Here is a 55900-nt window from a genome sequence, read left to right on the forward strand (position 1 = left end):
GCAGCTTGTTCAATCCGTGGCTGACCGCCGATTGCGTCAGGCCAAGCCGTGTTGCCGCCGCCGTCACCGAGCCTTCCTCCAGCACGGCGAGGAACAATGCGAGGGCGTGGCCGTCGAGGGCCAAATGATCGATTTCCTTCATGGAATTCATTATAATCGATCTATTTATCTTGAGAATAGACCGTTCCATGATCTCCCCGACAAGCTGCGCGCCCGGACTCGGGCGCCACAGGGAGAGACAACGCCGATGAACGCCCAGGCGCCAGCCTTGCGGGATCCCCGCCTCAATCGTCCCGAGCCCTTTACGCCGCCGCTTGGCGACGGCGGCTTCTTCCAACGCGACCGTTCCATCCATCCGCAGGCGTATGCGCCGGGGTACAAATCCTCGGTGCTGCGCTCGCAGCGGCAAGCCCTGCTGTCTCTGGAGAACTCGGTCTCGGAGATCACCGGGCCGGTGTTCGGCCACAATGATCTCGGCCCGCTCGACAACGATTTGATCCGCAACTACGCCAAGGACGGCGATCCGATCGGCGAGCGCATCATCGTCCATGGCCGCGTGCTGGACGAGACCGGCCGGGGCGTTCCGAACACGCTGGTCGAGTTCTGGCAGGCCAATGCCGGCGGCCGCTACCGGCACAAGAAAGATACGTATCTGGCGCCGATCGACCCGAATTTCGGTGGTTGTGGCCGCGCGCTGACCGACGAGACCGGCTACTACTATTTCCGCACCGTGAAGCCGGGGCCCTATCCCTGGCGCAACTACGTCAACAGCTGGCGCCCGGCCCACATCCATTTCTCGGTGTTCGGCTCAGGTTTCGCGCAGCGGCTGATCACGCAGATGTATTTCGAGGGCGATCCCTTGATCCCGGTCTGCCCGATCCTGACGACGATCCCGGACAAGGATGCGCTCGATCGCCTTGTGGCGCCGCTCGACCTCAACGCCTCGTCGCCGTTCGATTCGCTCGCCTACCGCTTCGACATTGTCCTGCGCGGCCAGCGCTCCACCTATTTCGAAAATCGTCCCGAGGGGAACTGAGCCATGCCGCAGCCGCTCAACTATCTCAAGGAAACCGCCTCGCAGACGGCCGGGCCCTACGTCCATATCGGCCTGATCCCGGCGATGGCCGGCTTCGACATTTTCGAGAAGAACTTCTCCAACGTGCTCGTGACGCCGAACACCAAGGGTGAACGCATCACGCTGGAAGGCAAGGTGCTCGACGGCACCGGCACGCCGCTGCGCGACGTGCTGCTGGAGGTCTGGCAGGCCAATGCGGCTGGCCGCTACAACCATCCGGCCGATCGCTCGGCAGGCGCGCTGGAGCAGGAGTTTCGCGGCTGGGGCCGGGCAGGTTCCGACTTCGAGAGCGGCCTCGTCACCTTCGAGACCATCAAGCCGGGCGCGATCACCGACAAGGCGGGCCGCAAATGCGCGCCGCACATCAATGTCTGGATCGTCGCGCGCGGCATCAATATCGGCCTCAACACGCGGCTGTACTTCTCGGACGAAGAGGCGGCCAACGCCGCCGATCCCGTGCTCAACCTGATCGAGCAGCCGACACGTCGCTCGACGCTGATCGCAAAGCGTAGCGAGCGTGCCGGCAAGGCCGTGTATTCCTTCACGATCAATTTGCAGGGGCCCGAGGAGACGGTGTTCTTCGACGTGTGAGGTGCCAGGGCCGTCCCGGGTTCATTCCACCCGGTCGCTCCGATCGATGGATCCGCGCGCGAGGGCTTGCGGTGGTTGCCGCACCTCGCGCGATCCCGGCCGGTCGACCGGATCGCGCCCCACTTTTGCTTTCAGCTCCACCAAATCAATGAATACGTCCGCCTGCCGGCGCAGGTCGTCGGCGACCATCGGCGGCTGAGTTGAGAGTGTGGAGACGACCGTCACGCGGACACCGCGGCGTTGCAGGGCTTCAACCAGCGACCGAAAGTCGCCATCACCCGAGAACAGCGCGATTTGATCAACGTGTTCGGCGACTTCCATCGCGCTCACGGCGAGGTCGACATTCATGCTGCCCCTCACCTTGCGGCGGCCGGTGGTGGCGTCAACGAACTCCCTGGTGAGCTTGGTGACGACAGTGTATCCGTTGTAGTCGAGCCAATCGATCAGCGGTCGGATTGACGAAAACTCCTGATCCTCGATGACGGTCGTGTAGTAAAAGGCGCGCAGCAGCGTACCCCGGCCTTGAAACTCGCCGAGCAACCGCCTGTAATCGATGTCGAAGCCGAGCGCCTTGGAGGTGGCGTAGAGACTGGAGCCATCGATAAAGAGTGCGATCTTCCCAAACGAAGACATTATGCACAAATCCCAGTTCGACACGAAAGCTGACGGATCCAGCCGAAATGGCGCGATCTGTCGGCCGGAAAATACTGAAGGCGCCGATGGCTTGCCGAAAAAGCGGCGCAGACGGCCGGACAGGGTCGGCCGCCTTGCGCCGAGGTTAGGGAGGTTCCATGCCACCAGCGCCAGGGCGCCGAATGCAGTGACGCTAAGGCGTGCGCATCCCCTGCTCAATTGTACGGAGGTAAAGGGCCTCTATCCAAAGGATGGGACGCTATATACGAAGGTAAGTGGCAATGAGGGTCATCGCGGTTCGCAGCGTGGGCGTCGGCCACATGTGCCCAGGGTCTTTCGTCCGATGCCTCAGCCTTCGTCGCCATGCAGCTGCGCACGAAACGCGCGCGGCGACAGTCCCGTGGCGGCGGCATAGACGCGGCTGAAATAAGCGGGGTCCTCGAAGCCGAGCGCGTAGGCGATCGTCGAGACCGGCAGGTTGGTGTAGACGAGGTTGCGCCGCGCCTCGCGGATCAGCCGGTTGAGGATCAAATGCGAGGCGGTGTCGCCGGTTGCCGATCGCGTGATCCGGTTGAGATGCGTCGGCGTCACCGACAGCGCCTCGGCATAGTCGGCGACGCTCCAGCGCTCGAGATGGTGCTGTTCGAGCAGCGCCTCGAAGCGGCGGAATAGGCCGGATTCGGCAGTGCTATTGCCGCCGCTCTCGCCCGTGAGCGCGCGGGCCACGAGCCCGATCATGGCCGACGACAGGGCGCGAAGCACATGCGCGCGGCCGAAATCGCGGGCGGCGTGTTCGGCGAAGATCTGCTTCATCGTGGCGCGGATCTGCGGCGTGCCGCGCGCCACGGCCGATCGCGACAGCGCACCGCGCAGGCCCTCGGCGGCGAGCAACGCCTCATCCAGAATCTCCGCCGCGATGGTCAGCACCCAGCCCTGGGTATCCGGCTCGAAGCGGAAGCCGTGGACGTGGCCGACAGGCACGTTGACGATCTGCATCGGCCTCAGCGGCACCACGCGCCCGTCGAGCGTCGCTTCGCCGCCGCCGCGCTCGATCAGCAGGACCTGGTGCAGCCGGGCATGGCGGTGCACGGCCAGGGTCCAGTCGTGCAGCACCGAGCGGGACGCGATCGTCTCGCAATGCACGACGTCGGGCAGGTCGCCGGACTCGCCGAATAGATTGTAGACCCGGATCGCCGGGGCCGGGGCTGCGCTTCTCATGTTCGAATAGTACAAGACAAAGGCAAAACCCTCCATCGGTTTGCAGCGGTGAATCTGCAAAAAAGTGCCGACGGGAGGATGCAAAAATGAAAGTTCAGGTCTGTATCATCGGCGGCGGGCCATCCGGGTTGTTGCTGTCCCAGCTTCTGCACCTGAAGGGCATCGACACCATCGTGCTGGAGAAATACAGCCGCGATCACGTGCTCGCCCGCATCCGCGCCGGCGTGCTCGAGCACGGGTTTGCCAAGCTGATGCGCGAGGCGCAGTGCGGCGAGCGGATGGATCGCGAGGGCGAGATCCACCGGGGCTTCGAGATCGCCCATGACGGCGTGCTCTCCAAGATTGATCTGCACAAGCATTCCGGCGGCAATTCGGTACTGGTCTACGGCCAGACCGAGCTGACGCGCGATCTCTATGAGGCGCGCGACCGGCTCGGCGGCAAGGTCGTGCACAATGCCGAGGATGTGACGCCGCACGATCTGACGTCGGACCGGCCCTACGTGACCTATCGCTCGAATGACGACATTGTCCGCATCGATTGCGACTACATCGTCGGCGCCGATGGCTTTCACGGAGTCAGCCGCAAGTCGATCCCGAAGGACATGCTGCGCGAATACGAGAAGGTCTATCCGTTCGGCTGGCTGGGGGTGCTGTCGCGCACGAAGCCGGTGTCGCCCGAGCTGATCTATGTGAAGCACGAGCGCGGCTTTGCGCTCTGCTCCCTGCGCTCGCAGGTGCTCAGCCGCTACTACATCCAGGTGCCATTGACGGACAAGGTGGAGGACTGGAGCGACGATGCGTTCTGGGCCGAGCTGAAGCGCCGCCTGCCGGAGGAGGTCGCCGGCCGTCTGATCACGGGACCTTCGATCGAGAAGAGCATCGCGCCGTTGCGCAGTTTCGTCGCCGAGCCGATGAGTTATGGCCGGCTGTTCCTCGCCGGCGATGCCGCGCACATCGTGCCGCCGACCGGCGCGCGCGGGCTGAACAGCGCCGCTTCCGACATCTACTATCTCTACCATGCCTTGCTCGCGCATTATCAGGGCGGCGACGATTCCGGTCTCAAAGGCTATTCCGCCAAGGCGCTCGCGCGGATCTGGAAAGCGCAACGCTTCTCCTGGTGGATGACGATGATGCTGCACCGTTTTCCCGACCGGCTCGAATACGAGGACCGGCTTCAGCAGACGGAGCTGGACTATCTGCTCTCGTCCGAGACGGCGCAGCGCCTGCTTGCGGAGAATTACGTGGGGCTGCCGTTCTAGGGAATGATCTCGCTAACATGAGTGCTGCCATCCTTCTCCCACAAGAGGAAAGGGGAAGAAGGCGCACTTGGTGAGCCGCGCTACTTTCCTTCCAGCGTATTGACCGGTGTCCAGTCCGGCGGCGGCGGAGTCTCCGTTAGCACTTTCGCACGCTTGGCGAACCGAGCTGACGCAGGATCGATCATCGCTACGCCGTCGAACGCAACAGCCGCCTTCGCAAACTCCCGTGCCCGCCAGCAGGCCAGCCCCTCCGCATACGCGGTGGAGATCTTCGCCTGCGCGGGAGTCTCTGCGCCCTTCTCCGCCAGCGGCTCGAACACCCTGATCGCCTCGCCGCGCCCCTGGACTCTGATCGCATCGAGCTCGCGCCAGGCGAAGGTGTCGCCGGTCTGCGCCATCGTGGTTTCCGAGGCCATGATCGCGGTGCCGTAATATTTGTTGGCGCCCTCGAGCCGCGAGGCGACGTTCACGGTGTCGCTCATCACGGTGTAGTTGAAACGGCGCCGCGAGCCGATATTGCCGACCACGGCTTCGCCGCTGTTGAGTCCGATGCGATGCGACAGGCCGTGGCCGGCGAAGGCGGGATTGCCGGCATTGAGCTCCGCCAGCTTCCCGTGGCATTTCAGCGCGGCACGAACTGCATTGACGGCGTGCGCAGGATCGTCGGCCGGCGCGCCGAACATGGCGACGATGGAATCGCCGATATATTTGTCGACGTAGCCGCCATGGCTTTCGATGATGTCGGTCATGGCGGAGAGATATTCGTTCATCAGCGTGACCAGCTCGACCGGCGTGATGGTCTCTGCGATCGAGGAGAAGCCGCTGAGGTCGGAGAAGAACATGGTGACGTTGCGCATCTCGCCGCCGAGCGCCGGCATCTTGCCGGACGTCACCATGGCGTCGATGACCTCGGGCGCGAGATAATAGGCGAAGCTCTTGCGCAGGAAACGCTCGTCGCGATCGGCCAGCACGAAACGATAGCCGATCATCATTGCCAGCGCGGCGAGGCTTGCCAGGGCGGGTTCAGCCACAGGCAGCGCCAGCGCATGTGCGAACGCACCGACGGCGAAGGCTGTGTAAACGGCGACGACGGCGAGCCAGGCGGTCACCGCGCCGACAGGTGCGAGCATGCAGGCCGCGCAGGCGATGATCGCCGCGAGCGCAATCGTGAGAACGGCCCGCGCGGCAAAGCCGAGCTCGGTCACCGCGTCTTGCTCGATCAGGTTTCGGACCGCAGTGGCATGCACGAACACGCCTGCGATCTCGCTACGGGCCTTTGGCGAGGTGCTGGCGGGGGCGGGCAGGGCGCATCGTGGCGCGGGCGTGCCGTCATATGCGCCCGACAGCCGCATCGAGGTGAGCTTGCGGTCCTCGAAATTGAGGACGGTGCCGAGCAGAACGATCTTGCCATCGAAGGCGCGCCGAAAAAAATCGCGGTCGCCTTTTTCGACGCAGGCCCGCAGATCGGCGAGAGAGAAGGTCGGAACGTCGCGGCTACGGCCGCGAAAATTCAGCGTCAGCGTGTTCGGCACGACGCCCGGGATTGCGTAGCGGGCCAGCTCGCCCGCACCGGATGGCGCAATCTCGAACTTCGTGCCGAGTGCGCGCGCGGCGAGCTCGACGGCCATCGCGGGCACCGGCCTGCCGTCGATGGGGAAGGTGAGGGGCATCCGCCTGATCACGTCGTCCGCGTCGGTGTAGACGTTGAGCGCGCGGACATTGTTTCGCACCGCCAGTTGCTGCGCACGGTAGGGTGGTTCTGGATGGTCGTTGCTCAGGATTTCGCCAAGTACCAGCTTGCCGGTGTCGGAGATCTGCCGCAGAGCTAACAGATAGTCCCGGTCGAATCCCCGCATGCGGGCGCCGAGCGGCCCGTCGCCGAATGGAATCTCGGACTGCTCGATCGAGTTCTTGAAGATGACGTCGAAGCCGATCACCTTGGCCCCGCCTTCGGAGATGCTTCCGAGCACCCGGCCGATCTCGCGCGTCCAGGTCTGGGTCGGCGATCCCCTGAAGGGCGGGGTGTCGTAGGTCTCCCCGTCGATCGCCACCACGACGACCGGCGACGTGACGGGATCACGGCGGTCGCCAATGACCTTGCCGCGCAGCGCCGTGAGGATGTCGAGGGAGAGACCTTGCAGCGTCCGAAGCGGCGGTAACGTGAAGATCGCGCCCGCAAGAAGCGCAATCAGGATGGTCGCAACGATGTCCCGCCTGCCGATCCGCTGCATCGCGCCTTCGCGGAGCCGCCTATTCGAGCCGCAGCAGGCGGCCGACGATCGGCGTCGGCGATGACGTGGCGCTGGCGTCGATCTGGAAGGCGTAGCGCTTGGCGCCGAGAATGGCGAGATAGCTGCCGCCGGGCGTCAGCGACTTCCCGGCCTTGGCGAAGTCATAGAACTTGCCGCCAACCATGGTTTCGTTCCTGAGCGGCACGGTGATCGTGGGCTCCTTGCCGTCGGTGCGCTCGATCACCAGCGTGCTCCCGCTCCTGGCCTGCACCAGCGGGGCGACCCCGTAGAGCGTCGGCAGCTTGGCCGGGGCGCTCTTCGCGTCCGACCGCACGGTGCGGAAGGTGGTCGCGGCACTCTGGTTGGCCTCGCGCTCCGATAGTTTTGCCGCGTTGGAATCGCAGGGCACCTTCTCCCGTTTGACCTCGCCCAGCTGAACGGTGCTCTGCTCGGTGCCGACCAGGACAACACCTTCGCTGATCGTCTCGCGCTGGCAGGATTTGAGATAGCTGAGCGTGATGGTGGCCTTGGGCCCGAGCTTGATGATCTTGCCCGGCGCCACATAGTCCATGAACGCGATCCCATCGACCTTGCCTTGAACGTCCTCGACGATCGCGACGGGAGTCTGCGCCAAAGCGGGGGCCGCAAGGCAGAACGCGCCGACGAAGGCGCCAATCAGGCTTTTCATGGGAATTCTCATCCAATTCGACGATGCTCTACCGGTGCCCGTCCTGGTTCGATGCCTAGCAGCAGGGCGCCCTGGCAAGTGTGACCAGAATCACTCTTGGTTATTGGTGCCACTTTAGCAGCAACAGGTTCAAACCGGCGACCGGAGAAAAATGGAGCCGTAGCAAGATGTTGGTGGATTGCTCGTGTCAGGCGGTCGGGCCGGCCTCGGCCGAACGGCCCTCGATCGAACCGCTCTCCGCCGCACGCTCGATGACGGGAGCGAGGGGGGCCTCGGTCCTCTGAAAAGGAGCCGTCTGTTGACCCGCGGCGATCTCGACCACCTCGTCCCAGCGCGACAGGAAGGCCTCGACGCAGGCCGGATCGAACTGCCGACCCGCGTTCTCCGCCAGGTAGCTGCGCGCCACCTCGAGCGGCATCGGCTCCTTGTACGGCCGCCGCGTCGTCAGGGCGTCGAAGACGTCGGCAACTGCAACCACGCGCGCAGCGACCGGGATTTCATGCGCCTTGAGGCCGTTCGGATAGCCCGCGCCGTCCCAGCGCTCGTGATGGCCTGCGGCAATTTGCGCGCCGAGCTGGATCAGCTCGCAGCTCGAATCGGCCAGGATCCGCTCGCCGATCGTCGCATGCATCCGGATCACCGCCATCTCCTCGTCGGTGAGCTTTCCTGGCTTGAGCAGAATTTTGTCGGGAATTGCGACCTTTCCGACATCGTGCAGGGGAGCGGCCAGATAGATGTCGCGGCACAGCCGGGCCGGCAGGCCGAGCTGGTCGGCGATGATACGGCTGTATTTGGCGACCCGCAGCGTGTGCTCGCCGGTATCGTTGTCGCGGTATTCGACCGCGAGCGCGAGCCGCAGGATGATCTCCTCCTCGCGCTCGCCGAGCTTTCGTGTCGCTGCCGCGACTTCGCTGGCGAGATGCGCGGCGCGGTCGTTGAGCTTGCGTACGGCTGCACCAAGCTGAATCAAATTCCGAAGACGCACCGTCATCTCGAGGCTTTGCGGCGCCTTGGGCAGGAAATCCGTTGCACCGGCCTGCAGCGCTTCCATCTTGACGTCATCAGTCTGTCGCGAGGTGATCATCGCGATCGGGATGTCGGCGCAGCCGGCAAGCCTGCGGAAGCTGCGGATGAAGCTGATGCCGTCCATATGCGGCATCTCGTAGTCCACCAGCACCAGATCGAAGACGCGCTCCTGCGCGCAGGCCAGCGCCTCCACGGGATCGAGGAAGGTGGTGGCCTCGACCAGACCATCAGCCTCGATGTGACGTTTCAGGAAGTTGAGGACAGAGCGGCTGTCATCAACCAGCAGCGCTTGGGTCAGCATCGGCGGCCGGGGCTCTCTTCGCTGGCAAAGGCACGAACCCAAGCCATAGCCTGAGCAAATTTAACGCGAAGCAAATGCGCGCCGCATGGAAGCGACGCGCCGCAGAGATGCGCGCTCCGCATGAGAGGTCAGCAGGGTATGCGCGTTGCACGCAACTGCGCGAATTCCCGGCGAATGTGACCCGTAGTTGTACGGATGCCCGCGTTAGGAGTTTGCTCACTCGATTCGCGTCAAACGAGTAGCGGAATTTTAGCAAAGGGCGGGTGCAGCGATGGCGCTCAATCCGACGGAGCCGAAGTGGTCGTTGCGGTTACCCGCCGATTGCAGCATTGCGGCCATTCGCAGCGTCTATGAGCTCATTCGCGAGGCCTTCGGACGCCAGGAGCGACTCGAGATCGACTGCTCGAGCGTCGACAAGGCCGACGTGACCTCGATCCAGCTTCTGCTGTCGACCGCCAAGACGGGCGAGGCCCAAGGCCGTTCGGTGGTGCTCACGTCATTCTCCCAATCTCTGCGCAACACCCTTCGCCGCGCTGGCTTCACAAGCGAGGCGATGATCGATCAGCACTTCCCGCAAAAGAAAGATGGCACCTGATGGCCACGATTCTTACCGTCGACGATTCCCCCAGCATTCGCCAAATGATCAAGGTCGTACTGGAGCCGGCCGGTCACAACGTGATCGAGGCCGGCGACGGTGCGCAAGGGCTCGCCAAGGCGCAAGCCGGCAAGCTCGATCTCGTGATCACCGACCTCAACATGCCCGTCATGAACGGGCTGGAGCTGATCCGCGCACTGCGCAAGCTGCCGAGCGCGGTCGGCATGCCCATCGTGTTCCTGACCACCGAATCCAACGACACGGTGAAGCAGGAAGCCAAGAGCGCCGGCGCCACCGGCTGGATCACCAAACCCTTCAAGCCCGAACAGCTGCTTGCCGTGGTCGGCAAGTTGGTGCGCACATGAGCGCAATGGACCCGACCGAGGTCTTTCGTCAGGAAGCCAGTGAGCTCTTTGAGGTTCTCGAAGGGGCCTTGCTCGATCTCGGCCAGCGTCCCGACGACCGCGAGCTGGTCGATTCCGCCTTCCGCGCCCTGCACACGATCAAGGGGTCGGGCGCCATGTTCGGTTTCGACAAGGTCGCCTCCTTCACCCACGAATTCGAGACCGCCTTCGACCGCGTCCGCAAGGGTGAGATCAAGCCGACGCAGGAGCTGATCTCGGTCGCGCTCGCCGCCAAGGATTACATCCGCGCGTTGATCGAGGATCCGCAGTCGACCGACGACATTATCGGCGAAGCCATTCTCGACGATCTCAAGCGCTTCGTCTCGGCCGACAGGTCTGACGCTCCGGTCGTCGAGATCGCCGAGGCGCCGTCGCTGGCTCCTGCCGGCAGCAAGCAGGCCGGCTGGCACCTCTATCTGGAATTCGAATCCCATATCCTGCGCAACGGCTCGAATCCACTCGACCTTTTGGAAGATCTCTGCAAACTCGGCCCGTGCTTCGTCGTGCCCGTCACCGACGGCGTACCGTTCCTCGATGAGATGGAGCCGGAAGACTGCTATCTGAAGTGGGACGTCAAGCTGCACGCGGCCTGCGACAAGGACGCGATCGACGACGTCTTCATGTTCGTCCAGGACGAGTTGAAGTTGACGCTCTCGCCTTTGGAACATGTTGAAGCGCCCGCGCCGGCTCCGCTGTTTCAATTGCTCGACGAGGAGCCGATCGCTGAAGCGGCTGCACCGATGGCGGAGGCTGTCGCCGAGCAGCCCGCCGCCAGGGCGGAGCCCCAATCCGAGCCGAAGCCGGAGATCAAGCGCGAGGCGGCACCCGCGCGCCGCGAGGACGCCAAGCAGGAGCGCGGCATCGCCACCGTTCGCGTCCAGGCCGAACGTCTCGACGAGCTGATGGACCGCGTCGGCGAACTCGTGATCGCGCAGGCGCGGCTGACCCAGCTCGCCGCCTCCGGCTCCGACCTCTCGATCAAGATGATCGCCGAAGAGATCGAGCGCCTCGCCTCGTCATTGCGCGACACCACGATGGGTGCGCGCATGGTGCCGATCGGCTCGCTGTTCGGCCGCTTCCGTCGCCTCGTGCACGATCTGTCGCGCGATCTGTCCAAGCCGGTCGAATTCGTCACCTCGGGCGAGGACACCGAGCTCGACAAGACCATGATCGAGTGCCTGGCCGATCCGCTGGTGCACCTCATCCGCAATGCCATCGACCACGGCATCGAAGACAACGCCACGCGCGCTGCAAATGGCAAGACCGAGCAGGGCCGCATCGAGCTCGCCGCCGTGCATTCCGGCGCGCAGGTGCTGGTCACCGTGAAGGACAATGGCGGCGGTCTCAACACCGCGCGGATCCGCGCGAAGGCGGAAGAGCAGGGGCTGATCGCGGCCGGCGCCGTGCTGACCGATCACGAGATCCACCAATTCCTGTTCCATCCCGGCTTCTCGACCGCCCAGACGATCTCGGCGTTGTCGGGCCGCGGCGTCGGCATGGACGTGGTCAAGCGCACCATCGAGAACATGCGCGGCTCGATCGATTTGTCGACCAAGCCGGGCCAGGGCACCACCGTGACGCTGCGCCTGCCCTTGACGCTCGCGATCATCGAAGGCCTCCTGATCCGCGTCGGCGAGGGCCGCTACATCATTCCGCTGTCGGCGGTGGAGGAGTGCGTCGAGCTGACGGCCGAGGACGAACGTTCGCGCGGCCGCAACTTCCTCAACGTGCGCGGCAACCTCGTCCCGTTCTTGCGGCTGCGCGAGATCATGTCCTCGTCGGGCTCGCCCGACAAGCACCAGAAGACCATCATCATCTCGACAGGCGAGACCCGCGTCGGCCTCGTCGCCGACCAGATCATCGGCAACCACCAGACCGTGATCAAGTCGCTCTCCAAGCTGCACTCCGACGTCACGATTTTCTCCGGCGCGACGATCCTCGGTGACGGCACGGCGGCTCTGATCCTCGACGTCGCGCAGCTGGTCTCGCTGGCGCAGTCGAAGTTCGAGAAGCAGCATATCAACGAGGCGGCGTGATGAACGGGAGTTTGGCCAGCGAGCATCAGAGCGGCGCAATGCAGGTCGTGATGATCGGCCTCGGCGAGGAGAAATTTGCACTCGACGCCGGTCTCGTGCGCGAGATCATAGATCCCGTCCCCGTGACCAAGGTGGCGGGTGCGCGCGCCTTCGTTCCCAGCGTGATCAACGTGCGTGGTAACGTCATTCCGCTCGCCGACCTGCGCATTCGCTTCGGCATGCCGCAGCTCGACGACTCGGCCGACACGCGCATCGTCGTCATCGAACTCGATCTCGACGGCGAACCGGTTCTGGTCGGCCTCACCGCCGACAAGGTCTACGAAGTCACGGAAATCGCGCAGACGGATGTGCAGCAGACGCCACGCGTCGGCATGCACTGGAAGCCGGAGTTCATTCGCTTCATCGCGAAGTGGCGTGAAGAGTTCGTCATCGTTCCCAACATGGAACGCATTCTGAATTGAAATGAGGTCTCGGGGGCGAGATCTGTAGGGGCTGGAAAATGAGATTTACCGTCAAGGCAAAGCTTGCCACCGCGTTCGGTTTGGTCATCGTCCTGTCCGGGCTCGCGGGCGGCGTGTCGTACATGAAGCTCGGCGATATGATGGCCACCGCCGACAGCATGGTCCTGCGTGCAAACCGGATGGAGAAGGCGACGCAGATCGAAAAGGATATTCTGCTTCAGCTGCGCGCCGAAAAGAACGCAGTTCTTGGAACGGAAGCTCAGGCCGAGCAGTTTGCCGCTGAGGCCGCGAGGCTTCGGGACGAAGCGACGAAGACCAGGGACGAGGTCTACGCGCTCGCCAGCGAGGGGGGCCGGAAGCTGCTCGACAGCTTTGCAGCCACCTACGCCAAGATGAATACGTACCAGGAAGAGACGCTTCGGCTTGCGAAGACCGACAAGACCAAGGCCATGGAGCGCTCGATGGGCGACGGTCGCAAGGTCGTCGCGGACGCGATGGAAGCCATGGGGGCCTATGTCGTCAACACGAAGAAGCAGATGGCCGAGCAGGCTGTCCAGTCCAAGGCAGAGGGGCACCAGGCCCAACTCTTGCTGACGATGCTGATCGGCGTCTCGCTGGCGGTTGCGATCGGGGCTGCGCTGTGGATTTCCATCTCGATCAGCCGTTCGCTTGGAAGGGCTGTTGGCCTTGCGGGCGCGGTCGCGGAGGGTGATCTCAGCCGGACCATCCCCTCGGCGAGCAATGATGAGATCGGAGATCTCGTCAGGTCGCTGAACGTGATGGTCGAGAAGCTCCGGCAGATCGTCACCGAGGCGATCACGGCGGCGCAGAACGTCTCGGCCGGCAGCCAGGAGCTGTCCGCCAGCGCCGAGCAGCTCTCCCAGGGCGCGACCGAGCAGGCATCGTCCGCCGAGGAAGCCTCCTCCTCGATGGAGGAGATGGCCTCCAACGTGAAACAGAACGCCGACAACGCCAACCAGACCGAGAAGATTGCGGCGCAATCGGCCAAGGACGCCGAGGCCAGCGGCGTCGCCGTCGGTCGTGCCGTCGAGGCGATGCAGACCATCGCCGAGAAGATCACGATCGTGCAGGAGATCGCGCGCCAGACCGATCTGCTCGCGCTCAATGCGGCAGTGGAAGCGGCGCGCGCCGGCGAGCACGGCAAGGGCTTTGCGGTGGTCGCCTCCGAGGTGCGCAAGCTCGCCGAGCGCAGCCAGGCGGCCGCGGCAGACATCGGCACGCTCTCCACCGAGAGCGTCAAGGTCGCGCAGGAGGCGGGCGAGATGCTGTCCAAGCTCGTGCCCGACATCAAGAAGACCGCGGAGCTGGTGCAGGAGATCACCGCGGCCTGCCGCGAGCAGGACGTGGGCTCAGCCCAGATCAATCAGGCCATCCAGCAGCTCGACAAGGTCGGCCAGCAGAACGCCAGCGCATCCGAGCAGGTGTCCTCGACCTCGGAGGAACTCGCCTCGCAGGCCGAGCAGCTCCAGTCCACCATCTCGTTCTTCCGGATCGAGCACACGGCACGCAAGGCGAATGCTGCGGCCGAGCCGATCGACCGCGCCGTCGGTCAGCTCCGGGCCAAGGCTGCGCATATGGCGGCTGTGGATCGCGAGACGAAGAAGCCGGCCCCCGTCCGCAGACCGGCACGCGCGATGAAGGTCGCCGGTGGCGGTGGTGGCTTCGCCTTCGACATGCATGACGGCGAAGACGACCGCGACGCCGACTTCCAGCGTTGATCAGCCGGTCCGGCCGTTATGCCGGACCGCATTCATTTGCCAACCTCCGGATCCTTGGACTGCATCATGGCCGCAACCTCGCAATATCTGACGCTCGGGCTCGCCGGCGAGACGTTCGGCATCAGCATCCGCAATGTCCGTGAGATCCTCGACATGCGGCCGATCTCGCGGCTTCCGCACGCCCCGAACTTCCTGCTCGGCATGATCGACGTGCGCGGCAGCGGCTATCCGATCGTCGACCTCCGGACCAAGCTCGGGCTGCCGGGCGTGCCGTCTACCGAAGCCACCCGCATCATCATCCTCGACGTGCCGATGAAGGACCGCCTGGTCGGCGTCGGCTTCGTCGCCGACTGCGTGTTCGAAGTCACCGACATCGACGAGCAGGCGATCGAGCCCATCCCCGAAATCGGCGGCAAATGGCAGTCCGACTATGCCGCCGGCATCGGTCGCAAAGGCGAGAAGTTCGTCGTGATCTTCGACCTCGCCAAGCTGATGGCCAACGACAAGATCCCGGCAGGGCGCGATGCAGGCGCGGACGCGCCTCGCGCCGCCTGAGTAAGAGTGAAGCGTGATCACGCGTAAACACCCCAATTCGAACCAACGAGACTGACATGAGAGTCACCGTCAAAGCCAAGCTTGCCACCGCCTTCGGCGTCGTCATCCTGCTGTCCATGATCGCCGGCGGGGTCGCGTATCTGAAGCTGAACGACATGGTCGCGACGGCCGAGCATCTGTCTGCCCGTGCCGGCCGGCTGGCCAAGGTTGGCGAACTTCAGGAGGCCGTCCTGCTTCAGGTGCGGGCCGAGAAGAACACTATCCTCGCGGCGGAAGCCGACCAGGACAAGTTCATCGGCCAGATCGCTCAACTGCGCGAACGCGCGATGAAAGTGAAGGACGAGGTCTATTCCAGCGCGAGCGAGACCGGCAGGAAAATGATCGAGACTTTCGCCATTGCCTACGCGAACTCCAACGCGGTACAGGATCAGACGCTTGCGCTCGCCAAACAGGACAAGGCCAGGGCGACAGAGCGGTCGATGACCGAGGGCCTGAAGGCCTCCACGCCGGCACTCACGGCGGCGAGCGACTACATCAATTATGTGAAGAAGCAGATGGCCGCGGAGAGCGAGCAGGCCAAAGTCGACGGAAGCCACGCCACCCTGATTCTCGTTTCCCTGATCCTCGCCTCGCTCGTCATCGCCATCGCTGCCGCGGTCTGGATGGCTCTGAATATCAGCCGTTCGCTTTCCAATGCGGTCGGCCTTGCCGATGCAGTGGCGATCGGCGATCTCAGCCAAAAGATCGATTCATCCAGCAATGATGAAATCGGCGACCTCATCAAGTCGCTGAATGCGATGACCGTCAATCTCAATCAGACCGCCGCCGTCGCCAACGAGATCGCCCAGGGCAACCTCACGGTCGAGGCCAAGCCGCTGTCGGACAAGGATACGCTCGGCCTTGCGCTCGAACGCATGGTCGAGAAGCTCCGCCAGATCGTGTCCGAAGCTCTCACTGCCGCGCAGAACGTCTCCGCCGGCAGCCAGGAGCTCTCCGCCAGTGCCGAGCAGCTTTCGCAGGGAGCGACCGAGCAGGCCTCCTCTGCCGAGGAAGCCTCCTCCTCGATGGAGGAGATGGCTTCCAACGTGAAGCAGAACGCGGACAACGCCAACCAGACCGAGAAGATCGCCGCGCAGTCGGCCAAGGATGCCGAAGCCAGCGGCGCAGCGGTCGGCCGCGCCGTCAGCGCGATGCAGACCATTGCCGAGAAGATCACGATCGTGCAGGAGATCGCGCGCCAGACCGATCTGCTTGCGCTCAACGCGGCAGTGGAAGCCGCGCGCGCAGGCGAGCACGGCAAGGGCTTTGCGGTGGTCGCCTCCGAGGTGCGCAAGCTCGCCGAGCGCAGCCAGGCGGCTGCGGCCGAGATCGGAACGCTCTCGGTCGACACCGTCAAGGTCGCGCAGGAGGCCGGCGCCATGCTGTCCAAGCTCGTTCCGGACATCAAGAAGACGGCCGAACTCGTCGAAGAGATTACCGCGGCTTGCCGCGAGCAGGACGTGGGCTCGGCCCAGATCAACCAGGCGATCCAGCAGCTCGACAAGGTCGGCCAGCAGAACGCCAGCGCATCCGAGCAGGTGTCCTCGACCTCGGAGGAGCTCGCCTCGCAGGCCGAACAACTCCAGTCGACCATCGCCTACTTCCGCATCGAACAGGGTGGAAAAGCTCACGCCGCGCCGATTGACCGGGCGGTCAATCAGCTGCGCGCCAAGGCGGCCACCATGGCGGCGGTCGAGCGTCCGGCGAGAAAGCCGCTGGGCAAGCCGGCGCGTGCCGTGAAGGCTGCCGGCGGCGGCGGATTCGCGTTCGACATGAATGACGGCGAGGACGATCGGGACGCGGATTTCCAGCGCTAGGATTCCGACGGATCGGCCCCCATCGGCGGGCCGATCCGTCTTCGGCAATTTTAGTTAAAGTGTAGGATTTAAGATGCTCCGAATGGCCGGTTATGCAATGCAGGTGGCCGTCCCGGCTCGGGGCAGGCGGCCATGATGCCTGCGATGCAGGATACGGCCGTGCACCTGTCCGAGCGCCACTTCCGGACCATCGCCGAATTGATCGAGGGCCAGGTCGGCATCAAGCTGCCTCAGGGCAAGCGGTTGATGCTGGAGGGGCGGCTGCACAAGCGCGTGCGCGCGCTGAATTTCTCCGATCTCAATGAATATGTCGAAAACCTGTTCGAGGCGGATCATTTCGACACCGAGCTTACTCATCTCATCGATGTGGTGACGACCAACAAGACCGACTTTTTCCGCGAGCCGCAGCACTTCACCTTCTTGCGCGAGATTGCGATTCCCGCCCTGCTCAAAGTCCGCGGACGGAGAAACGCCAACCTGAAGATCTGGAGCTCGGCGAGCTCCACCGGCATGGAAGCCTACACGACCGCGATGGTGCTGGACGACATGACGCGCAGCGGATCGCGCTTCCAGTACCGCATTCTCGGGACCGACATCTCGACCGCGGTGCTGCGCCTCGCCAGGATGGCGATCTACAACCGCGATGTGCTCGCCCCCGTGCCGGAGCAGTTCGTGAAACGGTATTTTTCGTCGTCTCGCGACAAGTCGCGCGGCGAAGTGCGGATCGTGCCTGAGCTACGGCGCATGACGCACTTCATGAGGATGAACCTCATGGACAAGTCCTATCCCGTCGACCGTGACGTCGATATCATCTTCTGCCGCAACGTCCTGATCTATTTCGAGCGCGAGACCCAGCGCAAGGTGGTGGAGCAATTGTGCAGCCATCTGCGTCCGGGCGGCTATCTGCTGGTCGGGCATTCGGAATCGATGATTCACAGTGCCGTGCCTGGGCTGAAGCAGATTCAGCCAACCATCTTCCAGGTCTAGCCGGAGTGCAACCAGAATGCCGAGGGAGAAAGTTCGCGTGCTGATCGTGGACGATTCGGCGTCGGTGCGCCAAATCCTGCTGACGATCTTGAGTGAAGATCCTGATATCGAAGTGATGGCGACCGCGTCCGATCCGTTCGTGGCGGCCAAGCGGCTCGAGAAGGAGCTGCCTGACGTCATCATCCTCGACCTCGAAATGCCGCGCATGGACGGCATGACCTTCCTGCGCAAGATCATGGCGCAACGTCCGATACCGGTGATCATCTGCTCGTCGCTGACCGAGGAGGGCTCGAACGTGATGTTCGAGGCGTTCGAGGCGGGGGCAGTCGACATCGTGCCGAAGCCGAAGATCGACACGCGCCAGGCACTGCTCGAATGCTCCGCGCGGCTGCGTGAAGCCGTGAAGTCGGCCGCCCGCGCCCGGGTGCGCCCGCGTGCGGAGCGTCGCGCAATCGAGAAGAAGCTGACCGCCGATGCCATCATCCCGCCGCCGGTCCAGGGCAAGGTCCGGCCGACCACGGAACGCATCGTGTGCATCGGTGCCTCGACGGGCGGCACCGAAGCGCTCAACGACGTTCTTGAAATGCTGCCGCCGCACTGTCCGCCCATCGTCATCGTCCAGCACATGCCGGCAGGCTTCACCGCCGCCTTTGCCAGGCGTCTCGACGGCGTCTGCCAGATCCGGGTCAAGGAGGCCGAGGACGGCGAACCGGTGCTGCCGGGTTGCGCCTATATCGCGCCGGGAGCCCGCCACATGCTGCTCCAGCGCATCGGCCTGCGCTACCAGATCGCGATCAAGGATGGGCCGCCGGTGTCCCGGCATCGTCCGTCCGTCGACGTGTTGTTCCGCTCGGCGGCCCAAAATGCCGGCGCCAACGCGCTCGGCGTGATCATGACCGGCATGGGCGACGATGGCGCGCGCGGAATGCTGGAGATGCGCAAGCTCGGCGCCTCGACGCGGGCACAGGATGAAGAGAGCTGCGTGGTGTTCGGCATGCCCAAGGAAGCCATCGCTCACGGCGGTGTCGAGAAGGTCGTCTCGCTGAACCATATCCCGCGCGAAATCATGCTCTGGTATCAGGCCGGGCATGTTGCGGTGGCAGGGTGAGCGCAATGTCCGTCATTCCCGCCGACACGCTTGCCGAGGCGATCGCCGCGACCGAGGACGTCTCCTCCCGCATCGAGGACGTGTTCGCGCGGGTCGGTCAAGAGCTCGGACGCGGGCATCTCATCTTCAAGGAGTTGAACCAGGGCCTCGCAACGCTTTCCTCGGAACTCTCCGGTGCAGAGATCGAGGGCGCCGCGACCGCGCTACAGGAGATCGCCACGCGGCTCAGCGATCTGGCGCAGGCGCTGCCGGCCGAAACCGCCCTGCTTGATGCGATCGGCAAGAGCACGGCGGAGGCGTCTGCCTTGCTCAAGCCGCTGTTCAAGCACATCCAGATGATCACCATCATCGCCCGCAGCGCGCGGATCGAGGCAGCCTCGCTCGACAGCGATCGCGAGGGTTTTCTCGCCTTCACGCAGGAAGCTTATGATCTCGGCAAGGCCGTGCAGGGCGCGATCGAAGGCTGCGCGCGGGATCAGGAGCGCCTGTTCGAGGCGGTCGCTACCGCATCGGGCCGGCAGAAGGAGTTCGAGAGCCGCTACCGGAATCAACTGGCGGCCGAGAGCGTCGAACTTGGCTCCGCCTATGCCGGATTGCATGATCAGCGCCGCAACAGCAGCCATCTGGCCGATCGTGCAAGTTCCAGCACCAGGAAGATCGCCGAGGCGGTCGGCAGCGCCATTATTTCCCTGCAGGCGGGCGACAGCACGCGTCAGCGTCTCGAGCACGTCTCCCACGGCCTCGGCCTTGTCTCTGGACCCGCCCCGAGCCTCGTGCCCGAACCGGTCGCGAGCGATGACGGCGCACGTGCGATCTGCCAGTTGCAGGCGGCCCAGCTCAGGGATGCCCAGCGCGAGTTCGGCGGCGACATCGGCCAGATCGTTCGCGCGCTGACCGCCATCCTGAACGATGCGGGCAGCGTCGTCGGCCACGGCCGCACGTTGTTTGGCGGCGAGGATGGCAGCTCGTCGTCGTTCCTGACACGCATCAAGGAGACGCTGGCGCACGCATCGACCCTGATCGCCACCTGCGAGGGTGCGGGCCGCTCGGTCGACGAGGCGCTCGCGATCGTTGAGGATACGCTGGCGAAATTTCGCCAGGCGATCGCCGGGCTGGCCGAGGCGACAATCGACATCACGCTGATCGGAATGAATGCGGGCCTCAAGGCAAGCCATCTCGGCAGCCGCGGCAGCGCTTTCGTCGTCATTGCCAACGAGCTCAAGGCAACCGCCGACCAGGTCTCGGTGGGAGCAGGGCGTTTGAGGCCTGTGCTCGACGGCATCGAGCGGTCGGCCGGGGAGCTGAAGGTACTCCGCTTGCAGGGCGATCCCACGCAACTCGCCAAGCTCGAACCGCAGATCCTCCAGGCGCTGCGCGAGATCGAGGCCGGCAATGAGCGGCTCGGCAAGCTGATGAGCCGGCTCGTCGATGAAGGTGCGGAATTCGAGGGCCTGATGAATTCGGCGCAAGGCCTGATGACCACGCTAGGCGAAGGCTCCGCGGCGTTGCCCACGGTCGCGGCCCGGCTCGAGACCGCGAGCGCAGCCGCGCAGAAGCCGCGGCCGCAAGCGCAGGACGAGGCGGTGCTTGACCAGCTCTTTGCGCGCTACACGATGGAACGCGAGCGCGACGTGCACCGGGAGTTCCTGCAAACCTTCGGGCTGGGGTCGATCGCCGCCGTGCGCCCGGTCGAGGCAGTCGAGACGGCGGACGACGGCATAGAATTGTTCTGATCCTGCTGCGGGCGCCGCCGCCTGCGCCAGCGGAAATTTGACGGATTGACTTTGCACGGCGTTAACCGTGGCGGAATGCTCACCACCGCGGTCATTGTCGCGGCCCCACGGCTCGTTGCAAATACGCATGGAATTCATGGGTGGATCTTTCCATGCTGAAAGAGGGCAAATACGCGGCGTGGTTCAGAACCGCGCAAGCGCAAGGCACCGGAATCGTGCATGTGGCCCAGGGTCGGATCTCCGGCAGTGACAGCTTCTTCACCTATGGCGGCTCCTATCAGTTCCATGACGACCAGCGTTTCACGGCCGTTCTCACCACACGGCGACATGCCGACGGCCCGCCGACCGTGTTCGGGTTCGACGAAGTCGAGGTCGAGCTCTCCGGCGTGTATACCGGCGCGATGGCGACCTGTTCGGGAACGGCCCGGGAAGCGCCTGACGTGAAGTTCGAGGTGACGCTGATCTACAGCCAGGAAGATGCGCCGGCTGAAGCCGACCGGAGCGCGGTCGTGAAGCTCAAGGCCGACAAGCTGCCCAAGGGGCTCGACGGCCGCTCCCGCCCGCGGCAACCATTCACGGCGGGTTTGCCCAAGTAAGACGCAGATCGCCGACGATCCGCGCAGCTTCACAAGAGCTCGCACCTAGAGCGCGATGAGATTGGGATGAATCGTCATCGCGCTTCAGGTTATTGTTCGAGCATGGTCTCTTCGGAGAACCGTCCTACACTTTCCCGGATCATGCTCTACCGCCGCGATTAGCATTGCATTGACATTGTTGTCCCGAAGTCACGCCGCGGCCGCGCTGAAGCAATGCTGCCTTTAGAAGCGAGAGCTAGTATTGCGGCCGATCAAGCGTGGTGGAAGAACATGCCTCAAATCTGGATGACATACGACGAACTCGGCGCGCTTTGCGGCTGCGGCGCAATGGAGGCCCGGGACCGCGCCATCCGTTTGTCGCTCGATCGCCGCAGGAGTCGCGATGGGGCAACGCGCGTCAAACTCGATCAGATACTGACGGTCAAATTCTTCGCATCCATTCGTGAGGCGAATTTCGATCTCGATTACGCCATTGAGGCGCTGGACGAAACCCATCGGCAGATGGCCGAACTCCTGGATCCGTCCGAGCTCCACAACAGGCGTGGGGTGGCTTGAGCCGGCCGCCTCAGGAAGGTGGTCTGGGCAAGAACGCCAAGATCATCTGGGCGAGCATGACGCCTACGGTGCCTCCTGCCGCCTTCTGCAACACGTCGAGGAAGCCCGGATCGCGGTCGGGTATGAACGCCTGCATCAGCTCCAGCCCCATAGCGACCGTGACGACGAGAGAGCAGGCGAGTACGAGCCGTCCGGGTAGCAGGAAGGAAAGCAGGAAGCCGAGCAGCCCGTAGGCGCTGAAGCGCTCGATCACGACGACCCAATAGGCCTCGTGATGCCCCATGAGTGCGGGTCTACCCGCCAGTCTCGCCAGGGTGGCATAGACGATCAGCGCAAGACAGATGCTCGCAGCTGCTATGATGTGATTCCTGCGCATGACGCCAACATACAAGGTTGGTCGCCCGTCAGGTTCGAAAGCCGAAAGTATCGTTAAAGGCGCCGCTCGCACACGCCTGCTTTCAACGTGATACGTTCTGGCGATTCGACGTCGCAGGCCGAGCGACAGGCTGCGCGGAGCGCGGCGAGCGGCGTGCGCTGCCGCGCCGAAGTCAGGTCTTCTTGCCCGTCTTCGACTTCAACGAAAGGCCAAGCCGTAACGCCATGCGCTTGATCGCATCGGGCGAGCGCCCGAGAATTTTCGCGGCTTGTTCCAGCGAGGCTGAAGACTTCGCCAACTCCATGAGCCGGCGGTCTTCCTTGAACGACCAGGGCCTGCGCGCCATAACCAAACGATCCTCTCGTCGACACAACGACAAAGCCGCCAAGCGGACCCATATTCGCTCGACGGCTTTGCTTGGGCGGGGCCGGGCTTTGGGGGAGCCCGGTGCGAGAGATGGATAAGGAAAGCGTGAAAGTTCGCAACAAACAACGCGGATTAAGCTAACCTCTCAACCTTACCGGGATGAAGTTGGTGAATGACGCTCCGTATAACCACGGATGTTTCGTTAATGTCGTCCGCAACCGGGCAGCGACCGCATTCGAAATCCGTCGAAGCAGTCTTCATCAATGCGAAGAGCAGACGTGCTCGGTCACCGTGCGCTTGCCGCTTGCCGAGAGGGATACGGGATTCGGCTTCCACCTTATGTCCACCCATGCCCAAGATCTTCCGCCGCCCTCAACATGAACGAGGGAGATTACGGGCTGCCGCCGCGGACGAAGTTCGATGGCTCCAGCTTGATTCCAGGCAGGAAGAGGCTTGGCTGGTCTGGATCGCACAAAGCCGGCCGGGCGGGTGCAAGCTTTAAGCTTTGTTAACTATGCCTGACCGATGGTAGCGGCCCAGATCTCGAATGCGGGATGGCCCAAATGTTTCAGCTGTTCCTGAGAGCGCGTGCACACAGTCTTCTCGGCTCCCGCCGCGAGGACAAGGGCTTCAAAGCCCGCTCCGTCGAGCGTGATGCGGAGACCGACCGCGTGCGGATCGGTGCCGTCCTGGCGGCGATCGAAACGGCATTGCAGGAGGCGGAGAGGGAGCAGGCCGGGCTGAACCGGCGCGTTGACGATGCCCTCGCGCGTGCATCCGTCACCTTCGGAAACGGGACCGATGAATATCTCGAGCGGGAGCCGCTCGACAATTATCATCAGGATCTCTTCGCGGCCGACATCTCGAACGGCCAGCGCCGGCTCAAGGAGCTGACAAGCACCATTGCTCACCTGAAGTTCGTCAAGTCCGCAATGCTCACGCGTTTCCCGGACTTCAAGCCGCCGCAGCTCAACAGCTAGTACTTGGGGTCTTGCTGCGCTCTGCCTCCATCCTTCGAGATGCGCGGATCACCCGGGGTCGACCGCGTTACAGTTCAGCATCGGTTTGCGGTTTGGTGCTGCGATCCTTTTTGATATGGTTCCGGCAAGCATTCACGGAATTGAAGGAGAGACGAGGTGCCGGTCAAAAATCTACAGAGGTTGGTTGGATTGGCAGGTGTTTTGACACTGACTGCGCCGGCGACGGCCTCAGCCATCACCGCCGAAGTCGCGCGCGCATGCGATGCTGCGGTCGCCAAAGCCTTTCCGCCCAGACAAATCGGCAATCCCGCGGCCGGCAGCGCCAAGGGAACAGGCAAGGATCAGCGCGATTACTTCCAGAAATGCGTCGCCAACAACGGCAAGGTCGACGACATGCCGGCGGATGCGCCAAAGGACAACAAGCCGGCCAAATAAGAAGTAGGCGAGTGGTCGAGCGAAGTGGATGCCGGTTCGCTTGAAGAAATGCGTCGATGTAGCGATCGAGCGTTTCGGTTCTGAGAAAATCAGACCTCAAGCTCTACCGCCGTGGCGGCGGACATGGCGAGTAGAAGGCGCCGTTCGCCGCATTGATGCGTTCGACGCATTGATTGGGATCAGTGACTGTTCCGGCGACCGTGAAGTCGTAGCCCATCCCCTTGACCACGACGATGTAGCGGCCGGGAGCGAGCGTAAAGCCGTCCTGCTCCGGCTGGAGCAATAGCATTCGCGACTGCTGTTCGATCGGACCTACCTTGTAGGGGTACGACATGCTGCGGATGACCCAGGAATCGCCGGCGTTGACCATGGCGGCTTTCCCGCTGGCATCGACGCCCAACGCCCGGGAAACTTTCGCGACGACCCGAACTTCGGTCCCGCTCGCGTCGACGCCCCCATCGGGCCTGAACACGATGAACCTGACGTCGCCATCCATCAGTGTGGTCACGCTCGGCGCGTTGATGGCTGCCGAGATCGCGACGCGCCGGTCCGGAATCTTTCCGGGCACCGGCTTGAGCTCATGGAGTTGGCCCTCACTCAAGGCGTAGACGCCGAACGTCGTCGGCAAAGGCATCGAGGGTTGCGCAACCGGCGCTGGCTCCTTTGGGGTCTCCGGCGTTCGTTCCAAGGTCTCGCCCAGCGAGGGACTTGGAATCGTGGTCGGTTGAGGCTCCGAAGGCTTCGCCCGCTCGGACGGCGGCGCTACCTGCGACAATGCGGTCAGTTGTGTCTTCAGCCGTGGCCAAGAGACGATCGCGGTCCCGGCGCCCGCAACGAGCAGGAGGATGGCGGTCAATCGAATGAGAGAATTGAAGGCCCCCTTCTGTTTGGGATGCTCGGGCAACCTCGGCGATGCGACAGGATGACGTGCCGTTTCCGCAGCCATGGAAGGGGTCGGGGAAGCCAAAGCAGGCGACGATGGAATGGGCGGGGGAGTAACACGCGCCTGCGGAGGGGCATCGACTTGCGGAGAATTCGACGCGATGGTGGCACTCGCCTTTGCTGATGAGGAAGTTCCGCCTCGCTCAAAGGACCGTTCGACCTCCTGAATGGCGCGTTCGAGGACCTGCTGGAGCTCTCGTGCTTCCCACGCACTGGCGGGGGTGAATTGTTCCAGAAGCTTGACGCGGGCCAACTCGTAGACGACATCCCGCATCTGCCGCGGATCGTCGGAGATCTCGCGGATCCGCCCCGAAAGCAGGCGGACGAGTCCGGCCTCGATCTCTTGCGCCTTCGAGGCGTTGGCTGCTGTGTCGCCGGTCTCGGTCATCAAGGCCGATCAACTAGCCCGGATACTGCTGTTTCGCCAGGCTTTTCACCCCGGCTCCCCTCGGCCGGGGCGAGCGCTCTATGCCGCCCTGCAAAGGTCCTGCGCGATCGTCTCGAAGCGCTTGCTTTTGGGTGGAAACCTGTGACATTTCGCCCGGCTCCTCATTCCGGTGTTTGACCATGCGCGGCGTTTTGACAGCAACCATGTTTTTGGCCTTCCTGGTTCAGTCCGCTTCTGCCCAAGGGACCAAGGATCAGGCCAACACCACCAGCTCCAGCATCATCACGACCCCGACGAAAAAAGCGCAGACCACCCCAGCTGCGTCCCGGCCGACCGCAGTCCGGAACGTGACGGGGAGCCTTCCTGCCGGAAGGGCCGCCCAAGGCGTTTGGAGGGATGGCAAGCTGGTTGCCGTGCCCAGGTGAGGTCACGTAACGAACTGTCAAGCGGCCGTGAAGGAACGGTGTTCGCCTCCCTGACGTTCTTGATCGGGAGATTTCGCATGAAACGATTGGTCTTGATCATACTCGCGTTCGCCGTGCCTGCCAGCGCTTGGGCCCAGGGCGTCAATGACACCTCGACACCCAATCGCAACGTGATCATCGTCAACCCCTCGCAGCCCGCGCCTCCCAACGCGACTCGGAATATTCCGAGCCGGATCGAGCCGCCGGTCACGAGCGGCGGACGCGCCCGGCCCTATCACGGGAACAGAACCCGGGGCAGCGGGTCGAGCCGCTATTAGCCGCTTCGGCGGCGCTGTGAGACAAGCTATTGCGGGTTGACCTCGACCTCCAGGGTCGAGGTACCGGGGTCGTGCCGGTTCTTGCCCGAGATCAGCAGCGTGAACCTGTCGGCACCGCGCGTCGTGCTTTCGGCCGAATAGCGGAAGCCGGACCCGACCACTGCCAGTTGCCCTCGCGATGGTCCGCTCACGACCGAGACGTTGAAGATCTGCATGTACGACCAACGGAGCCCCTGGATGCAGTCGGCTCCGGGTTCGATCGACATCGTCCATCTGACCGTGTCCTGCGATAAGGCGAACGGCGGCCGTTCCTTGATGCAGAGGGGGCTGGCGTGCGCCGCCGGGCCAGATATGGCGCAAGCCGCAGCGACGATACCTGCCAGCATTACGGGACTTGCGCGCATTCTCAGCAACTCCATGGGCGGATGCCGAAAGTTAGCAGCAATGACCTAATGAGGTCTTAGAGCGGAGCCGTCTGCCCTTGACCGATCCCGTGACGCGAATCTCAGGTCCTTCGGTCATCCGGTCGACCTCTCTCCGGACCATGCCATTCTGCCCCTGTTTTGCCCGACCGGTCAACTGCCATTTCGGAAAACTGTAACTCCTTGATCCAACTGGTGCCGGCTACTGTGCATGGGGTTGTTTTTCGATTTTTCATGGAAAGTCCAAAGGGAAGCTCGTCCGCGAAACGGGCTTTCCTGCCATCGACAAAGGTATAGGCTGAGGCGTGGAAGACGAGGACATTGGCCAATGGTCGTCCTTGTCGCTCTGTCAGGGAGTGATCAGCGTGCGAACGGGTCGACGTGGCCACTGTGAAAAGCGATTTGGGAAGCTGTCTCGGACCGTCGCAACCATCGCCGGTGTACTCGGCCTTGGTCTCGCCTGTCCGGCCTTGGGTCTCGCTCAGACCGAACTGGCGCCCTCGCTCAACGACTATCTTCCATCCAGCGAGCCGGAAGTCACGCGCGACGAATGGCGCCAGCGGATCGAGGACGCACGGCGCCGCGCCAAGGAAGTCTTGCGCGAGCGGCGGGAGCATCCCGAGCTCTCCAAGCCCATTCCGGTAGATCCGGACCTTGTCGCGACCGAGAGCCTGCTCAACGATGAAAGCCTGCAGCGAGGCGACATCGTCACGACCAAGAAGGGCATGTTCGTCTACAAGGGGCGATCCGATCAGCCGCGGCGCGATGAGGACTTTGTACCCGTCAATCCGAAATCGGTACGCTGAGGAATTGGCTGCAGCCCCGGAAGCGATAGCCACAAGGCTGGAGCGGGCTCAGTACCGCCGCAAGATCTCGTTGAATTTGGGATCGGCAATCTTCGTCGTCTCCAGCAGCAACGATTTGCCTTGCGGCGTTGCCTGCACATAGGCCGCGATCAGCAGAGGCTCGTAACGCGAGCGCCTGGCCAGCGCCGCCCGAATGTCGGATTGCGCCAGGAGCTTGATCTCCTCATCGGTCGCCGCCGCGCTCGACGTCACGGTCCGGACGCGAGAGAAGGCAATGTCGATCGGCACCGATCCGGTCAAGTAGGACATCTTCACCGCCGGCGTGGCCGCTTCGCCGGATTGGGCCTGTAGCGTGCCGAGCGTGAGCCACAGCGCGGGCCGGATCGGTGAGACTTTCAAGGCAGCCAAGACGGCGGCCTGAGCTGCTTTGTTCTCGCTGGCCCTGCCGCCCGCCGCGGTCGGCGGACCTTGAAGAGCGTCAGCGGCCATCGCCGCCGCGTAGTTCGCAAGCAGATCGCCATCCCATGAAAACGCGGCCAAGCCAGCTGCGGCTGCCAGCTTCGCCTTCTCGGGCGGAGGCTCGCCCGAGAACAGATCGCTGGCGCGAAAATTCGGCCTTGTCAGATCGCCGTAGAACGCCATGCCGGCGTGAAGCGCCAGCAGGATTGCTGTGCAGATGCCGACGACGCGAAGCAGGATCATGCGGGTCATGGAGGAATTGACGAGGCCTGTGCGGGCGGGCCCGACGACGGGACCGAGGTCTGGCCAGAGCGCTTAGATTGCCAGCAGACTATCGCCCTGGATGGTCAGCAGCGTCAAGTTTCCGGTCGCGTAGGCGCCGGTGTCGATGTTGATGCGGTTCGGACGGATATCGGGCGTGCTGACCGGCGTATGGCCGTGAACGACATATTTGCCGAAGCGCTCCTCGGAGGTCAGGAATTCCTCGCGGATCCAGAGCAGATCCTCATCCTTCTGGCGATCGAGCGCGACGCCCGGCTTGACGCCGGCATGGACGAAAAAGAAGTCGCCGCAGGTAAAGGAGGAGGGCAATTGCTGGAGGAAGGCCAAGTGCTCCGGCGGCAGCGCGCGTTTCAGTCCCTCGATCAGTTCGACCTGCTGCTCCGCGGACGGATTCATGGTCGGCGTGATGCCGTAGGAGACCAGGGTCAGCAGGCCGCCATAATGGCGCCACTCCTGCAGGCGGGCCGGGTTCTTGAGGACCTCGAGCAGGAAGACCTCGTGGTTGCCTTTCAGACAAACCGTCTCGTGCGATTTCGAGCGTTCAATCAAGAGATCAAGAACGGCGCGTGAGTCCGGGCCGCGATCGACATAGTCACCGAGAAAGACCTGAATGGCGCGTTCGGGGGCCGAGCGGGCGAGATCGACGTCGATCACGGTTAACAGCGATCGAAGCAAATCGGCACGGCCGTGCACGTCGCCGATCGCATAGACGCGAACGCCGTCGGGAAGCCGAGGTTTGGTCTTCTTTCGAAAATGGCTGGAAAAGCCCATCAGGTCGGTCGAATCGCTTCTAGCGTCACGAGCGGATCATCGCGACCGCTCTTAGCAGAAAAGTCACACTTCGGTATTCTTAATTATTTCCGACCGCTTAGCCCGCATTTTGATTAAAGGGTCGCGCGGCGTTTGAGCCGTATTTCAAGGTGTCTGGCGTAGCGTCTCCCCAACAAGAACGGGGAGCGCAACATGCGCAAAGTCGTGAAATTCCTGGCGGCTGTGGCCGCAATCGTCGTTGCTGCGGGGGTGCAGCAGAATGCGGAAGCCGCGTTCGTCGGCGCGCCCATGGGGCTGCGCGGTGCCATCCAGTACATCAAGTTCGACCAGCCGACGCTGGCGCCGATGGCTTTCACCATCTTTTGCCTGAAGTACAAGGACGAGTGCAAACCGCGGCCGCAACAGATCGTCTTCCGCGGCGGCCGCCTGAAGCTTACGGCCCAACGCCTGGTGCAGATGCAAGAGGTCAACAAGCGGGTCAACGGCGCGATCCGTCCCGAACCCAACCTGGAAGGACTGCGCGGCGAAAAGTGGCTACTGCATCCCGCGAGCGGCGACTGCAACGACTACGCTGTGACAAAACGCCACGATCTGATCGCCAAGGGCTTCCCGGCGCGTTCGGTGCTGCTCAGCGAGGTCGTGACCTCCTGGGGCGAGCATCATCTCGTGGTCGTGGTGCGGACCTTCTCAGGCGATCTCGTGCTGGACAATCTCTCCGGCCACATCATGTCCTGGTCGAAGAAGCCCTATCGCTGGGTCCGCATTCAATCGCCCAAGAACCCGAACTACTGGGCCTCCCTCGGCGATCGCGCCGTGTGAGAACGGCCGGACTTCATCGGGAGGATTGGCTGACGCTCTGCGACAGCCCCAGCCCCACGATCACCGCGAGACACAGGATTGCTGCCGGGCGAAGCAATCCTGGACCCGCAAAGCTCTGCACGAGCGCAAACAGAACGCAGGCCGCGGCTGCCGCGGGAAAGAACGAGTCGCGTCCGCGCTGCAGAGCCCCGAAGAACAGGCGGACCAAAGCGATCAGGCTCACCGCTATCATGGCAGCCAAGCCGATCCATCCCATCCCGGCAAAGACGGCCATGGCCGCCGAGGGCGCGGTCAAGACAGCTCCGGCATCGCTCTGATAGATCCTGCCCACCGCAGCAAACGTCCCGGCACCAGCGCCGAACCAGCGCGTGTCGGCCAACATGCGCTCGAGGGCGGCCTTGGTCTCGGCTCCCATTTCCGGGACGAGCCGCATCAGGACCGGTCCGGAGCTCTTCTCGAACAGGAAGGTGAGCACGATCGCGGCGCCGACCAGGGCTGCCACCGACAATGCGCTCGCGGCCAATGGTGACAGGGCCAATCTGCGGATGACGAGGATCAGCAGCATCAGCACAACGCCGAAAGCCGCTGCGATTGCGCTGTTCGTTCCGGAAAACCCAAAGACCGCAGCGGCGCTGACCAAAGCTCCGACCATGCCGCAAAGGCCGATCGCGACCGAGCGCAGCACCGAGTGATGCGTTTCAGCCCGTTCAGCGGCGAGCTGAATGACCGCCAAATTGAGCATGAGGCCAAGGCCGGCCAAGGTCGCAGTGAGGTCATGCGGTACCTCTGCAGCAAACGCCGGAAACAGCCGATGCAAGTCGAAAATCAAGGCTGCAATCGCGGCTACGCCACTCAGCACAAAGAGGATCAGCTGGGCACGGCTGCGGTTGCGCACGACTAGGACGGTGACACCGAGCAACGAGATCGCCGCAAGCGCCAGCAGCAGCGCGTTCAGCGTCAAGCCGATATCGGCTGTGATCGGCCCGAGCGGCAGACCGCCGAGGACGTCGTGAGCGCTGGCCCAGATCGGATGCGCCCAGCTCAGCGGAAGAGGGACGAGTTGGACTGCGATGAACAGCGGAATGGCGGTCAGGATCCACCGGCCCCCCGAGGTCGCGCGAACGTAGTGATCGTAGCCGGCCTTGCGCGTGCTCGAGGCGGCCGCCAGCAAGCTCAGTGCTGCGGCCATCGTCGCGAGCTGTGCCCCGAACTTGACGCCGGCGATTTCGAGAGCGGAAGCGGAAACGATGGAAACGATGAGGGTAAAATAAGCGAAGGACAAACGGCGCTCGAAGGGAATCCTGAAACGGTCAGGCCACCATACAAGCGAGCGGTGCGTTTTCAAGCAGAGGTCTTTGGAGGCAGACAAAGCTGGCTTTTGCGCGCCCTACGAAAGACTCATGGCAACGTCAGCCCGGCGTCATCAGCGCACGGACTTGACTGGGCGGGCGAATACGCGCCCGGCACGCGCGGCAGCAAGGCCAAAGCGGGCCCCGGACCCGAAGAGATAGCCGCCCTGCAGGGCGATGGCTGCGAACACCATGCCTTTCAGGCTCTCGAGCACGGTGAGATCGATCAGCAAGCCGACCGGGATGGCGGCGAGCACCATGACAAAGGTCAACGGCAGCAGCACCAGGACCCGAAAGCGTTGGCCCAGCACGGCACCGACGAGAAAGCTGAAAATCAAAAACGCGATCATCCGAAACACTCTCCGTGCTCCGGACCCTAGGTTCCCCTCCCTAAAAAGACCCTTAAGTTGTATGGCTAAATTTGGCCTATTGGCTGCAACTTGCCAGCAGCGAATGATAAGCCTCTCGCAGCCCGTTCAGCACTACTACGCCTCTGATCTCGCTGTCGCCTTCGCTGACCGCCACGGACAGCGAGGCCGCTGTCTGCCACTTGCCCGCGGCAAAGGCAGAGACCTCGTCCGGTAGCAGCACGGTAGCGCCTGCGGCCGCCATGCGAGCGTCGAAGGTCAAGGTGCCGCCGCCGGTCGCAGCGATCCTGACCTTAGGGCGGCTCCGCGGCGGGAAGGGCCGGATCAAGGCCACCATCACGTCGATCTTGCCCTTTGGCGCACAGCGGACGATCAGGCCGGCAAAGTCCGGGTCCGACTGGGCCGTATCCGCGGTCTTCATGATGGCGGCGAAGCTCTCGCCGTCCTTGGCCCCCTGGGTCCGGGTGAGTTTCCAGACGGAGGAGGAGTCCGGTTGGGCGATCGCAACAAGTGGCGCTTCGCGGCACGACGATTCTGGGCCGCCAGGGCAGGGGGCGGCAGGGCTCCATGGCCGACCAGCGGCGCCGAGGAGGGAACCTGCCAACAGCGGGATCAGAAGGAGGCCAGACACGCGGAAGTCCTATCCTGAATGGGCTTGGCCGGAACAAGGGGCGGCGACGCCTGCGCCCAACATGCTTTAGGCCTCAAGTTGCGCATTTTGCCCGCCGGCCGGGCACATGAAATACAACAAATAGTCACAAAGGGTTAAACCAAGCCCCAAAGAGTGGCTTGAAGGCAACAGTAGCCAACGGATCGCTCCGTTAACCACCGGGAGCGCTTGTCGCACCACCCCCTAGGCCGTACCAACTACGTCAATTGGGGACTCTCGGGCGCTATTCATGTCATCTATCGCCAAAACCTATGTTTTGAAGCCTGCGCTTCTGGTGGCCGCCTTGGCGCTCGCGGCCTGTTCGACTAATCCCGGTTCGGGCCCGCTGACGGACGACGTTAACAACAAGGTCCAGACTGAAAATGCGCCGGCCTACGAGCTGGTGCCGCTCAATCCGGCGACCGTAAAGATCCTGCACACCCATGAGCCCAAGGGGCTCGCGGGCGTGTTCACCGATCGCCGTCCGCCCGCCAGCATCGTGTTCGGCATCGGCGACGTCGTCAGCGTCACCATCTTCGAAGCCGCGGCAGGCGGTCTGTTCATCCCGGCGGAAGCCGGCGTTCGTCCGGGTAACTTCGTGACCATCCCGGATCAGGCGGTGGACAATGACGGCTTCATTACGGTGCCCTATGCCGGTCAAGTCAAAGCCGCGGGCCTTACAGCGGTCCAGATCCAGCGCTCGATCATCGAGAAGATCGGCAACCGAGCCATCGAGCCGCAGGCGGTCGTGGCGATGTCTTCACAGCGCACCCAGCTCATCAGCGTGCTCGGCGAGGTCAATTCGCCCGCGCGTTATCCGGCCAGCGCGGCGGGCGCCAAGGACCGCGTGCTCGACGCGATCACCCGTGCCGGCGGAATCAAGGGCCAGGGCTTCGAGACCTGGGTCATGCTGGAGCGCGGCGGCAAGCGGGCGACCGTGCCGTTCGAAAATCTCGTGATGGCGCCCGAAAACAACGTCTATGTTCGCCCGGACGACAGCATCTACGTCTATCGCGAACAGCAGAAGTTCCTGGCGTTCGGCGCCAGCGGCCAGAGCGGCGAGTTCAACTTCGATGCCTGGCGCATCAACCTCGGCGAAGCGGTCGGCAAGGCCGGCGGTCTGTTGGACGGCCAAGCGGATCCGGCCGCGGTGTATCTCTATCGCCGCGAGCCGCGCGAGGTCGCTGCCCAACTCGGCATCGACGTGAGCAAGTACACGTCAGAGACGATCCCGGTCATCTTCAACGTGAACTTCCGCGATCCGGGCGGCTTCTTCCTCGCCACCAAGGTCATGATGAAGAACCAGGACATCATCTACGTCTCGAACTCGCGCAACGTCGAGGTTGCCAAGTTCCTGAGCTATCTGCGCGTGATCATGGCGACCGGCAGCGATGCCGTGAACCTCTCCAACGATGCCCTGATCTTCCGCAACAACATCAAGCTGGCGCCGTAAGCGCCACTTGATCGACCCAGAACCGATGGCACCGGGCCTTTGTCCCGGTGCCATTTTCGTTTAGCAATGGAACTGGTTCTGCCTGGGCTGCGAGTTGGGGATTTGGATCAAGGCGCCACTGAGCATGGCGCGCCAGTCATCAGTCCCCCCGCAATGTTGCAAGGGCTTCATGCGCTTTCGAGCATTCTGGCGTCTTCTGGCACTGGTTCCTGTCGCCTTCGGGTTTGCACCGGTCGGGACGGCTCTCGGCGCTGCCGCAGAGCTGGGCGTCCGCCATCGCATAGACTTGATGGTCTCTGCCGAGCCTGATTCTCCGATCCTGTCGCGCCTGAGGGGGGCCAAGGGCGAGCTGTCCCTGACCGTCCGTCTCTCGGCGAACTCCAAGGAGAGCAGGTTCTTCGGCATGCTGCGCCCGTCTTTTCCCGATATCGTCGTTCCCGATGGCGCGGGCCAGCCGCTGGTGAAACAGACCAAGCTCTGGGAGGAGGAGGTCTGCCATCAACGCCGCGGTCTGCCGAAGGTCACCGTGACCCAGCTCGGTGGGCATTTTGCGGAAGGCGAGGGGCGGATCGAGATCTCCGCCATCAACCGCCACATTGGTCTTCTGGTCCCGCCCGACGAATTGACCCCCGGAATAAAACTCGATTCCGGAAGCGATAGTCTTGGGCCATTCTATGCCTTTCGCGCGCAGACGCGAAACAGCCGCCTGAATGTGGATGTTAGGATTTATTCAATCGATTGCTCTCTTTAGTCCAGGCAAGGCAGCCGAGGCGAACAACGACCGTTGTGGTTGACGGTTGTCGGAAATGCGAGCCCGCGAATCCGAACAGAACCAGGCAAGGAGCAATCGGCCTCGGCAAATGGGCTGGTGCTTTCCCGATCTGATCTGCTCTCGGCGCGCTATCGCGCTGCGTGCGTGTCGTACCAACCAGCTGGAGGAAAGTCCGGGAAGCGGTAATCCTTTCGCCCGGCCGCGCGCACCAGCGCTGCCTGAAGCCCGCCAAGCATTCGGAATAGGCTCTTGCGCCCCTGGAAGATGCCTGCGTCTCCCGCCAGCGCATAGCCGCGGAAGATCCCCTTGTAGACCTCAAGCGCTTCAAACATGTCCATCCACCGCCCTGGCAATTCGTTGCCGAACAGTCCGCTGCTGCCTTGTTCGAATCTGTGCGCCTGGAAACAGCCTTCGGTCGCCGGCTGAGGCGGCTCCTGCAGGGAGACGAGGCTCTGATCTACAATTTTGTATTTGGAATAGCCCAGGCTCCTGAGCAGTTCGAACTCCCTTACGAGATCATTCCAATTCTTCTTCTCGGACTCGATCGACACGAATCGCGGGGGTTCGGAAATGTTCTCGAGCGATGACAACGCGTCAAAATCGTTTCCTTCGATATCGATCTTGCAATATCTGGGAATACCGTGGTCGCGCATGATATCGGCCAGCCGCTCGGCTTTAACCGTTATCTGTTGCACGCTCGCTGCGCCCAGCATCTGGTTTCGCTTGACCCACTCGAGATTTGCCGTTCCCCAGACCGAGTGCTCCGTGTTGACGTAGAAGTCGATATTCCCCGGCGTCTTGGCGACGGCCAGGTTGAGAATCTTCAGTTGCCCTGTGGCAACCTGCTGGGAAAACTGCTGGCCAAGTGTGGTACAAAATTCCGGTACAGCTTCGATGGCAACGACCTTGAATCCCTTTTTGAGGTAGAACCCGGTGTCTTCACCCTTATGGGCGCCGAGATCGTAAATGAGGTTATCGTCAATCATGATTTGGTACTCGTGTCCCGGTCGTGATGAGCGTAGCGCGCAATGCGTTCTAGCGGCGGAAAGACAAGATGTTGGTTGGATGAATTGAACCGGCAATCAAATCGGCCACTGCAGCCATGTTTCCGGCAAGCCTGCCTCGATAGTCGATCATCGGATGCTCGCGAAGCGAGCGCAGCGCGTTGGACGCGAGCGCTCGTGTCCAAAAGTATGCGCATTTTCCGAGGGTAATTGTTCCTTTTCGCGCAAGGTAGAGCGGATTGGCGAGTTGCGAGTAACCATATTTGTAGCCACTGACCCGTCCAGACTTTGACCCGAGATGAACACCGATCAAGCTTTTAGCTCGATGGATGTCCGAGAACTTCCTGATCTGTCCGGAAAAATCCGTATCCTCGAGCCAGCCATAGAGCGGCAGATTCTCGTCGAATGCACATTGGTCGAAGACTGTCGCTCTGAAGGCCATATTGCACCCGTACAGGCCCTCCTTCGACTTGCTGTATCCGGTCTGATCGCTCGCCCGAGGCAGCGCCAGCGCATCGGAAGCCTGATCCTCGGTGATTGCGATGCTGCCTCTTGCCCCGTCCATGATCACCGCTCCCGTAACGGCGAGGACCTGTGGACTTGCAGCAAACAGCGCTTCGCATTTCTGCAGCCAATCGGCTGCGGGCCTGAAGTCATCGTCGAAGAAGACGATGATCTTCGCAAGCCAGGCCTCGGGAGTGCTTATCTTCTTGGCCGTTTGTACGCCGTGGTTTCTCTGCGACGTCAGTCCCGGCCGAGGAGAAACCAGTCGGTGCACGCTCGGATCATTCGGGACGGCGGCAGCATCCGGCAAATCCTTGGGTTCAGCGCCCACAAGCATGACGCTATCAGGCGCGCGTTCTTGAAGTCGAAGCTGGTCTAGAAGAACTTGAACGTCCGCCGGTCTGCCACGTGTCGCTAAGATGACGTCAATATTCAATTTACCCTCGCAGAGCGACGGCCAGCAACGCTGGTCGTCTGACATAAGAACTTCGTGGAAACGTTCGATCGGAAGCAGGAATTCTCCCGGAAACAGTCTGCCGGCAATTGGCGACGTGGGCTTTCGCAAGCCTGGAGATGCGGTGCGGGCGAAGCACTACCGGACCACGTTGCGGAAATCCAGCGTAGACGATTGAAATTGGGACCGTCCAGCCCCTTCATCGGATGAGATCCGCGCTTGGGGCGAACCGTCCTGTTAACGAACTCGAGGCCGTCAGGATCGGGACGCATTGCGGAGCAGGGCCGGCAGAACGTTCTCCCTCTTTAACCGTGCTCCCGGATGAGTTGACGCCGGAAATTAACCTCTGTAGGCGGGATACGGTTCAGAATGGATCATCCACCTCCGAGTGCGGCTCTTGCTGGACGCCTGCGGGATCATCCGCTCTAATGTATTCTCCACTGGGGGGCCTCAGACGAAAGCGATGGGCCGTGTTTCGATGAACATTCGCTGGTCGGCCGATCTCGTATCCAGCTGTGTGCTGTTCTTTGTTATAGCGAGTGCGCCGTTCCCGTTTGGGTCGACCAACAATCTGGCCATTGCCTTCTGGTGCGCTTGTCTGGGAATTGCCCTGATATTTGCGCCAGCGAACGCCCTGCGTCGTCCCCATCTCTGGATCATCGCAGGCATCCTCATCGTTGTCGCCGCTTACGGCTTCGCGCTGCACGAACAGCTGTCTGACAGCCCGTGGATTGCGCCATATCATCCGATCTGGAAGCAACTCGGCTCGCTGCTCGATACAGCCGTTGCGCCATCGGCCTCGATTGTCAGGTACGAAGCTTTCTTTGCTGTGGGGGCGCCACTTGCAAACATCTTGGCTATTCTGGGGGGGCTCGTCATTGGCGCCGACGCGAGGCGTGCACGCCAGGTAATGCTGGTGATCGCGCTCTCAGGCAGCTTCTACGCTGCATATGGCGTCCTCTCGTTCCTCATCGAACCGACCATGATTCTGTGGCGCGACAAGACCGCCTATCTCAGCAGCGTCACCGGCACGTTCATCAACCGCAATACCGCCGCTGCCTATTTCGGCTCATGTGCGGTCATCTGGATGCTTCTGCTTCTTACGGACGTGCGCCGCCACCTTCCCGGAGGACGCTTCAGATGGAGCAATCTCTCCCGCGATCTGGCTAAAATTCCCCAGGCTTCGCTAGCTCTGAAATTCGCCGCGCTCCTGATCTGCGTCATGGCGATGTTCATGACTGGCTCGCGGGCGGGCGTGGCTGTTTCGCTCCTCTCCCTGATCTTCGTCTTTGTCGTCTTCCTCCGGAAGGACCTTCGACCGCGCACCGGCGTCTGGATGGCCTTGGCGGCCGCCGCCTTGGTCGCTCTCGTTCTCTTGGAATTGCTCGGTGGTCGCGTCGTGGGCCGCTTCGATAGCCAGGGGCTGACCGATAGTGGCCGGCTTGAGGGGTGGAAGTCCTCGCTGCTCATCATCGCCGATACCCCCTGGTTCGGTACTGGGATGGGGACTTTCCAGTCGGCCTTTCCAGCCTTCCGCAGCCCGAATATTTCTATGCGCGGCACCTGGAATGCAGCCCATTCGACCCCTCTGGAGGTCGCTTTGGAGGCCGGAAGTCCGATGACGCTTCTCCTGGCGGCCGGTTGGGCGGTCATGCTCACGGTGCTTGCGCGCGGGGTGTTCAGCCGCAAGCGTGACGCTTCGATTCCCCTGGCTGCCATCGGCACTGCGCTGCTGGCGTTGCTCCATTCCGGCCTCGATTTCACGTTGCAGATACCAGGTTACAGCATCCCCTTCTTTGCGCTTTTCGGGGGCGGCCTGGCGCAATCCTTTCACTCCGCCGAGGGGAGCGTCGAGCCGAAAGGGGCTGCGGCAAATGCGCTGTCGACCCGTGCTCGCACTTCGGGATCGCCAAAACAGTCTTCTTTCCAGGTACTTGGGCCTTAACTATTCCTTTAGAATTGGTGGACAGGACTGCCTCTTTCGACTACTTTCCCATCGTTTCGTTCGGGCCATAAAGGCAAACTAGTTCTTGAGGAAATTATGAACCTTATCAGGTTTACGGTTCGAGCCGCTGTGGTGATTGCGATCGCAAGCTCGATATCCTCCGCCGCCAGCGCGGCTGTTTATCCGCCCAGCCGGCAACTGCAGGCTCAGATCATTTCCGATTTCAAGGGATCTCCTGCAACGCTTTTGCAGCAATATCCTGATGGCGGTCCGCAGTTGATTTCGCGCGTCCGCGACCTTGGAGCGTCGGATCCGACGACAGTGCCGGGTCTGATCGAACTGCTGAAGAACCCGGCGACATCGAAGGACCAGTTGCGCGCGATCGTCGCTGGACTTGCCCAGGTCGCCCGCATGGCGGCACAGACCGATCAAGCGTTTGCCAATGAGATTCAGGCCGCCGTCGCCGGAACGAACAATCCGGACGTGATTGCTGCCTATCAGGCCGCAACCGGTGATGTTGCAATCGCTGCGGCTGGCGGTGCCGGGGGGGGTGGCTCCGGTGGTGGGGGCCCGACGACCGGCTTCGGATTTGCCTTTGGTGGCAGCGGCTCCGGTGCCCAGAGCTTTGGTGGCCTGCACTACCCGAACAGTGTGACGACTTATACGGGTTCAGTGACTCCCTCGACCGCCTATCCTGCGGTCAGTCCGACGCAATAACGTCCGGGCCTCTTGCGCCGGCATCCCCTTAGAGAAAATAAACCAAGGCAGCGTGTCACGCGCTGCCTTTGATCTTCCGCGATGACTTGCACGATATACTGCCCGTGAAGCACGTGGTGCGCCCATGCTTCGATGACTATGCGTGATTTGCGGACACGTGAAATCACGTCGCCGCGCGCTTGTCGGCCCAAGTACGGGCATTGATTGATTTCAGGATTTACCGGATGTTGCAGCTGAACAAGTCCACCTCAGAGATCAATCGCGAATTCGCCGAGACTCAAGGCTCCCCGTTTCAATCGCTGACTCTGCATTTGGATGTCATCCGGCATCAGTTCCCAACAATTGTCGCGATCATATCCGCCTCTGTGATCTTGGCGCTTCTCTATCTCTTTACCGAAGCTCCGCAATTCACCTCTACGGCGTCGATCGTCATCGACACTCGCAAAGTACAATTGTTCCAGCAGCAATCGATGCTCGGTGACGTGGCCCCTGACTCGGCGTCGGTGGAAACGCAGGTTGAAATTCTCAAGTCCGAGAACATCAGCTTGGCGGTCATTCGTGACCTGCATCTGACGGAAGATCCGGAGTTCCTCGGCAACGGCGGAAGCTTGATCGGGTCGATCGGCAATTTCTTTTCCGATCTGTTTTCCAGTGGCCGTGCCGGTTCCGAGTTCAGATTGCAACGCAAAGCTCTGCAACGTTTTGAGAGCAATCGTACCATCAAGCGTCTCGGTCTCACATACGTCATGGAGATCGGCTTCACCTCGCGTGATCCAGCGAAAGCGGCGCAGATCGCCAATGCGATCGCTGACGCCTACATTGTTGACCAACTGGAAGCCAAGTACCAATCAACGCGTCGCGCCAGCGTCTGGTTGCAGGATCGCATCAAGGAGTTGCGCGCTCAGGCATCCGCGGCACAGAAGGCGGTTGTCGATTTCAAGACAGCCAACAACATTGTCGATACCGGCGGGCGCTTGATGAACGAGCAACAGCTCGCCGAAGTGAATAGCCAGCTGGTTGGGGCGCACGCCTCGACGGCCGAGGCCAGGGCGCGGCTGGACCGCATCAACGATATTCTGAAGCGCGAAATCCCGGACGCGGCAGTGGCGGATGCTCTTCGGAACGAGACCATCGTCAAGCTGCGCGGCCAGTATGTCGATATGGCCGCCAAGGAAGCGATCTGGGCCGCCAAGTATGGCCACGATCATCTTGCCGCGGTGAATCTGCGTCGCCAAATGGACGAGATCAAGCGGAACATGATCGACGAGCTCAAGCGCATTCAGGAATCTTATAAGAGCGACTATGATATCGCCGTCACGCGCGAGGAAAGCATCAAGGCTAGTTTGGCCACCGTGGTCTCGGAGTCCCAGCTCACCAATCAGGCGCAGGTTCGGCTACGCGAGCTCGATAGCAATGCGCAGTCGTATCAGGCGATGTACGACAATTTCCTGCAGCGCTACATGGAATCGGTCCAGCAGCAATCGTTCCCCATCAGTGAAGCGCGCGTGATCAGTGCAGCAACGACACCGCTGGTCAAGAGCTATCCAAAGACTCTTATCGTACTGGGGGTGGCTCTTTTTGGCGGTCTGGTGCTGAGCTTCGTCCTAGCGATCGTGCGTGAAATGATGGACCGGGTGTTCAGGACGACACAGCAGGTCGAAGAGGTGCTCGGCGCGAGTTGCATAGCGCTGCTGCCGACAGTGAACGCAGCTGCGACCAAGGACGCAACGCCCAGATTGCTGCGTTATGTCGTTGATCATCCTCTCTCGCGCTTCTCCGAAGCGGTGCGCTCGACGAAGGTGGCAGTCGATCTGAACTCGATCGTTCGAGAGAACCGCGTGCTGGCGGTTACGTCGACTCTTCCGAATGAAGGCAAAAGCACGCTGTCTGCCAACCTGGCGCAATTGATGGCCCATGGCGGTGCGCGCGTCCTCCTGATCGATTGCGATCTCCGCAATCCCTCGCTCTCTCGCGCGCTGACGCCAGACGCGGAGTCTGGTTTGGTCGAGATCCTCGCGCATAAGGCTAAACTGGAGCAAGCGTTGACGGTTGATGCGCAGACGGGGCTCTCGATCTTGGCTGCAGGTACGACCTCCAAGCTTCTTCATACGAATGAGATATTGGCATCCAAGATGATGCATGGCCTGATTAGCGAGCTGAGGGACAAGTTCGATTACATCGTGCTCGACATGCCGCCGATGGCGCCGGTAGTGGACGTGCGCGTGACGTCGACGTTCGTCGACTCCTACATATTCGTTGTGGAGTGGGGCAAGACCCTGATGGATGTCGTCAGGCACAATCTGCGTGGTTCTCAGGAAATCCAAGACAAGCTACTTGGCGTCGTTCTCAACAAGGCAGATACGAAGCGCCTTGCTCGCTACGAGTCCTATCACAGCCGTTACTATTACAAGAAGAACTATGCCCGCTACGGCTACGTCGATTAGCATGGGCGAGATCTGGCGGAGATGCTGCAGGGGCGTATTGCTTCTGACGGGTATCGTTGGAGTAACCTGGTCACTGATCGTGTTGCCATCGTTCTGGGCCGATCTGCAGGTCAGCTCCGTGGCCACGCACATCTTGGTCGGTGAACAGCTCAAGCCGGGGACCGTGGATTCGATTGCGGTTCGTATGGACGCGGACTCGCCATCGAGCCTTCCCTACCCCAATCTGATACGAGCCCGAGCGCTGATTGCGCTTCGCTCGGCCGAGGAGGCCATGTTGGGAAAGGGTTCCCAGGACCTGGATCGCAAACTGGCGGCCGCGGAGAACAAGCTGAAGTCGTCGTTGATGCTCGATCCAGCCGACGCTTTTCTTTGGCTGTTGCTGTACTGGGTGAGGAACGAGCGCGACGGCTTCGACGCAGGAAATATTCGCTATCTTGAACAGTCGTACGCCGCTGGACCATACGAAGGCTGGATCGCGCTCCGTCGCAACAGGTTGGCGCTTGCGGTATTTCCACTGCTTGGGGAACAGCTGCAGCAAAAGGTCGTTGCCGAGTTCGCCGGCATGGTCGAAAGCGAGTTCACCGATGATGCGGCACGCAACCTGACGGGAGTCGGCTGGCCTCAGAGGGATAGATTGCTGGCGAGCCTCGCAGGCGTTCGCCTGATCGCCCGTGAAGCTTTTGCGAAGCGGCTGGCATATGACGGCGTGAAGGCCACTGTGCCGGGAGTCGATCTGCCTGAAAGGATGTGGCGGCAATGATTCGATCGCTCTTTCGGCTTGTCCTGCTGATCTGCATGGCTCCGGCCTGGACATTGATCCAGAACGTTCCATCGGCTCACGCACAAAGCACCAAGTCAAAATTCACGATGCAGGGCGCCGCCGACACGTCGGAATCGCCCGTCATCCGTGACGGCGCCAATCGGCCCTGCCTCAATGTTGAGGCGGCTGCCAAAGGGCATGTCCAGAACGGAGAGCTGATGGATCATATCGTGAGCGTCAAGAACAACTGCTCTCGAATGATCAGAGTCAAGATCTGCTATTACCATAGCGATCACTGCAAGGATGCGACCGTCTACGGCTATCAGCGCGTCGACACGATTCTGGGAACGATGAAGATGTCGACCTTTCGATATTCACTATTTCAAAAATGAACTTGCCGCGCGCTCTGCTCATCTGATCGCAGGGACCTCGAAAAGGTCCACGAACTTTCTCGCGTCGTCTTCGCGCTGAACGAGCAGCCCTGCGCGATTACGGTCGGCCTCGTTCAGGGCGGTTTGAAAGTCAGCGACCGACTTCTCCCACGCGAGGATTTGTTTCGCGATCCCGTCGAGATCCGACGCGCTCGGATCGAGCAGCAATTCTTCCGGTACCATGTTGGCGATGCATCCGCGGCTGGAGGCAGCGACGATGATGCCTGCCATCTGCGCCTCATAGATCACCACGGGCTGCGCTTCGTTGACGTATCTCGTCGGAAATATCAGAGCGTCTATCGAGGAGAGAAAGTGGACCTTGGCGTCATCGTATACGGGCCCCACGTACTCTATTCCACCGATCTCGCTCGCGCGACGCTTGATGTAGCGCTCGATTTCGAGATCGGAGCAGGGACCAGCGATTCGTGCCGTCAGGCTGGATCCGCTCTCTCGCAGTCGAGCCATCAGGTCGAGAAATCGGTCGATACCCTTTTCGAGCGAGATGTTCGATAGATAGCCGATCGAGCTGAATTTCCGGCCACAGTTCCGCAGTTCGACCGCGGGCAAATCGATAAACGCTAGGTTGGAGATGACGACCGTCCTCAGATGCTTGCCGTACAGCTCCGAAAGTGTCGTCGCCATCCTGGGACAGAGCGTAATATGAAGCTGGTTGGTGCCGGCCATGCGAACGATGGACGCCAAGATAGGGCTGCGCTTCGTCAGGTATGCAAAGCTGTGATGATGGAACGCGATCGTCTTTCCTAACCACCGCGCGAGGGCGACCATCAAGAGGTCATAGAGCAGACCATATCCGCCGGACAGAGAAAGGTAGAGTGTCGGGGCCTCGGAGTGGCGAATGATAGCTCGTCCGCATCGGGCGTATGCTCGTGCGCGATTGAAATGATGCCGCCACCGATTGGGAGCATTGCCTGGTGATGTGTCGCCGAACGCGAGTTGAAATCCAGCAGCGCGCAGAGTGTCGGCCGCCCGCTTGGTGATGAGAGCAGCGCCATGAACCGGCGGAGGAAGTGGACCCGCCACAACGATCATTTTACCGGGCACGGAGTCGTCGGTCCTTCAGCATGTCGGCAAAAGAATAATCGATGGCGAGCGCATTCTTGGCAAGGCAGCGGCACGGATCCCCAATGTCGCCCTAACCGGACGGTAGAGAACAGGTCACCGTGTGCGACACACAGGGCGAGCCCGGGACGCACCTGCGAGCCGCGTCCGAGCACTACGTGACTGTGAAGGCGGTTCGGTGAAAAATCTTTGCGGTCTTGGGTATGTCCCGCTGGTGAACCGCGGGATTGCCACCGATCATCGAGTATTCTTGGGGCGCGACGTGAGTTACAACTGCGCCCGAAGCCACAACGCAATAGTCCGGGATGGTGACGCCCTGCAGAATGATCACGCCGGTGCCGATCATCGTGTAGGCTCCTATCGTGATTGGAGAGCATGTTTGCCGAGCAGACATTGGATTGACCCCGTGGGTCAACAACTGGCTGCGGAATCCGGCCAGACCGCAGAACTGACGAAACTCGATCCGGTCTGTGCAATCAATGTAATGCTGGCTCATCACCAGACTTGCCTTGCGCATAATAAGATCCGAACGCCGTTTCGTTCTGTTTCGGAAGGCCGGCGAATTCAGGCGAGTTGACAGTCCACCGATCCAGTTCAGATTGCCGATGACCGCATCTTCATCCATCTGCAACCGATCAAGCCGGCCGATATAGTTGAGATGACCGATGTAGGTCTTCGCTTCCAGGACGCATTCGTCGGCCAGAATCAAGGACAGACCGATCCGCGCGTCGCGATGGATCGAAAAACCGGGGATCGCGTTGAGGACCAGCCGGCGGATTCTCCAGGGGAAGAAAAGAAATAAAACTTGAATAGCAATCTTCAGCATAGTCGTTCCTCGCGCCACCCAAAATAACCGAAAGTGCTGCGGTTTGGTCAAGATCTCGGCTTTAAGGTTTATTTCGATAGCGTATCGCCTCGAGGACACGAATTCACCAGCGCACCAGCTAGGCGGCTTCCGCCGGACAGTCGAGCTTCTTCCGGATGAAAACCATCAAGACGGTCTTGAAGGCGTGAGGCGTAAGCGACTGAACGAGTTGGAACGCGCGGTAAAGACCGCGGTTGTTGGCGTGGTAGGCTGGCTCTGCATCCCAAGCATATACAAAATGGTCGAAACGCGCGGGTGGGAAATACCTCCGTAGCGTAGCCGGCGTATTCAAACGATAGACCGCCGGAAAGATGTCCTCATCCTTGCGCTCGGGTTGTGCCGAGCTGAGTATGCTGCGGCTTATTCCGCTCGGGATGAGGCGGTTGGCTAATGCGATGTAGCCGTACCTGTTTGGGGTTCGCGCGCAGATCCAGCCGCCGGGCTTCAGAAGCCTGTCCATCTCGGCGGTGCTTTGGGCCGGATCCGGAATATGCTCGAATGTGCAATCCGACAGGATGATGTCGGCGCAATTGGCAGGCAGTGGCGCACGTCCCGTCGGATCCAGGAGCATCGCCTCGTCCAGGGACGGATTGGTGAAGACGGCTTCGTCGACGTCCAATCCGATGACTTGGGCAACGCGTCCCTTGAAATTGCAGAGATTGCGCCGGTACTCCGAGCTGGCGTCTTCGTGGATCGCGCCGCGGCCTGCGCCGAAATCGATCATTCTGGTGCTCGGCGTCGCGAGGGCGTTCACGCGTTGGTAAAACGCAATCGTGCCGTCGATCCTGGAGAATCCGCCAGCAGCTAATTCCGGGAAGAAAGTTGAATGCATGGGACCCACTGACGCTGGTGCGTTCAAGAGAAATGACGGCCAAATACCTAGGCAGTGTTCGTCCGAACCACGACCGGAATATTCTAGACCGGCGGACGGGACGACGACCCGCCGTGATACAGCAAATCCTGATAGGCCGAGGTCTCACGAATTTCGAACGCGCTCGGGAGGTCTATGACATTGGCGTCGCCACGGCTGAGCCGAAAACTCACCTTGCCTGGCACCAACGGAATTCGAAACGAGGTGATTCCAGCTTTCGCCTTCATGCTCTTTGAGCCCTTCGCGGTCGCTATCGTGAGCTCGCCCGGCTCCTTCAAGAACGCAAGCAGCTCGATGTCATTCTGAGGCGGATCGGCAAAGCGACTGACCAGATTTGTTGCGAACCTGAACGGCTGAGCGGAGCCAGTTCCGGCCGCCTCGGTGGATTCGATTCGGTGAAAATAGTAGAGCACGTCTTCAGTGATCGGCGGCATCGTACCGTTCTTGAACCACGCGATATAGAACGCAGCGAGATCATAGAAAGCGTACTGAATGCTGGTTGACGGTCGAATTTCGGATCCTTCGGAATAGTCGTTCCAGGTGGCGATGTTGACCGCGTCGGAGCCGATTTCCATTGCCGCGGCCCATGAAGCTCGGAACAATTCACTGTTGTGGCATTCCGAGAACCAGCGATTGTGCGGCCGGAAGTCCTGAGGCCACACCACGGATGCCCAGACCTTCCCGGCCTGTTTGGCCAACTTTCCTACCTTCTTGAGGAGAGGGACGTCGCTCAATTTGTCGACCCCCCACATCGAGGCACCATCGATCAATTCCATGAAATCGATCGTTCTGCGCACATCGAGAAATGTAGGGTAGAAGAAAACCTTCTCTCCGCTTGACGTCAGTCGTTGCAACAGTTCCTTCCATCGGCCAACGTCCCACTGCTCGGGAGAAAAAGCCCCTAGGATCAGTCGGCCGTCGGATTGGCGCGCAACATGGGAATTCCGCGCCAGCTTGAGGATTGCGTCGGCAATCGCATCGACCGGTGTCTTCACCAGAATTACGGTATCGATCGATAGTATGACTTCGAATCCCGGCGGGCCCTGTTGGGCGGCCTCAAGCATGTTGCGCAAATGGATCATGTACGGGGAGCCGTCGTCTATACCCCCCATGTTGAACAGGAAGCCATCGAGCCCGATGTGATGCGCGGCTTTGATCTCATCAAGCATGTCAAGCACAGCCCAGTTTGCCTCCGGGCGCGGAGGTCGAGGCAGGGGGCGTTCGCGCACGAAGCCGCCCTCGGCCCGAAGTTTACCTTGGGTGCCGTCCGGCGACAGATAATCAGCATACTGGTCTTTATCCGCCGGCCAGTTATCAAACGAGGTCGGGAACCAATGCCAATGCGCGTAAACTTTCTTCCTCTTCGCTCCTGAACTCGTCGCGGCGGCCACCGGGGCCGGCATTGAAGATGCTCCTGCGAGGAGGATGCTGGCGGAAAGAAGCTGGCGCCGGTCCATACGCGCGTGCAGCTTAAGGTCGGCGTTAATCCGGGCCGGAGAAAAGGACATTCAAGTAAGTATTCCGTTGATATCTTCTATATATTACAAGGATATCTCACCTGAGTTTTGGCCGCAAGGTGAGCGAGTTCGAAGCGTTAACGCGACCGAGATATGTATTGTACGATCTGCACCGGGGCTGAAGAGCGGTTGGATGCGCTCTTTCCAGAGCCGGCGCCGCAATGTGGAGCTTGGCGAACTCTAATGTTTTTAGGTTATGAACCAGTTCTCGCGTAGTGCAGCCGCCTCCCAGTTGTATGTGACGCCGAAGAGCGTCTTCGACTATGTCGTGATCGGCTCGGCCGGAGCCTACCTGCTTCTCTCGTTCACCCAGGCTTGGTCGAGCCCGCGTGCTTCGTTGATCGCAGCCATGATACTCGGGGTGAACGGCATTGTTTCCTTGTTCGGCTTGAAGATCGCTCTGGCTAGATCTTACCTGCTGTTCGTTGTCTTCTTCGTTTTCAACCTCCTGTTTCTGGCGGTGGCGCCTCTTCAGCAGATCGGAAACGACTTCGATCCAATTCTGGCTGATGTAAGTCTCGTTGTGCCGGCCAGTCTCCTTTGCGCATTCATGACGATCGTGGGTCTCTGCTTCGTCATCTATCGTCCCTTTCGAACTCCCGAACCCCGCCCTAACCGGTTTCTGGACAGGAGCCTCGCCGCGGAGCCAAACCCGAACTACACCCTTCTGGCAGCTGCCTCGATCGTCGTATCGCTCGGATTGGTTGGTTATCTTGGCCCGTCATTGCTCCAGGTGAATCGCGAGGCCTTCGGTTCGGTGGTTGGCGAAAGCAAGATGATCAACATTCTGGTCACGGCATTCTTCCGGCCATTCACCCTGGTTGCTCCTGTTATCGGTGCCAGTGTCGCCTTGGCTCGCCGGAACACGGGCTGGGTGACGTGCTTTGCAGTTCTGCTTCTGGCGGGTCTCTTCATCAACAATCCGCTCATTTCCGCACGTTTTCGCTCCTCGACATTGATCGTATTCTGCGTGCTTGCAATATTTGGTCCAAGAAACGTTCGTCTGTTTCTCGTCACCTATTTCGCCGGATTGCTGGCGTCGCCCATATTTGGATCCATTTTCCGGTACGCAAACGTCTCTCTCGATCAGCGGCCCTTCTCCCAGTTCTTCGTTCATCCTGATTTCTCAGGCCTCGACCTGTTCTGCTATGCCATCATGTGGGTCGAAATGAAGGGCTTGGAATGGGGATCGAACATCATGGGGGCACTGCTGTTCTTCGTTCCGCGCGACCTTTGGGCGGGGAAGGGAAGAACAGTCGGCGAGATCATGCATGACTACATTTTCATCCTGAAAGGCTTTGGTACCGATAACGTTTCGGCTCCGCCGCCGATCGAGGGCTATTTCAGCTTCGGAATTGTTGGGGCGATGCTGATGTCCGTCGCGATCGTCTATGTTCTCGATCGCGTAGAGCGTCGCGGCTTCGCCGCCCAAAGGCTGTCGCCGCTCTACTTCATTCTCTGTCTTTCGCCGATGCTTTGCATGATCCTGCTTCGCGGCCCGTTCCAGGTCGGGTGGTCGGAATGGGCAATCCATAGCTCTACCGTCTTGGCTTCGGCGGTCATGCTCCTCCTCACCAAACGCGCCGTCTATATTCCTGCGCCCCCCTCAATTCGCCGCGGGTCGATGCCCGAGACGTCTCAGAAGTAAGCGGCTAGACTAAACGGGTTGCGCCCGGATACGGCCCGAGGTTCCCTTGAATGCTACCCAAAGCGCCGCGGCGCCATTGGCAATTGCCAACGACACGAACGCACCGGTAACTCCAAGAGCCAGGCAACTGGGAATCGCGATGACGGCGGTTATCGCCGCGGAGATCAAGCCGCCGGCCTGCATCAAGCCGAGCCGGTGATTGGCCCTTAGCCACATGCTCACGGTCGCGAGTGCGAGGGCGAAGCTCGTCGAGATCAAGGCAACGGGGATGGATCCCCCGAGCGCGACATACTTGGTTCCGAAGATGAGAGAGGCCGCGTCGTTGCCGAACCAAATTGCCATGACGGCCAACGGAAGCGGAGCGAAGACGATCAGAGCCAGGATGAGCAGGTGAGGGGTTTCGATCTGGCTGATCTTCGCGACTGCAATGCGCGGCGTGATGAACCCTGAGAGCCCGCCAAGCAACTGGGCGAATGGGGATATCACGGCGAACATCAGTCGATAGCTTGCAACGGCTTCAGGCGAGTTCAGAAACACGAAGACGAACGGATAGATATTTGTCGTCGCCAGACCGAGGAGATTGTTGATCAGGAACGAGTATCCCGCCCGGAAATGGGACTTCAGGGAGATGGTCTGGGTGTCGTTGTGCCTGCGTGGGATGTTTCGCCAAGCTGAGACAAGGAAGACCAGATTGCCGAGAATGAAGGGTACGGTATATGCAAAGTGCGATTCCAGTTTGACGTGAGGCAGCATCCAGGCTGAGACGATTAGGACTGTCGCGTACGCCGCCGCTGCGATGGCGGATGCTTGCACGTGTCCCTGAATGTGCATAATTCGCCGAACGAATTGGACCGGACCGGCAAAGCTGAAGAACAGGCAAGCTAGAGCTACAACCGTGAGCGTTTGCATCTCGTGAGTGCTGCTGTTCAAGACGAATGCGCATCCTGCGGCCAGTGCCAGGCAGCAAAAGGATACATTGACCGTCCACAGTCGCCGCAACAATGATTGTTGACCGTCCTGTGCGCTGATTCCAGTCGCGATGATGGGGTCGCAGATGACCGCGTGATGAGCGCCGATGAGAATGAGATAGCAGGTATATCCCAGGCTCAGCTCGGCGAATTCGGCCAGCGGCAGCCGGCGCGCGACTACCGCCAGGTAGAAGAAATTGGAGAAGCTGAAGATGACCTGCTCGCTGCCCAGAACGAAATATTTGATGAGGTAGGTTTTCATCTTCCTGAAATTGGATTGCTGCTAGCGGGCGCTAGGGCCTTAGCGATGGTGCCCTGATTGCACGACGTTATAGGATGATGCGGAGCCCTGATGCGAGCTTGTTTGAGGACAAAGTTAATTGCCTGATTCTCATTCTGGGTGAACGAATCTACGATCAGGCGCGCGCCCATGCGATTGGTGTCATGAACGGGCTGCTTCTACTGGCGGGGGGTAAGACCATCAGTAGGCCACGGGATCGCGAGTCACTTGTACCACGGTGCGCAGGATGATCTTTGCGTCGAGCCAGATGCTCCAGTTGTTGATGTACCACAAGTCCAGGTCGACCCTGGATTTCATCATGCCGACAGTCAGCGTTTCGCCGCGATAGCCGTTGACCTGGGCCCAGCCGGTGATGCCTGGTTTGACGTGTTGGCGAAACGCGTAGTTGCTGATGACTTGCTCATACTCCGAATTGTGCGCAGCCGCGTGCGGGCGGGGGCCGACCAGCGACATGTCGCCCTGCAGGACATTGAAGAGCTGCGGCAGTTCGTCGATCGAGGTCTTGCGTAACCATTTGCCGACCGGAGTTACGCGAGGATCGTCCCTGCGCGCCTGCAGAATGATCGGTCCATCTTCCAATACGCGCATCGTCCGAAACTTGTAGATCTTGAAGGCGCGACCGTTGAAACCGTTCCGGGTTTGCCGAAAGAGTACCGGGCCGTTCGATGTGCATTTGATCAGGATCGCGGTCATCAGCATGACCGGTGCGAACACCAGCAGGCCGAGGCTGGCGCCGATCAGGTCGAACGTGCGTTTGAGAGCTTGTTCTTGCCGCGAAATTGGTGCGCGCCGAATCTCTGCAATCATGCTGCTTCCGGCGGTCGTGACCGGGTAGCGCAAGAATCTCGAGACATCGGGATCGGAGACGAGATTTACCGGTACCGGAAGGATTCTCAATGCGTCGGCGATCTTGTCGATCGCGTGCCAATGATCCCACCTGAGCAGCAAAAACACCTGTTCGATCTGGTTCTCTCGTGCGTAGGCGATAAAGTCGTCAAGGCGTGGACCGATCGACGGGATCAGCGATGATAAGGTCAGGCACTCCGGGCGGAGCTCCATGACCCGCGTGATCCGGTAGCCATGCTGCGTAAGTCCTGCCATTGCCTCCGATGATATCAACCCGCGCTCGGCGATCGCCACGGCGCGGCGCCTGGCGAAGGCGCCGTTCCGCAAGGCGGTCGTGACAAAGCGCGCAATGGCTGCCTTCGCCAGCAGAAGGAGAACTGGAGCGACAAGGTAGAACGAGATTATCGTGCCGCGCGAGATTTGACTGCTGGCCTTTATGGCGAAGGTGATAACGATCAGGGCACCGAACAAGGCGGTCCACGTGGCCAGCGTCTTTTTGAATAGCCGCGGCAGGTCAGTAAAGTTCCTGAGAGCGTAGCCGTGCTGAACCTTGATCAGAAGTACAAAGTTGAGCGCAACCAGGAGGCTGAGCGCGGTGTAGACGTCGAGTTGGTCGTGCTCCGGCCGCGCATAGATCTGATATCCGGCGGCACAGCCAGCGCCGCTTGCCACGATGATGATAGCGTCGGCCACGAGAGCCAGCAGTTCAACAATTTTGGGTCGCCACCATCGTACGACTAAACTTGCACGTGCCGGATTCGCCTCATCGAGAACGTGAATTTCTACCGGACTGTCCGCGGCGGAAGTCGGGCGAGCCGATGCAATCGTCATAGTATAAACTCAGGAAAAGGAAGATCGGGTTGGGTGCTATCAGGAATGGCCGCAGCCGAAACAAGTCGAATGAAAAAATAACCTTACTTCTTGTGCTCTCATTATCCTAATTCTGCCATTTAGAACACAAAATTCGAAGGTCGGAAGGGAATACGTTCATGCGTCACCGACGACGGCGATCGGGATCAACGGTGACGCGCCGGGTGGCGATCGGTCTCGCGGCGCTGTCCGCAACCGGACTTGTTGTCTTCGCCTTGATTCCTGACGTTACGCCCGTCCACACCCCCGCCGATTCCTCGTTTCACGCCAGCTTCTTCCTGGATGGATCCTACTCCGCTCGCTTCGCGGGGGAGATGATTGCCGCCAAGGAGGGCTATTTCAAGCGAGGCGTCGCAATGAGAGCCCTTCCAGACGATCCCAATTTCGTCGAAACGGTTGCGAGGGAGAATGCAATCGGGGTGACGACGGGCCAGAAGTTCCTGCTTGCGGTTTGGCGAGGGGCTCCTGTCACTGCCTTTGCAGCCAGCTTCCTTGACACCTCGGTGGCAATTTTCGCGCTGGAGCGGTCGGGCTTCCATCGGCCGGCTGACCTCATCGGCAAGCGCATCGGTTGCCGCGAGGGGAGTGAGGCAGAAGTCGTCTTTGACGCCATGATGGCCAGGCTTCGATTGCCACGGAGCCAGATCGTCAAGGTTTCCGACCGGGCCGACTTCCAGGCACTGAGATCCGGGGATGTGGACGCGATCGTTGTCCCGATCGATCAGCAGCCTAGCCAGACAAGCGCGGACTACGTCCAATTGAGCGTTATGAAACCTCAGGACTACGCAATCCACGTGCCTGGGCAGGTTTATTTCGCCAGCAACGATCTGATTCGAGAGCGGCCGTCCGCAATTGCCGATCTGTTGCACGGCTTGGTTCGGGGGTGGCAATTTGCCTATGCCGATTACAGCCGGGCGATTCCGATCATTGTCGATTTTGACCGGGCGGGCCTCGCTCCCGAGCGAGTCAGGTTCGAATTGGAGCAGCAGCGGTCGCTGGTGCTGCCTGTCGGCGCCCGAATAGGCGAATACGACGAAAGTCGGTGGCGAGCCCTGCGCGATATCCTGGTCTTCGCGGGTCTTGGAAGGGAGAACGCCCCGCTGTTTCAGGCTGTCAGCACACAATTCATCAGGGGCGAGTACCGGCGCGCGCCGGAAAAGGAGGGAGCCGGCGCCTTCTAGCGGCCCCGATTCGACATCCCGGGCTGGTGGATGAGTACGCTTTGGTCCGTTGCCTTTTTCCGATCCCGTTGATAAACAATCTGCTCGATATCCGGCTGAATTTTGAAATATTCTGATTTGGCGCATTTCGTGGCCGGTGGGCGAGCGCAGGGGAAGGTGATGGCGAAGCAGACTATCCGGCGGTTGGGGTTGTTGGTATCGGCAATGGTCTTGTTGGCCGGGCCGCAGGCAATCGCTGCGATGCAGTTGCCGGCACCCGTCGTCCCAACGCCGGCCGAACACGTAGTACCGATCACCTTCTGGGCTCAACCATATCCATACCGCTATGTACCGCGGCGGCGTTGTCCTCAAGTCCGCGTGGAAACTCCCTACGGCTGGTATTGGGATCGGGTCTGTATAGCGGAGACCAGCCCGATACTTCGCCGGGCTTACTAGGCGGGACGTTCACGGAGAGCTTGCATTGCTTGTCGCGCTTGACGGCTCTTGACGGTACGCGTTCATCATTAAAATGATCCTTTCTTTACTCCGTTAATGAGAGCTGCCACCACCTCGCAAGCGAAAGAGCGGGGAGCGACAGACTGGTGCCTTGCGCAAGCGCACGTACGGGCCCGGAGGTTCACGGACTGCGGGGCCGAGTTCGGTCAGGCTGCCAAGATCGGCAGAAGCGTGGCGTGTCGGAGCGAAGTTTTTCTTTCCGACGATTTTGGCGGGCCTTACCTAGCGTAGTCCCCTCGATTTCGCACCGGAGTTCAAGCGGCAATTAGCCGCCGCGGCAGCGATCGTTTCAGCGGAGGCTGCGAAGCCAAAGCGGTGATCCTTGGCTGTCTCGGGTTTTTTTGGATACGAGTTATCGTTCAGGATTTGGATTGAATGCGTATTCTTTTGGTCGGCATCAATTACGCTCCCGATCTCATCGGCGTTGCCAAATACAATACGGAGCTTTGCGAAAGCCTTGTTGCCGAGGGCCACGAGGTGAGGGTCGTTACGGCGCCTCCCTACTATCCGGCCTGGAGCATCCCCGCCGGTTTGAATGCCTCCTATTTCAGGCGCTCGATGATGGGGGACGTCGGCGTCATGCGAGCGCCGATCTACGTTCCCAAGCAGCCGACTGGTGCAAAGCGTCTGATTCATCACCTGTCCTTCGCACTGACAAGCTTGGTGCCGGTGCTGATCGATGCGTATTCCTGGCGGCCCGACATCATAATCTCCGTCGCGCCGTCGTTGATGTCGGCCCGATTTGCTTCCTTTGTTGCTCGTCGCATCGGTGCAAAGTCGTGGCTTCATGTGCAGGACTTCGAAATTGATGCCGCATACGGACTGGGACTGCTCCGGAATGCTTCCCTACGGAAGGTGATGCTCAAGGCGGAAGCGGCGGTCCTCAGATCGTTTGATTGCGTTTCCAGCATCTGTCCGCAAATGGTGGAGCGCTTGTGGGACAAAAACGTTGATCCGCAAAGAACGACCGAGATCCGAAACTGGATCGACACGGATGCGATATTTCCCCGCCCAAAGCAGACCAGATATCGCACGTCCCTGAATATCGACGAAGATGACATCGTGGCTCTCTACTCCGGGACCATGTCGGCCAAGCAGGGGCTTGACCTCCTCGTCGGAGCCGCCGCTCTTCTTCGGCGCAATCCGCGACTGCATTTCATCCTCGCAGGCGAGGGGCCACACAAGGCAAGGCTGGTGGAGATGGCCTCCGACAATCCGAGAATTCATTTCCTGGGACTGCAGCCGAACGAAAGTTTCAACGAATTGCTGGCGACGGCTGACCTTCATGTCGTCCCGCAGAGGGCGGAGGCGGCCGATCTTGTATTGCCGTCCAAGCTGGGGGCGATGTTTGCGTCCGCCCGTCCCGTCGTCGCGATGGCAGAAGGGGGCACGGGGCTTGCTGCCGAAGTGCAGGGTGCCGGCTTGCTCGTCCCGGCGGGAGACGTTCGATCGCTTGCAGATGCCATTCTTCACTTGGCCGAAGATCCGTCTCTTTGCGAGAGGCTCGGTGCAGAGGGACGAAAGCGTTCCATCGAGCGTTGGGACCGCCGTACCATCGTGCGTCGCTGGATTGCGAGCATAAGTTCGATTTGCGGACGGCCGGGCAGATCCGAACACGGGCCGGGTGTGGTTTCCGAGAAGCCGGCGGCATCGATCAATGACGCTCTTCCTCTGTCCTGACGGGCCACGTCAGGATGTCTCCTGCGTTAATGATCAGTCCCTGCTACGATTGACCTGCATGGAAGGTCGCTTCTAGATGTCTCCGGCGGTCGAGCCATTCCATCGTCGTATTTGTTTCCAATTCCGGCGGTGAACGGTAGGTTTTCGCATATGAGTGGACGTGTTGCGCTAATTACGGGCGTTACTGGACAAGACGGCGCGTATCTTGCCGAGCACCTCATATCGCTCGGCTATGTCGTTCATGGTATCAAGCGGCGTTCGTCTTCCTTCAACACCGCTCGTGTCGATCATCTGTACCGGGATCCGCATGTTGGTGAGGTGCCGTTCCTGATGCACTACGGCGACATGACGGATTCCACCAATCTGATCAGGCTTGTGCAGCAGATCAAGCCGACGGAGATCTATAATCTGGCGGCGCAGAGCCATGTCGGTGTCAGTTTCGAGAGTCCTGAATACACCGCGAACGCCGATGCAATCGGGGTACTGAGGCTCTTAGAGGCGATCCGCATCCTGGGCATGGAGAAGGAGACGCGGTTCTACCAGGCATCCACGTCCGAGCTGTATGGGCTGGTGCAGGAGATACCGCAGAGGGAGACGACACCGTTCTATCCGCGCTCGCCCTATGGTGTCGCGAAGCTCTACGGATACTGGATCACGGTCAACTACCGCGAGGCCTACGGGATGTTTGCCAGCAACGGCATCCTGTTCAACCACGAGAGTCCCATCCGCGGTGAAACGTTCGTGACCCGCAAGATCACGCGCGCCGTGGCCCGCATCGAGGTCGGGATCGAGGATACGCTTTACCTGGGCAATCTCGAGGCGAAACGAGACTGGGGGCATGCCAAAGACTATGTCGAAGGGATGCACTTGATCATGCAGGCGGATAAGCCGGACGATTTCGTGCTTGCCACTGGCGAGACCCGCTCGGTGCGCGAGATGGTTGAACTTTCCTTCAGGGAGGTGGGACGAGAGATCGAATGGCGCGGCAAGGGCGTTGATGAGATTGGTATCGACAGAAGCAGCGGCAAGACGGTGGTTCGAATCGACCCGACCTATTTTCGGCCAACCGAGGTGGACATTCTGGTTGGCGATGCGAGCAAAGCGAACAAGATGCTGGGCTGGAAGCCGAAGCGGACGTTCGGCCAGCTCGTGCACGAGATGGTGGCAAGCGATCTGAAGGATGCAAGGCGGGAGCGATCGAGTGCCAGCCACAAAGTTTGATCTGAAAGGCAAAAGCGTCTACGTCGCCGGGCATCGGGGGATGGTCGGCGCTGCGCTCGTGCGCCGGCTGGC

General features: G+C 61.2%; 56 protein-coding genes (2 of these 56 cut by a window edge). 32 read left to right on the plus strand and 24 right to left on the minus strand.

The features are described 5' to 3' along the window. Positions 1-151: the 5' portion of a LysR family transcriptional regulator gene (locus EHH60_RS19825; protein ID WP_199751629.1), read on the minus strand. Its footprint begins 776 nt before the window's first position; 151 of the gene's 927 nt are visible here — the first part of the coding sequence; it begins with the start codon at positions 149-151; its stop codon lies off the left edge, out of view. A gap of 96 nt (positions 152-247) precedes the next feature. Here EHH60_RS19825 and pcaH point away from each other — a divergent pair, with 96 nt between their 5' ends. Further along, on the plus strand, positions 248-1036 hold the full coding sequence (pcaH, locus tag EHH60_RS19830) for a protocatechuate 3,4-dioxygenase subunit beta (protein WP_124161126.1): 789 nt from the start codon (positions 248-250) through the stop codon (positions 1034-1036). A gap of 3 nt (positions 1037-1039) precedes the next feature. Next, positions 1040-1666 (plus strand): protocatechuate 3,4-dioxygenase subunit alpha, encoded by a 627-nt coding sequence (gene pcaG, locus EHH60_RS19835; RefSeq protein WP_124161127.1) that lies wholly within the window; start codon positions 1040-1042, stop codon positions 1664-1666. 21 nt (positions 1667-1687) lie between these two features. On the opposite strand, the gene EHH60_RS19840 is transcribed toward pcaG, so the two are convergent. Further along, positions 1688-2299: a LabA-like NYN domain-containing protein gene (locus tag EHH60_RS19840; protein ID WP_124161199.1), complete on the minus strand. Its 612-nt coding sequence runs from the start codon at positions 2297-2299 to the stop codon at positions 1688-1690. A 348-nt stretch (positions 2300-2647) separates the two neighbouring features. Beyond that, positions 2648-3553: a helix-turn-helix domain-containing protein gene (locus EHH60_RS19845; RefSeq protein ID WP_124161128.1), complete on the minus strand. Its 906-nt coding sequence runs from the start codon at positions 3551-3553 to the stop codon at positions 2648-2650. Between the two features lie 50 nt (positions 3554-3603). Between EHH60_RS19845 and pobA the strand changes: the two genes are divergently transcribed. Next, on the plus strand, positions 3604-4776 hold the full coding sequence (gene pobA, locus EHH60_RS19850; protein ID WP_124161129.1) for a 4-hydroxybenzoate 3-monooxygenase: 1173 nt from the start codon (positions 3604-3606) through the stop codon (positions 4774-4776). A gap of 80 nt (positions 4777-4856) precedes the next feature. Here the strand turns inward: pobA and EHH60_RS19855 are convergent, their stop codons facing one another. The 3 genes from EHH60_RS19855 to EHH60_RS19865 all read right to left on the minus strand — a co-directional run bounded on the left by EHH60_RS19855 (position 4857) and on the right by EHH60_RS19865 (position 9022). Further along, positions 4857-7007, minus strand: coding sequence for an adenylate/guanylate cyclase domain-containing protein (locus tag EHH60_RS19855; protein ID WP_124161130.1), 2151 nt, complete (start codon positions 7005-7007; stop codon positions 4857-4859). 19 nt (positions 7008-7026) lie between these two features. Next, a complete protein-coding gene (locus tag EHH60_RS19860; protein ID WP_199751632.1) occupies positions 7027-7695 on the minus strand; it encodes a hypothetical protein in 669 nt (222 codons plus the stop codon). A gap of 187 nt (positions 7696-7882) precedes the next feature. Then, positions 7883-9022 carry an HD domain-containing phosphohydrolase gene (locus tag EHH60_RS19865; RefSeq protein WP_124161132.1) on the minus strand — a complete coding sequence of 380 codons (1140 nt, stop codon included), beginning with the start codon at positions 9020-9022 and terminating at the stop codon, positions 7883-7885. Between the two features lie 271 nt (positions 9023-9293). Between EHH60_RS19865 and EHH60_RS19870 the strand changes: the two genes are divergently transcribed. The 12 genes from EHH60_RS19870 to EHH60_RS19925 all read left to right on the plus strand — a co-directional run bounded on the left by EHH60_RS19870 (position 9294) and on the right by EHH60_RS19925 (position 21647). Continuing rightward, the gene (locus EHH60_RS19870; RefSeq protein ID WP_124161133.1) at positions 9294-9617 is read left to right on the plus strand and encodes an STAS domain-containing protein; all 324 of its coding nucleotides are present in this window, start codon (positions 9294-9296) and stop codon (positions 9615-9617) included. After that, positions 9617-9982, plus strand: a complete 366-nt coding sequence (locus EHH60_RS19875; RefSeq protein WP_100231554.1) for a response regulator — start codon at positions 9617-9619, stop codon at positions 9980-9982. Before EHH60_RS19870 ends, EHH60_RS19875 begins: the two co-directional genes overlap by 1 nt. Then, positions 9979-12057, plus strand: coding sequence for a chemotaxis protein CheA (locus EHH60_RS19880; RefSeq protein WP_124161134.1), 2079 nt, complete (start codon positions 9979-9981; stop codon positions 12055-12057). Before EHH60_RS19875 ends, EHH60_RS19880 begins: the two co-directional genes overlap by 4 nt. Continuing rightward, on the plus strand, positions 12057-12518 hold the full coding sequence (locus EHH60_RS19885; RefSeq protein ID WP_199751635.1) for a chemotaxis protein CheW: 462 nt from the start codon (positions 12057-12059) through the stop codon (positions 12516-12518). The genes EHH60_RS19880 and EHH60_RS19885 overlap by 1 nt, the downstream gene beginning before the upstream one ends. Positions 12519-12556: 38 nt before the next feature. After that, positions 12557-14257 (plus strand): methyl-accepting chemotaxis protein, encoded by a 1701-nt coding sequence (locus EHH60_RS19890; RefSeq protein ID WP_124161136.1) that lies wholly within the window; start codon positions 12557-12559, stop codon positions 14255-14257. A 66-nt stretch (positions 14258-14323) separates the two neighbouring features. After that, the gene (locus EHH60_RS19895; RefSeq protein WP_124161137.1) at positions 14324-14812 is read left to right on the plus strand and encodes a chemotaxis protein CheW; all 489 of its coding nucleotides are present in this window, start codon (positions 14324-14326) and stop codon (positions 14810-14812) included. A gap of 56 nt (positions 14813-14868) precedes the next feature. After that, positions 14869-16668, plus strand: coding sequence for a methyl-accepting chemotaxis protein (locus EHH60_RS19900; RefSeq protein WP_124161138.1), 1800 nt, complete (start codon positions 14869-14871; stop codon positions 16666-16668). Positions 16669-16800: 132 nt separating this feature from the next. Further along, on the plus strand, positions 16801-17655 hold the full coding sequence (locus EHH60_RS19905) for a CheR family methyltransferase (protein WP_124161139.1): 855 nt from the start codon (positions 16801-16803) through the stop codon (positions 17653-17655). Between the two features lie 16 nt (positions 17656-17671). Further along, positions 17672-18763 (plus strand): protein-glutamate methylesterase/protein-glutamine glutaminase, encoded by a 1092-nt coding sequence (locus EHH60_RS19910; protein WP_124161140.1) that lies wholly within the window; start codon positions 17672-17674, stop codon positions 18761-18763. A gap of 5 nt (positions 18764-18768) precedes the next feature. Then, complete coding sequence (locus tag EHH60_RS19915) at positions 18769-20496, plus strand: chemotaxis protein (RefSeq protein WP_124161141.1); 1728 nt, start codon at positions 18769-18771, stop codon at positions 20494-20496. A gap of 152 nt (positions 20497-20648) precedes the next feature. After that, positions 20649-21092: a type 2 periplasmic-binding domain-containing protein gene (locus tag EHH60_RS19920; protein WP_124161142.1), complete on the plus strand. Its 444-nt coding sequence runs from the start codon at positions 20649-20651 to the stop codon at positions 21090-21092. A 270-nt stretch (positions 21093-21362) separates the two neighbouring features. Further along, positions 21363-21647, plus strand: coding sequence for a hypothetical protein (locus EHH60_RS19925; protein WP_124161143.1), 285 nt, complete (start codon positions 21363-21365; stop codon positions 21645-21647). Positions 21648-21657: 10 nt separating this feature from the next. On the opposite strand, the gene EHH60_RS19930 is transcribed toward EHH60_RS19925, so the two are convergent. Next, entirely contained in the window at positions 21658-22023 is a 366-nt protein-coding gene (locus EHH60_RS19930) for a VanZ family protein (protein WP_124161144.1), read from the minus strand. Between the two features lie 172 nt (positions 22024-22195). After that, the gene (locus EHH60_RS37620; RefSeq protein ID WP_199751639.1) at positions 22196-22369 is read right to left on the minus strand and encodes a hypothetical protein; all 174 of its coding nucleotides are present in this window, start codon (positions 22367-22369) and stop codon (positions 22196-22198) included. A gap of 583 nt (positions 22370-22952) precedes the next feature. Here EHH60_RS37620 and EHH60_RS19935 point away from each other — a divergent pair. Then, positions 22953-23369 carry a hypothetical protein gene (locus EHH60_RS19935; RefSeq protein ID WP_124161145.1) on the plus strand — a complete coding sequence of 139 codons (417 nt, stop codon included), beginning with the start codon at positions 22953-22955 and terminating at the stop codon, positions 23367-23369. Positions 23370-23558: 189 nt separating this feature from the next. Then, positions 23559-23804 carry a hypothetical protein gene (locus EHH60_RS19940; RefSeq protein ID WP_245454533.1) on the plus strand — a complete coding sequence of 82 codons (246 nt, stop codon included), beginning with the start codon at positions 23559-23561 and terminating at the stop codon, positions 23802-23804. A gap of 103 nt (positions 23805-23907) precedes the next feature. Here EHH60_RS19940 and EHH60_RS19945 read toward each other — a convergent pair whose 3' ends face one another. Next, on the minus strand, positions 23908-25134 hold the full coding sequence (locus tag EHH60_RS19945; RefSeq protein ID WP_124161146.1) for a hypothetical protein: 1227 nt from the start codon (positions 25132-25134) through the stop codon (positions 23908-23910). 502 nt (positions 25135-25636) lie between these two features. Here EHH60_RS19945 and EHH60_RS19955 point away from each other — a divergent pair. Further along, positions 25637-25876, plus strand: coding sequence for a hypothetical protein (locus EHH60_RS19955; protein WP_124161148.1), 240 nt, complete (start codon positions 25637-25639; stop codon positions 25874-25876). A 26-nt stretch (positions 25877-25902) separates the two neighbouring features. On the opposite strand, the gene EHH60_RS19960 is transcribed toward EHH60_RS19955, so the two are convergent. Then, the gene (locus EHH60_RS19960; RefSeq protein WP_199751642.1) at positions 25903-26142 is read right to left on the minus strand and encodes a hypothetical protein; all 240 of its coding nucleotides are present in this window, start codon (positions 26140-26142) and stop codon (positions 25903-25905) included. A gap of 461 nt (positions 26143-26603) precedes the next feature. Between EHH60_RS19960 and EHH60_RS19965 the strand changes: the two genes are divergently transcribed. Further along, a complete protein-coding gene (locus EHH60_RS19965) occupies positions 26604-27104 on the plus strand; it encodes a hypothetical protein (RefSeq protein ID WP_245454534.1) in 501 nt (166 codons plus the stop codon). A 48-nt stretch (positions 27105-27152) separates the two neighbouring features. On the opposite strand, the gene EHH60_RS19970 is transcribed toward EHH60_RS19965, so the two are convergent. Together EHH60_RS19970 and EHH60_RS19975 are read right to left on the minus strand one after the other, a co-directional pair. Further along, the gene (locus tag EHH60_RS19970) at positions 27153-27815 is read right to left on the minus strand and encodes a hypothetical protein (protein ID WP_124161149.1); all 663 of its coding nucleotides are present in this window, start codon (positions 27813-27815) and stop codon (positions 27153-27155) included. A gap of 63 nt (positions 27816-27878) precedes the next feature. Next, the gene (locus tag EHH60_RS19975) at positions 27879-28616 is read right to left on the minus strand and encodes a metallophosphoesterase family protein (RefSeq protein ID WP_124161150.1); all 738 of its coding nucleotides are present in this window, start codon (positions 28614-28616) and stop codon (positions 27879-27881) included. Between the two features lie 192 nt (positions 28617-28808). On the opposite strand from EHH60_RS19975, the gene EHH60_RS19980 reads away from it, so the two are divergent. Next, a complete protein-coding gene (locus EHH60_RS19980; RefSeq protein WP_124161151.1) occupies positions 28809-29435 on the plus strand; it encodes a transglutaminase-like cysteine peptidase in 627 nt (208 codons plus the stop codon). A gap of 13 nt (positions 29436-29448) precedes the next feature. Here EHH60_RS19980 and EHH60_RS19985 read toward each other — a convergent pair whose 3' ends face one another. From EHH60_RS19985 to EHH60_RS19995, 3 genes are all read right to left on the minus strand, one after another. After that, complete coding sequence (locus EHH60_RS19985; RefSeq protein WP_245454535.1) at positions 29449-30396, minus strand: hypothetical protein; 948 nt, start codon at positions 30394-30396, stop codon at positions 29449-29451. Between the two features lie 462 nt (positions 30397-30858). Next, positions 30859-31134, minus strand: coding sequence for a hypothetical protein (locus tag EHH60_RS19990; protein WP_124161153.1), 276 nt, complete (start codon positions 31132-31134; stop codon positions 30859-30861). A gap of 76 nt (positions 31135-31210) precedes the next feature. After that, positions 31211-31783 (minus strand): hypothetical protein, encoded by a 573-nt coding sequence (locus EHH60_RS19995; RefSeq protein WP_245454536.1) that lies wholly within the window; start codon positions 31781-31783, stop codon positions 31211-31213. Between the two features lie 268 nt (positions 31784-32051). Here EHH60_RS19995 and EHH60_RS20000 point away from each other — a divergent pair, with 268 nt between their 5' ends. Beyond that, on the plus strand, positions 32052-33254 hold the full coding sequence (locus EHH60_RS20000) for a polysaccharide biosynthesis/export family protein (protein WP_124161154.1): 1203 nt from the start codon (positions 32052-32054) through the stop codon (positions 33252-33254). A gap of 124 nt (positions 33255-33378) precedes the next feature. Next, positions 33379-34005 carry a hypothetical protein gene (locus tag EHH60_RS20005; RefSeq protein WP_245454537.1) on the plus strand — a complete coding sequence of 209 codons (627 nt, stop codon included), beginning with the start codon at positions 33379-33381 and terminating at the stop codon, positions 34003-34005. 149 nt (positions 34006-34154) lie between these two features. Here EHH60_RS20005 and EHH60_RS20010 read toward each other — a convergent pair whose 3' ends face one another. Then, positions 34155-35012 carry an FkbM family methyltransferase gene (locus EHH60_RS20010; protein ID WP_124161155.1) on the minus strand — a complete coding sequence of 286 codons (858 nt, stop codon included), beginning with the start codon at positions 35010-35012 and terminating at the stop codon, positions 34155-34157. Between the two features lie 49 nt (positions 35013-35061). Then, a complete protein-coding gene (locus EHH60_RS20015) occupies positions 35062-35970 on the minus strand; it encodes a glycosyltransferase family 2 protein (RefSeq protein ID WP_158626751.1) in 909 nt (302 codons plus the stop codon). Positions 35971-36466: 496 nt separating this feature from the next. Between EHH60_RS20015 and EHH60_RS20020 the strand changes: the two genes are divergently transcribed. From EHH60_RS20020 to EHH60_RS20040, 5 genes are all read left to right on the plus strand, one after another. Then, positions 36467-37933, plus strand: a complete 1467-nt coding sequence (locus tag EHH60_RS20020; RefSeq protein WP_124161157.1) for an O-antigen ligase family protein — start codon at positions 36467-36469, stop codon at positions 37931-37933. A 96-nt stretch (positions 37934-38029) separates the two neighbouring features. Then, positions 38030-38650 (plus strand): hypothetical protein, encoded by a 621-nt coding sequence (locus tag EHH60_RS20025; protein WP_124161158.1) that lies wholly within the window; start codon positions 38030-38032, stop codon positions 38648-38650. Positions 38651-38874: 224 nt separating this feature from the next. Then, a complete protein-coding gene (locus EHH60_RS20030; RefSeq protein ID WP_124161159.1) occupies positions 38875-41094 on the plus strand; it encodes a polysaccharide biosynthesis tyrosine autokinase in 2220 nt (739 codons plus the stop codon). A gap of 1 nt (position 41095) precedes the next feature. Beyond that, positions 41096-41854, plus strand: a complete 759-nt coding sequence (locus EHH60_RS20035) for a hypothetical protein (protein WP_124161160.1) — start codon at positions 41096-41098, stop codon at positions 41852-41854. Next, complete coding sequence (locus tag EHH60_RS20040; protein ID WP_124161161.1) at positions 41851-42246, plus strand: hypothetical protein; 396 nt, start codon at positions 41851-41853, stop codon at positions 42244-42246. Before EHH60_RS20035 ends, EHH60_RS20040 begins: the two co-directional genes overlap by 4 nt. 18 nt (positions 42247-42264) lie before the next feature. Here the strand turns inward: EHH60_RS20040 and EHH60_RS20045 are convergent, their stop codons facing one another. The 4 genes from EHH60_RS20045 to EHH60_RS20060 all read right to left on the minus strand — a co-directional run bounded on the left by EHH60_RS20045 (position 42265) and on the right by EHH60_RS20060 (position 46609). Continuing rightward, positions 42265-43347 (minus strand): glycosyltransferase family 4 protein, encoded by a 1083-nt coding sequence (locus EHH60_RS20045; protein WP_124161162.1) that lies wholly within the window; start codon positions 43345-43347, stop codon positions 42265-42267. 172 nt (positions 43348-43519) lie between these two features. Next, positions 43520-44191 carry an acyltransferase gene (locus EHH60_RS20050; protein ID WP_124161163.1) on the minus strand — a complete coding sequence of 224 codons (672 nt, stop codon included), beginning with the start codon at positions 44189-44191 and terminating at the stop codon, positions 43520-43522. Between the two features lie 118 nt (positions 44192-44309). Continuing rightward, positions 44310-45062: a class I SAM-dependent methyltransferase gene (locus EHH60_RS20055; protein WP_124161164.1), complete on the minus strand. Its 753-nt coding sequence runs from the start codon at positions 45060-45062 to the stop codon at positions 44310-44312. 83 nt (positions 45063-45145) lie between these two features. Next, a complete protein-coding gene (locus EHH60_RS20060; protein WP_124161165.1) occupies positions 45146-46609 on the minus strand; it encodes an endo-1,3-alpha-glucanase family glycosylhydrolase in 1464 nt (487 codons plus the stop codon). A gap of 205 nt (positions 46610-46814) precedes the next feature. Between EHH60_RS20060 and EHH60_RS20065 the strand changes: the two genes are divergently transcribed. Next, on the plus strand, positions 46815-48266 hold the full coding sequence (locus tag EHH60_RS20065; protein ID WP_124161166.1) for a hypothetical protein: 1452 nt from the start codon (positions 46815-46817) through the stop codon (positions 48264-48266). 9 nt (positions 48267-48275) lie between these two features. On the opposite strand, the gene EHH60_RS20070 is transcribed toward EHH60_RS20065, so the two are convergent. Together EHH60_RS20070 and EHH60_RS20075 are read right to left on the minus strand one after the other, a co-directional pair. Next, positions 48276-49496 (minus strand): lipopolysaccharide biosynthesis protein, encoded by a 1221-nt coding sequence (locus EHH60_RS20070; RefSeq protein ID WP_124161167.1) that lies wholly within the window; start codon positions 49494-49496, stop codon positions 48276-48278. 219 nt (positions 49497-49715) lie between these two features. Then, positions 49716-51212, minus strand: a complete 1497-nt coding sequence (locus EHH60_RS20075; RefSeq protein ID WP_124161168.1) for an undecaprenyl-phosphate glucose phosphotransferase — start codon at positions 51210-51212, stop codon at positions 49716-49718. A gap of 191 nt (positions 51213-51403) precedes the next feature. Between EHH60_RS20075 and EHH60_RS20080 the strand changes: the two genes are divergently transcribed. Beyond that, positions 51404-52432, plus strand: coding sequence for an ABC transporter substrate-binding protein (locus EHH60_RS20080; protein ID WP_245454538.1), 1029 nt, complete (start codon positions 51404-51406; stop codon positions 52430-52432). Here the strand turns inward: EHH60_RS20080 and EHH60_RS37155 are convergent. Beyond that, positions 52429-52728 (minus strand): hypothetical protein, encoded by a 300-nt coding sequence (locus EHH60_RS37155; protein WP_158626752.1) that lies wholly within the window; start codon positions 52726-52728, stop codon positions 52429-52431. The genes EHH60_RS20080 and EHH60_RS37155 overlap by 4 nt on opposite strands. Before the next feature lie 574 nt (positions 52729-53302). Here EHH60_RS37155 and EHH60_RS20090 point away from each other — a divergent pair. The 3 genes from EHH60_RS20090 to fcl form a co-directional block, all read left to right on the plus strand. After that, entirely contained in the window at positions 53303-54607 is a 1305-nt protein-coding gene (locus EHH60_RS20090) for a WcaI family glycosyltransferase (RefSeq protein WP_124161170.1), read from the plus strand. A 150-nt stretch (positions 54608-54757) separates the two neighbouring features. Further along, positions 54758-55828: a GDP-mannose 4,6-dehydratase gene (gene gmd / locus EHH60_RS20095; RefSeq protein ID WP_124161171.1), complete on the plus strand. Its 1071-nt coding sequence runs from the start codon at positions 54758-54760 to the stop codon at positions 55826-55828. Further along, positions 55788-55900, plus strand: the 5' portion of a protein-coding gene (gene fcl, locus EHH60_RS20100) for a GDP-L-fucose synthase (protein WP_124161172.1). 871 nt of this gene lie beyond the right edge of the window; the window shows 113 of its 984 coding nt (coding positions 1-113); the start codon lies at positions 55788-55790; the stop codon falls past the right edge of the window. Before gmd ends, fcl begins: the two co-directional genes overlap by 41 nt.

The organism is Bradyrhizobium sp. RP6, from assembly GCF_003837805.1.
GTDB lineage: Bacteria > Pseudomonadota > Alphaproteobacteria > Rhizobiales > Xanthobacteraceae > Bradyrhizobium.

Coding starts and splice junctions, on each gene's coding strand:
- EHH60_RS19890 (WP_124161136.1), top strand. CDS start 12,557: ATGAGATTTACCGTCAAGGCAAAGCTTGCCACCGCGTTCGGTTTGGTC.
- EHH60_RS19990 (WP_124161153.1), bottom strand. CDS start 31,134: ATGATCGCGTTTTTGATTTTCAGCTTTCTCGTCGGTGCCGTGCTGGGC.
- EHH60_RS19910 (WP_124161140.1), top strand. CDS start 17,672: ATGCCGAGGGAGAAAGTTCGCGTGCTGATCGTGGACGATTCGGCGTCG.
- EHH60_RS19935 (WP_124161145.1), top strand. CDS start 22,953: ATGTTTCAGCTGTTCCTGAGAGCGCGTGCACACAGTCTTCTCGGCTCC.
- EHH60_RS19970 (WP_124161149.1), bottom strand. CDS start 27,815: ATGACCCGCATGATCCTGCTTCGCGTCGTCGGCATCTGCACAGCAATC.
- EHH60_RS20050 (WP_124161163.1), bottom strand. CDS start 44,191: ATGCTGAAGATTGCTATTCAAGTTTTATTTCTTTTCTTCCCCTGGAGA.
- EHH60_RS37620 (WP_199751639.1), bottom strand. CDS start 22,369: ATGGCGCGCAGGCCCTGGTCGTTCAAGGAAGACCGCCGGCTCATGGAG.
- EHH60_RS19975 (WP_124161150.1), bottom strand. CDS start 28,616: ATGGGCTTTTCCAGCCATTTTCGAAAGAAGACCAAACCTCGGCTTCCC.
- EHH60_RS19840 (WP_124161199.1), bottom strand. CDS start 2,299: ATGTCTTCGTTTGGGAAGATCGCACTCTTTATCGATGGCTCCAGTCTC.
- EHH60_RS20030 (WP_124161159.1), top strand. CDS start 38,875: ATGTTGCAGCTGAACAAGTCCACCTCAGAGATCAATCGCGAATTCGCC.
- EHH60_RS19900 (WP_124161138.1), top strand. CDS start 14,869: ATGAGAGTCACCGTCAAAGCCAAGCTTGCCACCGCCTTCGGCGTCGTC.
- EHH60_RS19865 (WP_124161132.1), bottom strand. CDS start 9,022: ATGCTGACCCAAGCGCTGCTGGTTGATGACAGCCGCTCTGTCCTCAAC.
- EHH60_RS19855 (WP_124161130.1), bottom strand. CDS start 7,007: ATGCAGCGGATCGGCAGGCGGGACATCGTTGCGACCATCCTGATTGCG.
- EHH60_RS19870 (WP_124161133.1), top strand. CDS start 9,294: ATGGCGCTCAATCCGACGGAGCCGAAGTGGTCGTTGCGGTTACCCGCC.
- EHH60_RS20040 (WP_124161161.1), top strand. CDS start 41,851: ATGATTCGATCGCTCTTTCGGCTTGTCCTGCTGATCTGCATGGCTCCG.
- EHH60_RS20010 (WP_124161155.1), bottom strand. CDS start 35,012: ATGATTGACGATAACCTCATTTACGATCTCGGCGCCCATAAGGGTGAA.
- pobA (WP_124161129.1), top strand. CDS start 3,604: ATGAAAGTTCAGGTCTGTATCATCGGCGGCGGGCCATCCGGGTTGTTG.
- EHH60_RS19915 (WP_124161141.1), top strand. CDS start 18,769: ATGTCCGTCATTCCCGCCGACACGCTTGCCGAGGCGATCGCCGCGACC.
- EHH60_RS19945 (WP_124161146.1), bottom strand. CDS start 25,134: ATGACCGAGACCGGCGACACAGCAGCCAACGCCTCGAAGGCGCAAGAG.
- EHH60_RS20025 (WP_124161158.1), top strand. CDS start 38,030: ATGAACCTTATCAGGTTTACGGTTCGAGCCGCTGTGGTGATTGCGATC.
- EHH60_RS19860 (WP_199751632.1), bottom strand. CDS start 7,695: ATGAAAAGCCTGATTGGCGCCTTCGTCGGCGCGTTCTGCCTTGCGGCC.
- EHH60_RS19925 (WP_124161143.1), top strand. CDS start 21,363: ATGCCTCAAATCTGGATGACATACGACGAACTCGGCGCGCTTTGCGGC.
- EHH60_RS20055 (WP_124161164.1), bottom strand. CDS start 45,062: ATGCATTCAACTTTCTTCCCGGAATTAGCTGCTGGCGGATTCTCCAGG.
- pcaH (WP_124161126.1), top strand. CDS start 248: ATGAACGCCCAGGCGCCAGCCTTGCGGGATCCCCGCCTCAATCGTCCC.
- EHH60_RS19905 (WP_124161139.1), top strand. CDS start 16,801: ATGATGCCTGCGATGCAGGATACGGCCGTGCACCTGTCCGAGCGCCAC.
- EHH60_RS19895 (WP_124161137.1), top strand. CDS start 14,324: ATGGCCGCAACCTCGCAATATCTGACGCTCGGGCTCGCCGGCGAGACG.
- EHH60_RS19955 (WP_124161148.1), top strand. CDS start 25,637: ATGAAACGATTGGTCTTGATCATACTCGCGTTCGCCGTGCCTGCCAGC.
- EHH60_RS20075 (WP_124161168.1), bottom strand. CDS start 51,212: ATGACGATTGCATCGGCTCGCCCGACTTCCGCCGCGGACAGTCCGGTA.
- EHH60_RS19885 (WP_199751635.1), top strand. CDS start 12,057: ATGAACGGGAGTTTGGCCAGCGAGCATCAGAGCGGCGCAATGCAGGTC.
- EHH60_RS19930 (WP_124161144.1), bottom strand. CDS start 22,023: ATGCGCAGGAATCACATCATAGCAGCTGCGAGCATCTGTCTTGCGCTG.
- EHH60_RS19980 (WP_124161151.1), top strand. CDS start 28,809: ATGCGCAAAGTCGTGAAATTCCTGGCGGCTGTGGCCGCAATCGTCGTT.
- EHH60_RS19845 (WP_124161128.1), bottom strand. CDS start 3,553: ATGGAGGGTTTTGCCTTTGTCTTGTACTATTCGAACATGAGAAGCGCA.
- EHH60_RS19880 (WP_124161134.1), top strand. CDS start 9,979: ATGAGCGCAATGGACCCGACCGAGGTCTTTCGTCAGGAAGCCAGTGAG.
- EHH60_RS20005 (WP_245454537.1), top strand. CDS start 33,379: ATGGCGCGCCAGTCATCAGTCCCCCCGCAATGTTGCAAGGGCTTCATG.
- EHH60_RS19960 (WP_199751642.1), bottom strand. CDS start 26,142: ATGTCGATCGAACCCGGAGCCGACTGCATCCAGGGGCTCCGTTGGTCG.
- gmd (WP_124161171.1), top strand. CDS start 54,758: ATGAGTGGACGTGTTGCGCTAATTACGGGCGTTACTGGACAAGACGGC.
- EHH60_RS20090 (WP_124161170.1), top strand. CDS start 53,303: ATGCGTATTCTTTTGGTCGGCATCAATTACGCTCCCGATCTCATCGGC.
- EHH60_RS20000 (WP_124161154.1), top strand. CDS start 32,052: ATGTCATCTATCGCCAAAACCTATGTTTTGAAGCCTGCGCTTCTGGTG.
- EHH60_RS19920 (WP_124161142.1), top strand. CDS start 20,649: ATGCTGAAAGAGGGCAAATACGCGGCGTGGTTCAGAACCGCGCAAGCG.
- EHH60_RS20035 (WP_124161160.1), top strand. CDS start 41,096: ATGGGCGAGATCTGGCGGAGATGCTGCAGGGGCGTATTGCTTCTGACG.
- EHH60_RS20020 (WP_124161157.1), top strand. CDS start 36,467: ATGAACATTCGCTGGTCGGCCGATCTCGTATCCAGCTGTGTGCTGTTC.
- EHH60_RS20065 (WP_124161166.1), top strand. CDS start 46,815: ATGAACCAGTTCTCGCGTAGTGCAGCCGCCTCCCAGTTGTATGTGACG.
- EHH60_RS19875 (WP_100231554.1), top strand. CDS start 9,617: ATGGCCACGATTCTTACCGTCGACGATTCCCCCAGCATTCGCCAAATG.
- EHH60_RS20070 (WP_124161167.1), bottom strand. CDS start 49,496: ATGAAAACCTACCTCATCAAATATTTCGTTCTGGGCAGCGAGCAGGTC.
- EHH60_RS20060 (WP_124161165.1), bottom strand. CDS start 46,609: ATGTCCTTTTCTCCGGCCCGGATTAACGCCGACCTTAAGCTGCACGCG.
- pcaG (WP_124161127.1), top strand. CDS start 1,040: ATGCCGCAGCCGCTCAACTATCTCAAGGAAACCGCCTCGCAGACGGCC.